This window comes from Rhizobium redzepovicii (genome assembly GCF_019793435.1).
GTDB classification, from domain to species: Bacteria; Pseudomonadota; Alphaproteobacteria; order Rhizobiales; family Rhizobiaceae; genus Rhizobium; species Rhizobium redzepovicii.
Genome location: NZ_JAILYH010000020.1, coordinates 1 through 57671 on the forward strand (window position 1 = coordinate 1; position 57671 = coordinate 57671).

At 58.7% G+C, this 57671-nt stretch carries 46 protein-coding genes and 9 pseudogenes (1 of these 55 running past the window's edge); 36 read left to right on the forward strand and 19 right to left on the reverse strand.

Annotation, left to right across the window (positions count from 1 at the left end; translation table 11 throughout):
- Positions 1–637: 637 nt before the first annotated feature.
- The 6 genes and pseudogenes from istB to K6N12_RS27105 form a co-directional block, all read right to left on the reverse strand.
- Positions 638–1531 (reverse strand): IS21-like element ISRel5 family helper ATPase IstB, encoded by an 894-nt coding sequence (gene istB / locus K6N12_RS27080; protein WP_004672573.1) that lies wholly within the window; start codon positions 1529–1531, stop codon positions 638–640.
- The gene (istA, locus tag K6N12_RS27085) at positions 1528–3033 is read right to left on the reverse strand and encodes an IS21-like element ISRel5 family transposase (protein ID WP_026188833.1); all 1506 of its coding nucleotides are present in this window, start codon (positions 3031–3033) and stop codon (positions 1528–1530) included. The genes istB and istA overlap by 4 nt, the downstream gene beginning before the upstream one ends.
- Before the next feature lie 1477 nt (positions 3034–4510).
- Complete coding sequence (locus tag K6N12_RS34675; RefSeq protein WP_257784634.1) at positions 4511–4636, reverse strand: hypothetical protein; 126 nt, start codon at positions 4634–4636, stop codon at positions 4511–4513.
- Positions 4637–4730: 94 nt separating this feature from the next.
- Positions 4731–5744: pseudogene (locus K6N12_RS34315) on the reverse strand (nucleotidyl transferase AbiEii/AbiGii toxin family protein).
- Positions 5737–6304 (reverse strand): annotated as a pseudogene (locus K6N12_RS27100) (DUF6088 family protein). The pseudogenes K6N12_RS34315 and K6N12_RS27100 overlap by 8 nt, the downstream one beginning before the upstream one ends.
- Positions 6305–6449: 145 nt before the next feature.
- Positions 6450–6659 (reverse strand): hypothetical protein, encoded by a 210-nt coding sequence (locus tag K6N12_RS27105; RefSeq protein ID WP_004672578.1) that lies wholly within the window; start codon positions 6657–6659, stop codon positions 6450–6452.
- A gap of 323 nt (positions 6660–6982) precedes the next feature.
- On the opposite strand from K6N12_RS27105, the gene K6N12_RS27110 reads away from it, so the two are divergent.
- Entirely contained in the window at positions 6983–9592 is a 2610-nt protein-coding gene (locus tag K6N12_RS27110; protein ID WP_004672579.1) for a hypothetical protein, read from the forward strand.
- A 207-nt stretch (positions 9593–9799) separates the two neighbouring features.
- Here K6N12_RS27110 and K6N12_RS34320 read toward each other — a convergent pair whose 3' ends face one another.
- Positions 9800–10090, reverse strand: a complete 291-nt coding sequence (locus K6N12_RS34320; RefSeq protein ID WP_004672580.1) for a hypothetical protein — start codon at positions 10088–10090, stop codon at positions 9800–9802.
- Positions 10091–10115: 25 nt separating this feature from the next.
- Between K6N12_RS34320 and K6N12_RS27115 the strand changes: the two genes are divergently transcribed.
- From K6N12_RS27115 to K6N12_RS27170, 12 genes are all read left to right on the forward strand, one after another.
- Complete coding sequence (locus K6N12_RS27115) at positions 10116–12656, forward strand: hypothetical protein (RefSeq protein WP_004672581.1); 2541 nt, start codon at positions 10116–10118, stop codon at positions 12654–12656.
- 303 nt (positions 12657–12959) lie between these two features.
- Positions 12960–13217 (forward strand): hypothetical protein, encoded by a 258-nt coding sequence (locus tag K6N12_RS27120; protein WP_004672582.1) that lies wholly within the window; start codon positions 12960–12962, stop codon positions 13215–13217.
- Positions 13218–13267: 50 nt separating this feature from the next.
- The gene (locus tag K6N12_RS27125) at positions 13268–13744 is read left to right on the forward strand and encodes a hypothetical protein (RefSeq protein ID WP_004672583.1); all 477 of its coding nucleotides are present in this window, start codon (positions 13268–13270) and stop codon (positions 13742–13744) included.
- Positions 13741–14571 carry a type III secretion system inner membrane ring lipoprotein SctJ gene (gene sctJ, locus K6N12_RS27130; RefSeq protein WP_018247139.1) on the forward strand — a complete coding sequence of 277 codons (831 nt, stop codon included), beginning with the start codon at positions 13741–13743 and terminating at the stop codon, positions 14569–14571. The genes K6N12_RS27125 and sctJ overlap by 4 nt, the downstream gene beginning before the upstream one ends.
- Positions 14572–14573: 2 nt before the next feature.
- Entirely contained in the window at positions 14574–15203 is a 630-nt protein-coding gene (locus K6N12_RS27135) for a hypothetical protein (protein WP_004672585.1), read from the forward strand.
- A complete protein-coding gene (gene sctL / locus K6N12_RS27140) occupies positions 15200–15763 on the forward strand; it encodes a type III secretion system stator protein SctL (RefSeq protein WP_004672586.1) in 564 nt (187 codons plus the stop codon). Before K6N12_RS27135 ends, sctL begins: the two co-directional genes overlap by 4 nt.
- Entirely contained in the window at positions 15756–17075 is a 1320-nt protein-coding gene (locus K6N12_RS27145) for a FliI/YscN family ATPase (RefSeq protein ID WP_004672587.1), read from the forward strand. Before sctL ends, K6N12_RS27145 begins: the two co-directional genes overlap by 8 nt.
- A complete protein-coding gene (locus tag K6N12_RS27150) occupies positions 17072–18091 on the forward strand; it encodes a FliM/FliN family flagellar motor switch protein (protein ID WP_004672588.1) in 1020 nt (339 codons plus the stop codon). The genes K6N12_RS27145 and K6N12_RS27150 overlap by 4 nt, the downstream gene beginning before the upstream one ends.
- The gene (sctR, locus tag K6N12_RS27155) at positions 18091–18744 is read left to right on the forward strand and encodes a type III secretion system export apparatus subunit SctR (RefSeq protein ID WP_008534263.1); all 654 of its coding nucleotides are present in this window, start codon (positions 18091–18093) and stop codon (positions 18742–18744) included. The genes K6N12_RS27150 and sctR overlap by 1 nt, the downstream gene beginning before the upstream one ends.
- 107 nt (positions 18745–18851) lie before the next feature.
- Positions 18852–19079, forward strand: coding sequence for a flagellar biosynthetic protein FliQ (locus tag K6N12_RS27160; protein ID WP_225881834.1), 228 nt, complete (start codon positions 18852–18854; stop codon positions 19077–19079).
- A 10-nt stretch (positions 19080–19089) separates the two neighbouring features.
- A complete protein-coding gene (locus tag K6N12_RS27165) occupies positions 19090–19899 on the forward strand; it encodes an EscT/YscT/HrcT family type III secretion system export apparatus protein (RefSeq protein WP_004672591.1) in 810 nt (269 codons plus the stop codon).
- Complete coding sequence (locus K6N12_RS27170) at positions 19886–20683, forward strand: EscU/YscU/HrcU family type III secretion system export apparatus switch protein (protein WP_011053325.1); 798 nt, start codon at positions 19886–19888, stop codon at positions 20681–20683. The genes K6N12_RS27165 and K6N12_RS27170 overlap by 14 nt, the downstream gene beginning before the upstream one ends.
- A gap of 60 nt (positions 20684–20743) precedes the next feature.
- Here the strand turns inward: K6N12_RS27170 and K6N12_RS27175 are convergent, their stop codons facing one another.
- The 4 genes from K6N12_RS27175 to K6N12_RS27190 form a co-directional block, all read right to left on the reverse strand.
- Positions 20744–21658 (reverse strand): pectate lyase, encoded by a 915-nt coding sequence (locus K6N12_RS27175; protein ID WP_004672592.1) that lies wholly within the window; start codon positions 21656–21658, stop codon positions 20744–20746.
- A 42-nt stretch (positions 21659–21700) separates the two neighbouring features.
- Positions 21701–23632: a flagellar biosynthesis protein FlhA gene (locus K6N12_RS27180; RefSeq protein ID WP_018247140.1), complete on the reverse strand. Its 1932-nt coding sequence runs from the start codon at positions 23630–23632 to the stop codon at positions 21701–21703.
- A 23-nt stretch (positions 23633–23655) separates the two neighbouring features.
- A complete protein-coding gene (locus K6N12_RS27185; protein ID WP_018247141.1) occupies positions 23656–24618 on the reverse strand; it encodes a SctD/MshK family protein in 963 nt (320 codons plus the stop codon).
- A 94-nt stretch (positions 24619–24712) separates the two neighbouring features.
- Positions 24713–24871 (reverse strand): hypothetical protein, encoded by a 159-nt coding sequence (locus tag K6N12_RS27190; protein ID WP_004672595.1) that lies wholly within the window; start codon positions 24869–24871, stop codon positions 24713–24715.
- 254 nt (positions 24872–25125) lie between these two features.
- On the opposite strand from K6N12_RS27190, the gene K6N12_RS27195 reads away from it, so the two are divergent.
- Positions 25126–25674, forward strand: coding sequence for a hypothetical protein (locus K6N12_RS27195; RefSeq protein WP_004672596.1), 549 nt, complete (start codon positions 25126–25128; stop codon positions 25672–25674).
- Between the two features lie 9 nt (positions 25675–25683).
- A complete protein-coding gene (locus K6N12_RS27200) occupies positions 25684–26097 on the forward strand; it encodes a hypothetical protein (protein WP_004672597.1) in 414 nt (137 codons plus the stop codon).
- Positions 26098–26101: 4 nt separating this feature from the next.
- On the opposite strand, the gene K6N12_RS27205 is transcribed toward K6N12_RS27200, so the two are convergent.
- Positions 26102–26599, reverse strand: coding sequence for a helix-turn-helix domain-containing protein (locus tag K6N12_RS27205; protein ID WP_018247142.1), 498 nt, complete (start codon positions 26597–26599; stop codon positions 26102–26104).
- A 459-nt stretch (positions 26600–27058) separates the two neighbouring features.
- On the opposite strand from K6N12_RS27205, the gene K6N12_RS27210 reads away from it, so the two are divergent.
- Complete coding sequence (locus K6N12_RS27210; protein ID WP_026188834.1) at positions 27059–27442, forward strand: hypothetical protein; 384 nt, start codon at positions 27059–27061, stop codon at positions 27440–27442.
- Between the two features lie 581 nt (positions 27443–28023).
- Positions 28024–28371, forward strand: a pseudogene (locus K6N12_RS34845) (DUF4334 domain-containing protein); the annotation flags it as partial.
- A gap of 270 nt (positions 28372–28641) precedes the next feature.
- Here K6N12_RS34845 and K6N12_RS27220 read toward each other — a convergent pair.
- The 3 genes from K6N12_RS27220 to K6N12_RS34330 form a co-directional block, all read right to left on the reverse strand.
- A complete protein-coding gene (locus K6N12_RS27220) occupies positions 28642–29391 on the reverse strand; it encodes an HAD family hydrolase (RefSeq protein WP_004675991.1) in 750 nt (249 codons plus the stop codon).
- Positions 29392–29549: 158 nt separating this feature from the next.
- Positions 29550–30650 carry a cysteine protease StiP domain-containing protein gene (locus K6N12_RS27225; protein WP_004675992.1) on the reverse strand — a complete coding sequence of 367 codons (1101 nt, stop codon included), beginning with the start codon at positions 30648–30650 and terminating at the stop codon, positions 29550–29552.
- Between the two features lie 114 nt (positions 30651–30764).
- Entirely contained in the window at positions 30765–31898 is a 1134-nt protein-coding gene (locus K6N12_RS34330; protein WP_011053330.1) for a phosphoribosyltransferase domain-containing protein, read from the reverse strand.
- Between the two features lie 1253 nt (positions 31899–33151).
- Here K6N12_RS34330 and K6N12_RS27235 point away from each other — a divergent pair.
- The 7 genes and pseudogenes from K6N12_RS27235 to K6N12_RS27260 all read left to right on the forward strand — a co-directional run bounded on the left by K6N12_RS27235 (position 33152) and on the right by K6N12_RS27260 (position 42127).
- Positions 33152–34306: pseudogene (locus tag K6N12_RS27235) on the forward strand (IS256 family transposase).
- A gap of 767 nt (positions 34307–35073) precedes the next feature.
- Positions 35074–36585 (forward strand): tyrosinase family protein, encoded by a 1512-nt coding sequence (locus K6N12_RS27240; RefSeq protein ID WP_004668600.1) that lies wholly within the window; start codon positions 35074–35076, stop codon positions 36583–36585.
- A 31-nt stretch (positions 36586–36616) separates the two neighbouring features.
- On the forward strand, positions 36617–37072 hold the full coding sequence (locus K6N12_RS27245) for a hypothetical protein (protein WP_004668602.1): 456 nt from the start codon (positions 36617–36619) through the stop codon (positions 37070–37072).
- Positions 37073–37544: 472 nt separating this feature from the next.
- Positions 37545–39074, forward strand: coding sequence for a zinc-binding metallopeptidase family protein (locus K6N12_RS27250; protein WP_004668604.1), 1530 nt, complete (start codon positions 37545–37547; stop codon positions 39072–39074).
- A 65-nt stretch (positions 39075–39139) separates the two neighbouring features.
- Positions 39140–39333, forward strand: a pseudogene (locus tag K6N12_RS27255) (IS21 family transposase); the annotation flags it as partial.
- Positions 39334–39735: 402 nt separating this feature from the next.
- A complete protein-coding gene (locus K6N12_RS34680) occupies positions 39736–40389 on the forward strand; it encodes a DUF3141 domain-containing protein (RefSeq protein ID WP_004668605.1) in 654 nt (217 codons plus the stop codon).
- Between the two features lie 37 nt (positions 40390–40426).
- Positions 40427–42127, forward strand: a pseudogene (locus K6N12_RS27260) (DUF3141 domain-containing protein).
- Positions 42128–42350: 223 nt separating this feature from the next.
- On the opposite strand, the pseudogene K6N12_RS34850 reads toward K6N12_RS27260, so the two are convergent.
- Both K6N12_RS34850 and K6N12_RS27265 read right to left on the reverse strand, forming a co-directional pair.
- Positions 42351–42676: pseudogene (locus K6N12_RS34850) on the reverse strand (HipA domain-containing protein); the annotation flags it as partial.
- A 160-nt stretch (positions 42677–42836) separates the two neighbouring features.
- Positions 42837–43172, reverse strand: a complete 336-nt coding sequence (locus tag K6N12_RS27265) for a helix-turn-helix domain-containing protein (RefSeq protein WP_026188835.1) — start codon at positions 43170–43172, stop codon at positions 42837–42839.
- Positions 43173–43768: 596 nt separating this feature from the next.
- Here K6N12_RS27265 and K6N12_RS27270 point away from each other — a divergent pair.
- From K6N12_RS27270 to K6N12_RS27320, 11 genes are all read left to right on the forward strand, one after another.
- Positions 43769–44449: a GntR family transcriptional regulator gene (locus tag K6N12_RS27270; RefSeq protein WP_004668612.1), complete on the forward strand. Its 681-nt coding sequence runs from the start codon at positions 43769–43771 to the stop codon at positions 44447–44449.
- A gap of 314 nt (positions 44450–44763) precedes the next feature.
- Entirely contained in the window at positions 44764–45648 is an 885-nt protein-coding gene (locus K6N12_RS27275; RefSeq protein WP_004668614.1) for an NAD(P)-dependent oxidoreductase, read from the forward strand.
- 77 nt (positions 45649–45725) lie between these two features.
- A complete protein-coding gene (locus K6N12_RS27280) occupies positions 45726–46154 on the forward strand; it encodes a carboxymuconolactone decarboxylase family protein (RefSeq protein WP_004668619.1) in 429 nt (142 codons plus the stop codon).
- Between the two features lie 77 nt (positions 46155–46231).
- The gene (locus K6N12_RS27285) at positions 46232–46615 is read left to right on the forward strand and encodes a hypothetical protein (RefSeq protein WP_004668622.1); all 384 of its coding nucleotides are present in this window, start codon (positions 46232–46234) and stop codon (positions 46613–46615) included.
- A complete protein-coding gene (locus K6N12_RS27290; protein WP_004668623.1) occupies positions 46612–47508 on the forward strand; it encodes an alpha/beta fold hydrolase in 897 nt (298 codons plus the stop codon). The genes K6N12_RS27285 and K6N12_RS27290 overlap by 4 nt, the downstream gene beginning before the upstream one ends.
- A gap of 25 nt (positions 47509–47533) precedes the next feature.
- Complete coding sequence (locus tag K6N12_RS27295; RefSeq protein ID WP_004668626.1) at positions 47534–48700, forward strand: ABC transporter substrate-binding protein; 1167 nt, start codon at positions 47534–47536, stop codon at positions 48698–48700.
- Positions 48701–48791: 91 nt separating this feature from the next.
- Entirely contained in the window at positions 48792–50345 is a 1554-nt protein-coding gene (locus K6N12_RS27300; protein WP_004668627.1) for a sugar ABC transporter ATP-binding protein, read from the forward strand.
- Entirely contained in the window at positions 50342–51316 is a 975-nt protein-coding gene (locus tag K6N12_RS27305) for an ABC transporter permease (protein ID WP_008534336.1), read from the forward strand. The genes K6N12_RS27300 and K6N12_RS27305 overlap by 4 nt, the downstream gene beginning before the upstream one ends.
- Before the next feature lie 11 nt (positions 51317–51327).
- Positions 51328–52347 (forward strand): ABC transporter permease, encoded by a 1020-nt coding sequence (locus K6N12_RS27310; RefSeq protein WP_004668632.1) that lies wholly within the window; start codon positions 51328–51330, stop codon positions 52345–52347.
- Positions 52348–52370: 23 nt separating this feature from the next.
- Positions 52371–53858 carry an NAD-dependent succinate-semialdehyde dehydrogenase gene (locus K6N12_RS27315; RefSeq protein WP_004668634.1) on the forward strand — a complete coding sequence of 496 codons (1488 nt, stop codon included), beginning with the start codon at positions 52371–52373 and terminating at the stop codon, positions 53856–53858.
- Positions 53859–54142: 284 nt separating this feature from the next.
- A complete protein-coding gene (locus tag K6N12_RS27320; protein WP_004668636.1) occupies positions 54143–54328 on the forward strand; it encodes a hypothetical protein in 186 nt (61 codons plus the stop codon).
- Positions 54329–54396: 68 nt separating this feature from the next.
- Here the strand turns inward: K6N12_RS27320 and K6N12_RS34855 are convergent.
- A pseudogene (locus tag K6N12_RS34855) lies at positions 54397–54887 on the reverse strand (reverse transcriptase domain-containing protein); the annotation flags it as partial.
- Between the two features lie 512 nt (positions 54888–55399).
- Positions 55400–55859 (reverse strand): annotated as a pseudogene (locus K6N12_RS27330) (helix-turn-helix domain-containing protein); the annotation flags it as partial.
- 398 nt (positions 55860–56257) lie between these two features.
- Between K6N12_RS27330 and K6N12_RS27335 the strand changes: the two are divergent.
- Positions 56258–57671: the 5' portion of a HAMP domain-containing methyl-accepting chemotaxis protein gene (locus K6N12_RS27335; protein WP_004673275.1), read on the forward strand. Its footprint extends 596 nt past the window's final position; only the first 1414 of its 2010 coding nucleotides appear in the window; the start codon lies at positions 56258–56260; the stop codon falls past the right edge of the window.

The following is a 57671-nucleotide window of genomic DNA, read 5'->3' on the forward strand; positions in this document are numbered from 1 at the left end:
TCCCGGCGCAACGGCGTCAGTCGGGCATTCTTATGAATGTTCATTCGCGGCGATCCTTCCGACTCGAGGTGTGATAGCTCCAGTCTCCTAAATCCGCTTTGAATGGACAACCTCCCGAAAGCTCACAATTAGAGCCTCGGCCGGGGTCTGGTATCCGAGCGATGAGTGCGGCCGGAAATGGTTGTACAACACGACGACAGAACACCCACGGGACCGAGGTTCGCGAGCTTTTGTATCCGTGGCATCCCTGGTCCGGGCAACCCGTTCACGTGCATGAGGCGGTGTCCAAAGGGAAGCATATTTCCGCTGCAGCCTTTCTGGTTCTTCTTCTGGTCGACTTCTTGAGGTCCCATCGTGGATGTTCGACCGATCAATGAGTGGTTGTTGGCGCAGCCTGGCGGTTCCGCACGTCGATCTCGCAAGCCTGCATTCTTTGGCAAGATTGCTGAAGGACGCTGATGCCTCATCGCAATCTTCGGTAATGGGCGCAGCACTTTGGTCGACTCAGCCTATTCAACGCCATGGTGAGGCAGCTAAATGCTGACTTCCAAGAGAACCTTGAGCCTGCCCATCGATGCAAAATAGCTAATAGCGCGGCAATCAGGATGAGACGCTTGCGACAATCTGGATGAGATTCTTAGGTCGCGGTCGGGATCAAATTATCATGCTGATTGCCGCTGACAAGTTCTTCGTCGTTTTCTGATTGCCGCTCCGCGACAGACAGCGTTGATGTCCTGATTGTCGCAAACGAGGCCGGTCGGCCGCGCTGGCGTTTTTCCTCAAGCGCAGTTCTGCGGCGATAGCTTTCGACGTTCATCTCGAAGATCGTGGCATGGTGCACGAGCCGGTCGACTGCTGCGAGTGTCATGGCAGGGTCGGGAAAGACCCGGTTCCACTCTCCGAACGGCTGGTTGGCGGTGATCAGGATCGACCGGTGCTCGTATCGTGCCGAGATCAGCTCGAATAGCACGCTTGTTTCCGCCTGGTCCTTGGTGACGTAGGCGAGGTCATCGAGGATGAGCAAGTCGTACCTGTTGAGTTTGTCGATGGCAGACTCAAGCTGCAGTTCCCTTCGGGCGACCTGAAGCTTCTGCACAAGATCGGTGGTCCGGGTGAACAGGACCCGCCATCCGTTCTCGATCAGCGCAAGGCCGATGGCAGCAGCAAGATGGCTCTTTCCTCCGCCGGGCGGACCGAACATGAGGATGTTAGCTCCCTTGGCAAGCCAGCTGTCGCCGGCGGTGATTGCCATGACCTGCGCCTTCGAGATCATGGGTACAGCGTCAAAGGCGAAGCTGTCTAAGGTCTTTCCGGGCGGCAGGTGCGCTTCGGCGAGATGCCGTTCAATCCTGCGATTGGCACGCTCTGCCAGCTCGTGCTCGGCAATAGCCGACAGGAAGCGAGCTGCCGGCCATCCTTCCCGGTCCGCCTCTTCGGCAAATCGTGGCCACAGCATTTTGATCGTCGGCAGCCGGAGCTCGTTGAGCATGATGCCGAGGCGTGCTTCATCGATAACGTGGGCGTTCTTCATGCCGCTTCTCCCGTCCCGATCAGGGCCTCATAACCGTTGAGCGATGCGAGTTGCACATGAACGGTCGGCAGCTTGGCTGGATCCGGACCGAAGAGCGCTCGCATGGTAGCCAGATTGGGTAAGTCACCAGCATCGAGTATCCTGGCCAATTCTTCGGCAAGTTCGCGTTCGCAACCACGGTCATGCGCGAGCGCCAGGAGTTCGACGGTGATCTTGCAAGCCTGCTTGTCGGGAAGATGCTCGATGAGGGCTTCGAAGGCCTTGCGATATTCCTGACGCGGGAAGAGCTTGTCGCGATAAACGAGGCCGCGGAGCGCCATCGGCTTTTTGCGCAGGGAATGGATGACGTGGTGGTAGTTGACGACCTGGTCGTGTCGGCCGTCGGGATGGCCGCGTCCTCGGCGCAACGTCATCAGATGCGTACCGCCGACAAAGACATCCAGCCGATCGTCGAACAGGCGAACTCTTAACCTGTGGCCGATCAGGCGGGATGGCACGGTGTAGAAGACCTTGCGCAAGGTGAAGCCGCCCGTCCGGGACACCGTAACGACAATCTCTTCGAAGTCCGTGGTCCGGCGCTCGGGCAGCGCCTGCAGATGGGATCGCTCAGCATCAATGCGCTTGCCATGGGCAGCGTTGCGACGGCTGACGATGTCATCGACAAAGGCGCGGTAAGAACTGAGGTCGTCGAATTCCTTGGCCCCCCGCATCAGCAGGGCGTCATGAACAGAGTTCTTGAGATGGCCATGGGAGCTTTCGATAGAGCCGTTCTCATGCGCGACGCCTTTGTTGTTGCGCGTCGGCGTCATTCGATAATGGGAGCAAAGCTGATCGTATCGGTGGGTGAGATCGACCTTGGCATCGGCGTCGAGGTTGCGGAATGCCGCCGACAGGCTGTCGCTTCGATGATAAAGCGGCGTACCTCCCACGGACCACAGGGCATTTTGAAGCCCTTCAGCCAGCGCGACAAAGCTTTCGCCGCCGAGAATGACATGGGCATGTTCGAAGCCCGACCAGACAAGCCGGAAGTGATAGAACAGGTGATCAAGCGGCTGGCCGGCGATGGTCACACCAAGACCGCTGGCGTCGGTAAAATCCGAAAGGCCCAACCGGCCTGGCTCGTGCGTTTGGCGGAAGATGACCCCCTGCGCTTCGCCATGGACAGCACGCCACGACCGAATGCGTCGTTCAAGCGTGCGGCGGATACCTTCAGAGAGTTCTGGATGTCGGCGCAGCATCTCGTTGTAGACAGCGACGGCACGGATACCGGGTGCGGCCTTCAGGAGCGGGACGACTTCGGTCTCGAATATCAGCTCTAAGGGATCAGGGCGGCGGCGTCCGCGCGGCGCTTTGCTCTGAGAAGGCAGTTGTACCTCCTTGTCGAGGCGGTATGCCGTGGCTCGGCTGATCGACGCTTTTGACGCGGCGACCTCTACGGAATGCGTTTGTCGGTACTTCATGAAGAGTCTCATCTGATGATCGGTTAAATGGCGACCCGGCACAAACTGGTTCTCCAATCCAGAAAACCGCAAATGTACCGGACCGACCGCGATCATGAGACGCCGAAAATCTGCGCCACGCCGGGGTATGACTACGATCGGGCTACGCCCTCACTCCGTCACACCCCGGCGCGAGTCTCATCCTGATTGACGCTGAATCTCATCGAGATCGCCGCTACGCATAAAAGAGCCAGCCTGCCCGTCTAACCAATGCGAGCAGAACTCTCGGGACATTGTCACCCAACTTGTAGAGGGCCATCTTCGGCGTCAAGGCGCAGACCTCAACCGCTTCCGAGCAGAGAACTACGTCGGGTGCTGGACATATTTGTGAAGAACCCAACACGGCACAATACTTTTATCATCACGGAATGGGCGCGGCAGTCGGCCAGCAGCCAGGCGCCTGTAAAATCCAAGTGTCGAGCCGACAGGGCCTTGAAGGCAGGCCTGAAACCAGGATGAGGGAACATATCGCCGGATTGGGCCGAGTTGAAGAACGTTGTGGGCAAGAATCTGTGCCCTCACCTCATCAGTCCAATTCCGCCGCCGCCGCCGACAGGTGATCTTTGAGCTCATTTGGGGATCGTTAGCGTTCAGCTTCGGTAGGCGGACGTGCATTTTTGCGATGGTGGAAGTTGTCGGCAGGTGGGCAACACGTGAAATATGGTTCTTCACTGAAATCGAGGGCATCAGACACGTCCCGCGCTCGCCGCGACAGAGCGTCCGACGAGACCTCGAACCATCTTCCGCGAACACTTCATAGCACTGCCTGCAACGTGCTTCGTGTAGACTGCAATCTTCAGTACATCGTTAAGCGAGGTCGTGTCTGAACAACACCGTAGGCATGCCGGATCCTCCGTATTCGAGATGGAATAGAGCGCCTCAGGAATGGTCCCATTTCATCCCGAGGAGGAGAAGTGAAATTGCCATAGTGGCGTGGCGGCGTTTGTTCGCGAGGCTCATGCTACGTGAGTGTCGAGAAGATTGCGACGGATTTAAGTTTCGATCGCCGTGGTTTACCGGAATGCACCTTCCGCTATTTCGCCGCCGAGACGTTGGTCGAGTTCCTCGTGCTGGCCGTTGCGGCAACTTGGCGATTCACGCCGCCACCGCGCGCCTATCGCTGCGGCAGCACAGCCGGCTTCGACGCATCTTCATTCAGACAAGGCGATGGCAAAAATCATCGTCACGCCCGCGCGCGCTGGCCCTGTCGAGATTGCGGCCTTCCTGATGAAAGGCGACGTCGATCCGCTGGACGCCAAGAAGTGACCTTCGTCTTGTCGACCCCCCCTGCGGGAATAGAGCCAATCAAGCGTGCGGCGCGCCAGTGGGAGGACGGCACTTGGCGCGAGAACGTGCCGTTGCGGCAAGTGGAACATCCGTGTCGATTCTCGCGTCAGCGATTTTGAGCTTGCTCGGGCTTCCGGCGAGATTGAAATTGGGAATTTGAATGCCTTCACTGCAAACACACCGGATCTTCATTTTACGTGGCGCAACTTTCCTCAAACGAACCCGCACCCGTGCGGTATTTGGCCACATCCTCGCCGAGGCCGGAGCCGGAATAACCGGGTCCGAGCTTCACTCTCATCACATCAAGGGTGCCTGCCACGAGCAAACGCCTTATAATTGGCGCGAAGCCAAACCGCGTCGGTGACAGGGCACTCACAGTAATGGGCAGGGTGCGGCTGTGGGCCGGCAATTGCTTATTTTGACGCGTCGCTTTTGTTGGCATGCGCCTGAATTTGCGTGCATCGCTCGATCAGGTGCTCGAACGGCTCGGAATCGCCGAGCAGCAGGCCGTCGTCGACCATGCGCGCGTAATCCTCGCCGAGCGCACGCAGACCTTCTCCGGATGGCGTCAGAACCAGATTGCCGTTGACGGCTGCGGCGTAGTCGATGGGCGAGCGGTCGGCCGCCTTTTCCGCAAAAAACATGGATTTGTGTTTCGCCACGGCATTGGCGAGTTGCCGATCCGCGGATGCTTTGTCGGCGAAACCAGCATCGTCCAGCCGGACGACATCATGCCAGTGGCGGGCAAAACGATCGCCGCGAAGGCGCTCCTGCAGGCAGAAGACATGGATGGCGGTCGCTTTCTCCCACAACGTCCGCTCCGCGTGCATGACGCGGGGACTCGCTTTCGGAAATTCGACACCATCAACCTGGCCCGACGCGTCACAGTCGACGGATACTGGCCGGCTCGCCGGTCGACCGCGCTCCGAATTCGAGCATGACGCTCGGGGCGACATAGCCGGATCCGCTGCTCACCGCTTCATAGTCGAGGTAGAGCGTATCGTCCTCGAGGCGGATTGCCGCCGGAAGAGATTGAACGCGCAACGCGCCATAACCGGCTCCACCGAGCCCGCCACCCAGACCGGAAGCCGCTTTCGCACCTCGCTGGTCCAGTGTTTCTCCTCGCTGCGGGTTTTCGGCAGTGCTTCGTCATTGTCGCCAACCAAGTCCGGCGCCAGGGCGCGGATATCGTAGGTCAGGTCGACATCCTCGGAGAACCTTTTGATGACACCGTAGGCTTTCGAAAGCGAGGTGCCGCCCTTGAAGACGAGATGCTCACCGAGCTTGGACGAAAAGAGCGTCTGCAGCGTCCAGACGACCCAGACATCCTTTTCGAGGAGATGAATGGGCCGTCCGGTGCGGTCGGCCGCCACCGCCAAGGCTTCGCGTCGGTTATCCTTTGACAAGGTCAGAAACAGATCAGCGATGCGCAGCCTTTCCTACGCTTCTTGCAAGCCAGGTCGGAAACTGCGGAGCCGCCGCCACCAGCTCGCCGAACGCGTTTGGCGGCAGCTTTCGCTTGATCCGCGACAGTGCTTCATCGGCCCTTTCCGGCCCAAGCCATGCAAGTGCGCGGACCGCCACGCCAGCAGGTCGATCGGCCAAGGCCAATTGCCAGCGCGGCACGTGCTTGAGCTCGACCGTCTGCTGTCCAAGGGTCATCGTCCGGCTACGGCCGGATGTCAGGTAGACGGAGCGGACCGGGACCTGGGAGGTCAGGCCCAGGGCATTTGCCGCGGCGGCGCCATCGAGACGATGACCTCACCGCGCTGCTGCGCCACCGCCTCTACGGCCTGTTCGACCGTCGGCGGCCGACTGCCAAAGCGACTTTTGACGGGCCGCATATAGATACCACGGCCCGCCCGGACGAGCTCGCCACGCTCGGCCAGGCGCGACAGAGCCTGATCCAGGGCGGCTCGATTTCCGAGATGCAAAAAACTCTTTGCCGAAAGCGCGGTCCTTCCGGCAGTCGTTCAGCATGTCCCATGATTTGCTATGTCAGCTTTTGCATGGCATTTCTCTTGTCAGAATTATATGCAAGTTTCTGACAGTTTGCAATGAGAGGGGAAGACGGCGAGCCCGGACGGTGCTGACCAATTTTTATCGGTCAGTGACCCGCTGTCTCTTCACAATCACGATTCATCTATCAGGCCGTCAAACACTTCCACCATCGCATCGCTGATGGCCTTGCCTAGCGCGGCTGCAGCGTTTGCAAGCGCCTCGTCGTCCATATCGCGAGCGGCCATCGCAAAAGCAGTTCCCTCGGACGTTACGATTTCCCGCGCCCGCTCAATTGCCCAAAGGCCGAAGTCGCTGCGGCTGCTGATTTCCACGGTTTCCATGTTGTCCCCTGATTTGTTCGAGAGGACGGCTTATACCGATTTGCCGGACAATGCAGTCTGAAAACCGAGCCCGAGGACCGACTTTGATCTGTCTCGTGAGCGCATTCCCTACGGTAGCGTGCTCTATTGCGCCGCACCTTGGCGACTGCGGTGTCACCAGCATTTGTACTGCGGTATAATTTGGAAGCGCTATGTGGGGGTCAATGGTTCAATTTTGCCGCTCCGATAGCACCCATTTGTCATATCACTGAAAAACTTCTGACCTAACGAGGCTTTCCGGGCCTCCGTTCAGGGTGCGGCCGTCGATCAGGAGTGACGAAATCATGTTGGAACGTGTTGGCAGCGGATCGAAAGAGGTCGAAACCCTGGTCGTGGACCTCGACCAGAAAGACGTGACTGGCCGTTCTGCATCGACAAAAACCATCGACGCCGGCGAAATACGCAAGATCGCGCCGAGCGGCAACGGGCAGGCACTCGACATCTCCGCTGCGCGGGGCTTCGTCGGGTTTACCCAGAGCAAAAGCGGCGCCACCGCGATCCTGGTCGATGCAAAGGTGAGCACGCCCGAAACCGACCCGGGCAACGATCTCAAGATCGACCTGGACGGTTTGAAAAAGGTTGCCGCTTCCGAATTCGGCAGCACCGTTCCCAACAACATCACCCACCTGTTCAACCCGACCATCCAGGCGATGGCCAAGCAGTTTTACGGGGGAGACAGCCCCGCGGTGCGCGATCAGTTCAAGGCCGACGTCAAGGCGCTTCTCGGTCCGCTGCTCGACAAGGTAGGCGCCGGAGAGGTCAGTCAGGCTGATCTTGGCGGCCTTCTGGAGCGCCTGACCTCGCGTCTGAGCGCTCCCGGCGGCAAGGAAGTCTGGGGTTACCGCCACGCGGTACAGACCGCGCTCGAAGGGCTCGTCATGGGCGCCAGCCTGGTCTCGAAGCTCCCGGCCAATGCCGAGTGGGACAAGAGCGTCTCGCCGCTACCCTCCAGCAATCTCGCCAGCTATTCGTTCAACGACGTCATGGCGGCAATCATGATCGGCGCCGGGCTGGCCGGCAAGGGCATTGCGGCCAACGGCTCAGATCGCGGGCGCTTCTTCGCCGGCAGCGGCGGTGACGCCTGGATCGCCGAGCGTATGTTCGCCACCACGGACAATGGCTGGAGCAAGACCGTCCAAAATCTCGATCTGCCCTATATCGACAGCGACTATCTGACATCGAGCCTCAAGAAGATGGACCTTGTCATGTCGGGCTCGGATGCCATCGAGCCGGTCGTGGAGCGCCCGATCGACGAGAACGACATCCTGGAAAGCAAGGTGCTGCGCGGCTACGCTCCGTCGACCGCCTATGAGCCGACGCTGAAGAAGCTCGACGAACTCAAATACGGCATTCTCGGCGACGCCGTGAAGGACGTGAACCGGAATTTCGTCGCGCCCGACAACATGGACCACCTCGACCAGCTGACGCCGGAACAGAAGGCGACGGTGCTCTACGATCTCATCGAGATCAAACAGCAGTTCAATGGCTATATGAACCAGTATGGCGACAGCGTGCCCGATGGCGAGCGCGTCGGCAAGGACCTCGATGCGCGGATCGAAAAGCTGACGGCCGATCCGGCGACGCAGCAGCATCTCTCGGATATCTTCGCGAGCGGCATGAAGGAATATCTGCAAAGCCCGGAGAATTCCGATCTGCTCACCAACATCGAAGACGCCTATCTGATCGATATCGGCGGCGGCAAGGCGATCGACCGGGCGCTGAGCGCCGGCAAGAGCTTCGAAGATGCCCTGAAGGATTATTATTCCGAACTCAACACGCTCGTCGATCTCCTGCCCCAGGATTATATCGACGCGCATCTCGACGCCGCGAACGTCACCTTCTCGAACATCGTCAAGGAACATTATATCGGCGACGGCCAGGGTGTCGATCTCGAGCCGCTGCTGTCGGGTCCGGATGACACATTTGTGCCCGGCGCAACGAATGACGCCATCAGCCAGTTGGCAAACACCTTCGCCGAGGATTTCATCAGCAAAAACGGCCCGGCAGATGGCGGCGAGACGCTGAAGCAGAACCTGGCGCAGGATATAGCGCGCGACGTCGACGGCGTTCTGCGCATGGTGCGCGGCGGTATGAAGCTCGACGACGCGCTTGCCTCCTTCAAGGATTCGCTCGACCTGCCGCGCCAGACCCGTACACCTGCCGGCATCGATGCCGAAGTGTACAAGGCCGGTCTGATGCACGCCGTGCAGATGCTGACGATGTCGAGCGTGCTGGTGGCGCACGGCCTCGGTGTCGGCGGCAAGTGGACGCCGGCCGATATCGCCGCTGCGGTCGGCTCGGCGACACAGATCGTCGGCATGACGATGGAGGGGCTCGGCAAGAACCTCGACGTTGCCGGCAAACCGTTCAGCGCCTTCGGCAATCAGCCTGGCAGCTGGGGCAAGGGGATCTCGATGAACTTCTCGCCGAAGACGATGGAAGCGGCAGGCAAGATCCTCGGCGCGGCCGGCGGCCTCGCCATGGCCGGCCTCGGCTTCTATTCGGCGTCGCGGTCGATGAAGGCCGGCGACCGCGCCAAGGGCGCGCTCGAAATAATCGGCGGCATTGCCGGTACCGGCAACGCGCTGATCGGTTTCTCCGAGGCGATGCTTTATCTGACCAATGCCATGTCCCGTGCCTTTTCCGGACTCGGAACGGTGGCGCCGGAAGTCGTGACCATCTTCAGCAGCGCCGCCAAAACCGGCCTTGCCGCGGCCGGACTGGTCACCGGCCTCGTTGCCTCGGCCGTCGGGCTGGCGCTTGGTCTGTGGGATATGGCCAATGGCGTGAAGAAGCTCGACAAAATGGAAAAGCAGCTGAACGAGAAGCTTGAACGCTACACCGGCGAGTCCGTGCATCTCGAATTTGGGCCAGACCCGTCATTCATCTGGTAGAGGCAGAGGGGCGGCAACGATGACCGCCACAGCCTGGGAAATACCCTGCGACCCCTCGGTAAAAATGTGATTTTTGATCTCCAGGCGCGAGGCCGCTGCATTTTATGCAACCGCGATGTCCGATCGGGCTTGAATTATCACGCAAAGGTCGATCTTATGCCTAACGTAAGGTAAACGACGTCATCCGCGAAAAGCGGAAAAAGAAAATCAAAGGGAACGCATGTCATCGATCGCACCAGCATCTTCGGATATCGATACGGTTTCATTTCTCCGGCTAAACGCCAATTCCGATCCAAAGTCCGAAAATTCCACGAGCCAGGGCAAAACCACGAGCACCACGGTCAAGAAGGCATCGCCTTTTGCCTCTGACGGGACCACGACGGCAGCCCTGACGATTTTCTCCTCTATATCGGCGCAGACGAGCAGTCCGAAGTTCGTTTCGCTGGCCGCCACGTCGAATGGCACGTCCCGCCCTACCGCGCCGATCCAGCCGGTCATCGATCTCCTGTTCAATTCCGATTTCATGAGCGAGATCAATCAGGGCTTCATGGAAGGGCTGAAGGACAAGGACAAATCCTTCGAGAGCATCGACGTCGTCAAAAACCCTCACAATTACACTGCCGAGCAGAAACTGATCATGTATCTCGATCTGCTTCAGACCAAGGCGACCTTCGGCCAATACAAGGACAGCCTCGGCGACAACCAGCGCGGCATCTACAACGACCAGGAGATCCTGAAGGATCTCGACAAGTCGATCGCCATCCTGGGCTCGGACCCCGACGTCAACTCGCTGATGACGGAGAAGGCGCTGAAGGCCTTCAAGCTGATCTTCTCCGGTTATCGCGTGGCGCCGGCCGATACGAACAAGGACGCTTCCGAGATCATCAACGACACGATAACGCGTGACGAGAAGATGAAGGACCTGCGTACGAAGGTCGAGGATGCCTTTGAGCGCGACATCGTCAATGGCGGCCTGCTGAATGACGGTCTCAAATCCGGCAAGGACGTCACCACCATTCTCAAGGAATATAATGCCGCCCTCGGCTTCTATTCCATGGTGCTTCCCGACGATTTCGTAAAGCAGCGCTCGGCGATTGCCGACAAGACCTATGCCGAATTCTTCGACAAGAACGTGCTGCCGACGATCTCCGATCCGACGACGGCGCTCGATGGCCTGATCCGCATGGGACTGGCCGGCAACAAGACCGAGCGGGAACTGAAGGGGCTCGGCTCCATCCTGCCGGTTGTGGATTTCGACCAGTCGCTCGGGCTCGGCGGGAGCCTGTTCCCCGATCTCAAGATCGACCTCGACGGTTTGAAAAAGGTTGCCGCTTCCGAATTCGGCAGCACCGTTCCCAACAATATCACCCACCTGTTCAACCCGACCATCCAGGCGATGGCCAACCAGTTTTACGGGTCAGACAGCCCCGAGGTGCGCGATCAGTTCAAGGCCGACGTCAAGGCGCTTCTCGGTCCGCTGCTCGACAAGGTAGGCGCCGGAGAAATCGGCATCGGCGATCTCGCCGGCAATCTGGAGCGCCTGACGTCGCGCCTGAGCGCACCCGGCGGCAAGGAGGTCTTGGGCTACCGCCATGCGGTGCAGACCGCGCTGGAAGGGCTCGTCATGGGCGCCAGCCTGGTCTCGAAGTTGCCGGCCAATGCCGAGTGGGACAAGAGCGTCTCGCCGCTGCCCTCCAGCAATCTCGCCAGCTATTCGTTCAACGACGTCATGGCGGCAATCATGATCGGCACCGGGCTGGCCGGCAAGGGCATTGCCGCCAACGGCTCAGACGGCGGGCGCTTCTTCGCCGGCAGCGGGGGCGACGCCTGGATCGCCGAGCGCATGTTCGCCACCAAGGACAATGGCTGGAGCAAGACCATCCAAAGTCTCGATCTGCCCTATATCGACAGCGAATATCTGACATCGAGCCTCAAGGACATGGGACTTTCCATGTCAGGCCTGATGAAGACGCTGATGCCCGGCACGGATGTGATCGATCCAATCATCGTCGACGGCAAGACCGCCGAAGAGGCGATCAAGAGGATCATCGCCCCGAGCCTCGACGCGCTGGCGGAAACCCTGTTCAAGGGCAATGCCGATGCCATGGCGCAATACAAGACCAATTTCACGACGATCTTCACCGCGCTTTGGGCGACGATGCGACCGGGCGGCAGCGTCGAAACGATCAAGGCCGACCTTGCCAAGCTGATCGACAAGACCGCGACGGCGGCGCCGGCAGGGGTCGATCCTGTCAAATACAAGGCGGCGCTCTCTTCCGGCGTGATGTCGGTGCTTACCGCATCCCGCTCCATCTATGCCGGCCTCAACATGACGAGCCCGACCTGGGACAGCATCGGCATCGTGGTTCTGCACGCCCTTGGCGCTCTCGCGCACATGGGCAGTGCGCTCGGCTCGGCGATCAAAGCCTCGAATTTTTCGCTGCTGGATGGGATCAGTTCACTCGTCGGCGTTTCCGACGAGCTGGCGCGGGCGCAGCGCAGCGTGCTCTCCGCCTTTTTCAAGAATACCGGGACGACGGTTGGCGCCGTTGCCGGCGTCGCTTGGCTGCCGGTGGAATATTACCAGTTCCTGCAGGGGCTCACCAGTGGCAAGGGCGATCCGGTCGATCTCATCTTCATGGGTATCGGAACCGCGGCGGACACGGTCGGCGCGATCGAGGGCATCGCAGGCGTTGCCAATATGCTGGTGAATTCCACCTTCCTCGGGCGCACGGGCGCAACGGTAGCGCTCGTCTCCGGCGGCTTCTCGCTCGCCTTCGCGATCGCCGGCGCGGTGTCCTGGGCGGCCTGGGCGGGCTTTGCCATCTACCAGAGCATCAAGCAGGAAAAAGCCTTCCACAAGCAGACCGACATGATGAACGACATGCTTAAGCGCACTGTCAACGACACGGTCGGCATCTACGCCAAAACAGGTCAGCGCGTCGGCGCCAAGGGCGGCGTCGCCCCCGCGCCCCGCGACCCGGAACAGCGCGAGCTGACCCCTGAGAACTGGGACGCGATCATCGCCGATATCGAGAAGCGCCGCGGTACGGCGGTGGGCTGATCCGGGACGCTTTCGCAACACCAAATATCTGGGTACTCACAGGCCCGGTTGGCGTAGAGGCGGTCGGGCCTGTGAATATTTGATAGCAATAAATTTAAGTATGAATTTCATGCGCAATCTGGATATCTGCTGCGCTTTATGGATAAAAACGTTCAATTTTAATATAAAGGTCGAGAAAGTTGTCAAAGCGATTGTAATTTCCGAAAATTAACCATCGGTTAAGTTTAAACAATTGACCGGCCGTTTTTTTATCCATATCAAATCATGCATTCATTTTGATAACTCCTTGATGGAAGTGCTCATATGGCCGTAGATGCAGTGAATTCCGACCTGAACCTGGCGCCTGCAAACCCTGTCTCGGTGGAGCTGACGACTGATAAGACAGATTCCAAGGACACCACCGGCAGCACGACGAAAAAGGTCGATCCGAACAGCGAGAGCGAGATACTCTCCGCTGCCGTGGACGCGTTTCTGCCAGGCATGATTTCCAACACCCTGATGCTGAACAATTCGCTTTTCAATTTCGCCAAGGAGGCGATCGACGAAGGCAGCGACGAGTAGCGTTCCCGTTCATCGTTTGCAGTTGACGTGTACCGAGTTGAGGAATTGCAATGAGCGGAGAAGAACTTACCGGCCGCGCCTTTACGCCGCCCGTTGATGGCGTATCGACAGGCAATGTGCTGAAGACCTCGGAGATCGTGGCGGAGCGGATCGGGCTGCAGCCGGCGGATTTCGCCGGCCTTCGGCCAACCGAACTCACCTCCATTCCCAACATCCAGGGCCGCAAGATCGCGCCTGAGTCCGACGCCGTCCCGCCCTCCTATTCACCGGAAGGCAATACCAGGCCCTCCAGCATTCTCGACCGGCTGTCGGCATTCTTCATGCCGGTGGCCGGGAACGGCCAGCCGGAGACGCCGCTGGTGCGATTTGCCGCGGACAAGGATCACAGCGGCCCGAAGATCGAAGACATCACGACATCGATCGACCGGCTGGAGAAATCACAGCAATTCGCGACCGGCACGACGCTGCTGTCGTCACTCACCCAGTCGGTGATGTCGTCGTCCAAACGGCTGACGCAGGGCCAGTGAATATCATGATCACATCGGCCCTTGCGAGATCACCGATCACTTCGCCCGCGCGCAAAGTCCTTCCGAAGGCCGCCATGCTCGCTTTCTGCCTGTTCCTCGCCGCCTGCAGCCAGGACGTGCTGACGGGACTCGATCAGCGCGATGCGCTGGATGCTCAGGTCCTGCTCGAACGCGCCGGCATCTCCGTCACCATGAGGAGCGAAAAGGGCGGGACCTATGCGATCGCCGCTGAATCAGCCGATCATGCCCGGGCGATCGAGTTGCTGGCGGGCGCCGGTCTGCCGCGTCAGTCGTTCGGAAATGTCGCCGAACTCTTTCCCGGCAACGGCTTCCTTGTGACGCCTTACGAACAAAAAGCCCGGATGAGCTACGCCATCGAGCAGCAGCTTGCCGAAACGCTTTCGGGGCTTGACGGCGTGGCGACGGCGCGCGTCCATGTGGTGCTGCCGGAGGAAAACGGCCGCGGGCTCATCAAGGAAAAGGCGAAGGCGGCGGCCGTGTTGCAATATCGCCCCGGCGCCAATCTCAACGAGATCGACATGAAAAGCCGGTCCGTTCTGGTCAACAGCATCCGTGATCTCTCTTACGAAGATGTCTCGGTGGTGGTCAGCCCCTGGTCGGAGGTCGGCGCGCCGGCGGCCCCGCCGGCAACGGCAGCATCGGCCCCGGCGGCAACCGTGACGCCGGCACCCGCCGCAGCGCCATTCTCGATGGTGCAAAGCGCTCTCTCGGCTTTCAAGGCCCCCAATCTGGCCGTGATCGGCGCAATTATCCTCGCCATCGGGGCATGCCTGCTGCTGCTGTTGCCGCAGCGGAAGGAGCGCTGAGCATGCGCACGCCGCGTTCGGACGGCGAGGCGATCTCGGATGCGGCGAGGATCCGCAGGGCAGCGCTGCTTTCCGCGGATATGCTGACGGCCGCCCGATGGGATGGGACCGCGCCGCTCCTTGCCGATGGGTCTACCCTGTCGCGGCGGCTGCACCGGCGGCTTTTCACGGAGATCGCAGAAGCCCATGGCGACCCCGCCACATTTGCCGACGGCGCCCGCCGCCTGATTTCCATGGACGCGGACGGACTCTCAAAGGCCGCGTTCCGGGCGGGCTTCGCCTATCATCTCGCAGCCTTCTGCCCCGCGGTCGATCGCCCGACCCTTGCGAGGCTCAGGGCCGCCTACGGCGAGGAAGCGGTCGCATTCGCCCTCGGCCACATCAATCTTTCCACGGCAACGCCGCCGCTTGATCTGTTGAGCGAGCAGGCAAGGCATGTCGTCGAGGCCGATGGCTGGTCGATGCTGACGCTTCTGGCAGACGAATATCGGATCTCTGCGGCATGGCGGTGGGCGGGCTGGCGCGACATGGCCGAAAACGGCTCGGCTTCCCTGTTGAAGAGCCCGGCGCTCGTTCTGGCGACGGCCGCCGTCGACGAGGTCGCCTCCACACAGGAAGGCGCCGGACGATGAGCTCGGGATTTGCACGCCACGACCGCATCATTCCGGCGGAAAACTTCGGCCAGATCAGGGAGGCGGCGCAAATTCTGGCGGCTGCCCGCCAGGACGCCGCCCAATCCCAGGCCACACTTGCAGCCGCCAGCGAGCAGGCCGCCCAAAACGGCTATCGCGACGGGTTCGAACAGGGCGTTCGTGATGCCGCCGCACGGCTTGCCGCCTCGCTCGGAAAAGCCGAACAGGAGATTGCCAATCTCGACAGCTGGGTCGAGGCGGTGGTTCTGAAATCGGTCGGATTGATCCTCGGATCGATGGAGGCCGACGAACGCACCAGGCGATTGGTCCGCCACGCCATATCCCAGACCGCAGAGGCCCAGGAGATCGCCCTCCATGTCGCCCCCGAGGATGCCGCCATGATCGCCCAGGCAATTGCGGATATCGATCATCGCATCACTATCGAAACGGATCCGCTGATGTCTGCCGGCGAGATCGTCCTGGAGACATCGGCGGGACGAAGCCAGATCGGCTTGAAAGACCAGCTCGCCACCGTGATCGAGGCCCTCGTCCATGGCTGACGCATTGCTTCGCATGGAGCGGACGCTCGAACAGACGGACGTGCGGCGGCAGAGCGGCCGCGTGACGAGTGTTTCGGGCCTGCTGGTGCGGGCGCTCATCCCCTCGGTTCGGATCGGCGAGCTCTGCGAACTGCATGAGCCGGGCAGGGGCCGCATCGGCCTCGCCGATGTCGTCGGTATCGACGGCGAGACGGCACTTCTCTCGCTTCACGGCGAAACCCGCGGCATCTCCCAGCGCACGGAAATCGTCCCGACCGGCCGGGAGCCGGCGATCTCTGTCGGCAACTTCCTGCTCGGCGCGGTCGTCGATGCGCACGGCAACGTCCTGCGTCCCTCCGCCAATCCGGCCGGCGATGACGCGCGTTTCCTGCAGCCGCTCTACGGCCAGCCGGTCAACCCCTTGTCGCGCCGTCCCATCCGCCAGCCGTTCACCTCGGGGATTGCCGCCCTGGACGGATTGCTGACCTGCGGGCAGGGCCAGCGCATCGGTATTTTCGGCGCGCCCGGCGCCGGCAAGTCGACGTTGGTGTCCCAGATCGTCGCCAACAACAAGGCCGATGTGATCGTCTGCGCGCTGGTGGGGGAACGCGGACGCGAGGTCGGCGAATTCGTTGCCGACAACATGCCGGAAGGCGTTGCCTCGAATGTGGCGCTGGTTCTGGCGACATCGGATCGCCCGGCGCTGGAGCGGTTCAAGGCGGTGATGACGGCAACGGCGATCGCCGAATATTTTCGCGAGCAGGGAAAACATGTGCTGCTCGTCATCGACAGCGTCACCCGCATGGCCCGCGCCTTGCGCGAAGTCGGGCTTGCTGCCGGCGAACCGCCGGTGCGGCGCGGCTTTCCGCCTTCCGTATTCGCCGTCTTGCCGCAGATCTTCGAGCGCGCCGGCAACAGCGCAAACGGCACGATGACGGCTTTCTATACGGTCCTCGTCGAAGGCGAAGAGCAGGACGATCCGATCGCCGAAGAAACCAGGTCGCTGCTGGACGGCCATATCGTGCTCTCTGACAAGATTGCCAGGGCGGGCAATTTTCCGGCGATCGATGTGCTGGCCAGCCGAAGCCGGACGATGAGCGCGGTGGTGAGCGAGAGCCATCGCCAGGCAGCCGACAGGCTGCGCGCCCTGCTGGCCCTCTATGACGAGGTGGAACTGCTGATCCGCGTCGGCGAATATCGCCAGGGGCGCGATGCCGCCGTCGACGAGGCCGTCGCCAAACACGGGCTCATCCAGCGCTTCCTGTTTGACGGCCAGGGCAAGCCGCAGCCGTTCGGCGCGATCGTCGAAGCGCTCGAGGAGCTTGTCCGATGAATATCGCCGCGCCCGCATGGCCCGACTCATCGATGGCCGGGAGCTTCTTTTCCCGTTCCGGCACGACGATGCGCGCCGCCTGGCAAATTCCGGTCCGGGAGCAGACGCTTTCCGTTCGCCCGCTGTCCCCCGATATCGCGGCCACGCGGATCGCCGATCCTGTCGGCATTCTCTGCCGCGTCGGCGAGCAGGATCAGATGCTGATTGCTTCGGCCGGAGCATTGCGGCTGCTGGCCGAAAGGCTGGAACCGCTGCTGCTCTGGGAAAAACTGTCACCGCATGAAAAGGCGGCGGTGGTGGAACATCAGTTCGCCGAGGCCTTCGAGGCAATCGAGAACAAGATCGGCATCGGCCTTTCGCTGCTGGAGATCGGCGCGCAGCCGGAGCCGGATTTTAGCGGCAATTTCGGCTTCGAAATCGGCTGGAGCGGCATGAGCCTGCCCTTGAGCGGCCGTTTCGATGAAACCTTCCTTGCCGGCCTCGTCGGCTGGGCAAGCCGCCTACCGCGCCGCACGCTCAATGCCCTGACGACGGCGGTCAACATCCGGCGCGGTTATGCCGTGCTGTCGGTCGGTCAGATCAAATCCCTGCGATTGGGGGACGGCATCGTCATCGATGGGGGGGCACCGGAGACCGTGGTCGCGATCACGGGTGAACGTTACCTTGCAACCTGCATGCGCTCGGACAAAGGCGCGGTCCTCACCGAGCCGCTCCTGTCGACGCCAACCGGACCAATGAGGCATTTCATGACGAATGACACCGTCGATCAGCAATTGCAGGGCGAGCCGCGTCCGTCGCCTGTCGACAGCATCCCGATCAAGCTGGTCTTCGATGCCGGACGGCTGGAGTTGCCGCTGCGCACACTCGAGACGATCGGCGAGGGCTATGTGTTCAACCTCGACAGGCCATTGTCGGACGCCGTCGATATCATCGCCCAGGGCCGCATTATCGGACGGGGCGAAATCATTTCCGTGGATGGGTTGAGCGCCGTTCGCGTCACGGCGCTGCACGACTGATGGAACAGAGCTTTCCTCTTGCCCAGAGCCTCGCGGCAATGGCGGCGATCTCGATGCTGCCGGTCATTGCCGTGATCGCAACCTCCTTCACCAAGATTTCAGTCGTCCTGCTGATCGTGCGCAATGCGATCGGCATCCAGCAGACGCCGCCGAATCTCCTGGTCTTTGCGATTGCCATCGTGCTCTCGGCCTTCGTGATGAACCCGGTGCTGCAAAACAGCTGGCAATTGCTGCTCGCCCATAGCGGCGATTTCGGCACGGTCAGTGGCATGGCGGACGGCATGATCAAAGTGGCAGCGCCGCTGAAGGATTTCATGCTGAAATTTTCCGACGCCGAGGTGCGCGACTTTTTCGTGCAGGCGTCGCAGAAGATCTGGGCAAACGCGCCGGCAACCCCCATTGCCTCCGACGATATCACCGTGCTGACGCCAAGCTTCCTCGTTTCGGAACTGACGCGGGCCTTTGAAATCGGATTTCTGATTTATCTGCCCTTCCTGATGATCGACTTCGCCGTCTCCGCCATTCTGGTGGCGCTCGGCATGCAGATGATGTCCCCGACCGTGGTGTCGACACCGCTGAAGCTGCTGCTGTTCGTCTCGATCGACGGCTGGCGGCGATTGCTGGAAGGTCTGGTGCTGTCCTATGCGCAGTGAGCATCGCGCCTTGACGAAAGCCCCGGTTCGAGCGCCTGCCGCGCCCACGCGAAAGGCCTGCCACCATGGGTGAAGACCAGGTCGCAGCTGAAATCGGCATGTCCGTCATGGCGACCTTCGCCTTGGCCGGCCCCATTCTGGGCCTGGCCGCGCTTCTCGGGCTGATCATCGCCATTTTCCAGGCTGCAACGCAAATCCAGGAACAGACCATCGCGCAGATCGTCAAGATTTTCGTGATCTCCATCACCCTGCTGCTGTTCGGCCGGGTGCTGGCAACGCCGCTGATCGAACATTCCGTTCATATCCTGAACGACTTCCCGACCATGGTTCAGTGAGGCGGGGCGGATGGGGCCGGATCATCTTCCGCTCGTCGGCATCGAGGTCGCGGCACCGGCCGCAGCCATGCTCGGCGCCGCCCGCGCGCTCGGGATCCTGCTGATCTTCCCGATCTTCTCGCTGTTCAGCATCGTCGGCATTCTGCGTTTCGGCCTGGCAATCGGCCTTTCGGCGCCCTCCGTCGCCTTCGCCTATTCGGTGCTGGCTATCGGAGATACGTCCTGGTTCGATCTGGCCGCCCTTTCGATGAAGGAACTTTGCTTCGGGGCGCTCATCGGCATGGGGCTCGGCATTCCCTTCTGGGCGGCCCAGGCGGCGGGTGATATGACCGATGTCTATCGCGGGGCCAATGCCGCCAATCTCTTCGACCAGATCAACGCGCTGGAAACCGCGCCGCTCGGCTCGCTGATGATGTCGATCGCCCTGGTGATTTTCGTCAGCGCCGGCGGCATCATCGATCTGGTCGCGATTTTCTACAAGTCGTTCGAGTTCTGGCCGCTCTTCAAGCTCATGCCCGCCATGCCCGACGATCCGCTCGACATGATCCTCGGTGTATTCGGCCGGCTGTTCAAAGCGGCCGGATTGCTTGCCGCCCCGTTCATGATCGTCACCTGCGCGCTCGAATTGTCGCTGGCCTTCGTTGGCCGCTCGTCGAAACAATTCCCGCTGAACGATAGCCTGCCGGCCATCAAGAACTTCGCGGTCGTGGTCATTCTCGTCATCTACACGGCCTTTATCTCCAGCTATTTCCACGATCTCTGGATCGACGGATTCAACGAGGTGAAAGCCATGCTGGAGGTGACCCATGGCCAAAAATGACGATACCGAGGAAAAAACCCTGCCGCCGAGCCGGGTGAAGCTCGATCGGCTCCGCCGCGAGGGCCAGGTTCCCCGCTCGAAGGAAATCCCGGTTGCGATCTCCGTCCTTGCCATCGCCGTCTACGTCACCTGGGGCTTGCCTGATATCCTCGAGGATTTCACCCGCAGTTTCGATGCCGGCCTTCAGTCCGCCGCGCGAGCCGACGTCTCCGACGCCGTCACTGTCGGCTTGAGCGAAACCGGCGTGGCGCTGCTCGATCTCATCTGGCTGCCGCTTGCCATGGGTCTTGCCGCGACCATCCTGGTGTCGATCCTCGACGGGCAGGGGTTTCCCGTATCGTTCAAACATATGAGCTTCGATTTCACCCGGCTCAATCCGTTCGAGGGCATCAAGAGGCTTTTTTCGCTCGCGAGCATCGCCGAGTTCGTCAAGGGGCTCGTCAAGTTTGTCCTGCTCGCAACCGCCGGCGGCGGTGCGATCCTCTATTTCCTCAACAGCATCTTCTGGTCGCCTCTTTGCGGAGAAGCATGCACGCTCTCCACGACAGCCCATCTCCTCGGCTCGATCCTCGTCATTGCCGCCGGCATCATGGTGGCGGCGGCGTTTTTCGATATCCGCATTTCGCGCGCGTTGTTCAGGCACGAACACCGCATGACCAAGACCGAGGCGCGGCGCGAATACAAGGATACCCAGGGCGACCCGAAGCTGAAATCGGCGCGCCGGCAAATCGGCGCGGAAATGCGCAGCAGCCCGCCGCGCAGGCAAGGATCAGGCCGGCAATGAAAAGCGGGAGCCTAAGCCGCCCGCTTGATCTTCGCTTTGCGGTTCCGGTGGTCGGGCGTCTCAGACGCCCGATTGGTTGTCACCTACACGCGTCCAGTTCTTCACATCGTCCAGCGTGATATCGGAGAGGAACGTCACGCTGGCAAGTGAGCTGTCGGTGCGGAAGACGTTGCTGCCGTGGGAGAACGCCCCGCCATCGATGGTGACGTCGGCGTCGATCTGCTTGCCGCCGTTGGTGCGCACGAGCGTGGTAAAGCCGTCAGCGACGAAATCCTTCAGATAGAACCTCGTGTCGGCATTGATCTGGAAGATCTTGTCGGTCGCGCCCTTGGCGGAGCCACCGATAATAGTGATGTCGCCGGCGCTTTTTACCGTCAGCGCATCCTCGCCGACATTCTGCCAATTGACGTTTTCGAGCGTCGCGCCGTCATAGACGTGGATTCCGTCGGCGCCATTCTCGCCGAGATCGACATTCTTGAGCGTCGCGCCGTTCTTGAGAATGAACAGCGGCGATTGGGTTTCGGACTGGCCGCCATCGCCGAGCTTGGACGAGGCCGTATAGGTCGCGCCCTTGCCGTCGAACACGCCGCCATCCACGACGATCGGCTCGTTGACGACGATGACGCTGCCCTCTTTCGAGAGGTCGGGTTTTTCCGTCGTGGTCTGCAAAGTCGTGGCCTGTTTCTCGTCGGATGGATCCACCTTCTTGGAGTCGGATTGCCAGTTGATGTGCTTGCGCAGCAGATCCTTGGGGTCGGAATCCATGCCGTTTTCCGACGTTTCCCGCGAATTCGGCACATAGGAGGTCAGTGTCGGCGGGTTGCCGGAGAAATCTTCGAAGGGCGAGACCTTGCGGGTTCGGATGGTGGTGAAATCCGTGTCGGCCCTATTGCTGCCGCCAAGGCAATCGGACTCAAGGTCGAAACGGGAGGTTCTGTCGAAGTCTATGGGCCTTTGTCCATCTACGCCACACATTGCATTCATCCCCAGTTGGTCTCGTCTACTTCACTTGCTCTATCAGCCCGGCCTTTGTTTGGAGCCGGCAGCGTTCCGGATTTGCCCGATCTCTCCGATGGTTTCGATCGTTATATCCCTGTCGATCTCCTCCGCCGCCAGCACCGGAATGCGGCAGTTGTGGTGGATCATCAGCGTCTGGGTGAGCAGGCGCCACTCGCCCGGCACGATGATGATGGGATCGTATCCCCGCTCGTTGGCGTCCTCGAGAGCCTGCCTGGCTTTCTCGGCCAGCAGGCGCAGCCTTTCGGCTATCTCGATCTTCTCGGTCGCTCCAGCGGCGTCATAGGAGCGGATGAAGTGGTCCCATTCGGCGGGAAGCACCAGCGCCGGCAGCAATCCGCGCCGGTCGAGAAGCCCGAAGGCGATCTGCTTGACCAGCGCGGCGCGCGCCATTTCGGCCAGGGCATCCGGCGCGTGATCGGTGCCGGCGTGCAGCATCACTTCCAGCAGTCCGCGCGGCTGGGAAAGCGTCACGCCGGAATCCAGCAGGCGTCTGACGACCGCGACCGTCAGCATCAGCGGCACCTGGGTGGCGACGTCGATCGCCAGTTTGCCGAGACGCGGTTCGAGGCTGCCCAGCCATTGTGCCGCGTCGTCGACGCTGAACAGGGCGCCGATATGGCGGCGGACGATGCGCACGATGCCGTCGGCAATCTGTTCGGCCGTCCGTTCGGGACCGCAGCTGACGAGACCGGCGGGCACGTTTTCGACCTGAAGGTGGATCAGATCCTCGGCCATGCGGGGATCGGCGTTGAACGTCGGCACCGTCACGGAGACGCCGACGGCGCGCGCCGCCATGCGGATCCGCCCGTCCAGCATTTCGCCGAGTCGCATCGCCTCAAGCCGCGCCAGCGTTTCCACCGCGACGGTGGCGATGACGGGATCGCCATATTTCGTCCTGTCGAGCGGATAGGAATTGGCGCTTTCCACGGCATTCGCCGATGCGGCCGCGGCTGGGCCGGCGCGCCGGCGATGCACCATGAAGGCAAGGCCCGCCAGACACAGGCCGATCGCGCCGAGCACGCCTGTGGGAAATCCCGGCACGAAGCCCGCGCAGATCGTCAGCGCCGCCGCAATCGCCAATGCACGGGGCTCCCGGAAGAGTTCGCGGCCGATATCGCTGCCGAGACTGCCGTTGCCGTCATCGGACACGCGGGTCACGACGATACCGGCCGAGACTGCCATCAGAATGGACGGAATCTGCGACACCAGACCGTCGCCGATCGACAGCAGCGTATAGAGATGGGCGGCCTCGGCGAAGCTCAGGCCCTTCTGGAAGATACCGATCGCCAGGCCGCCGATGAGATTGACGGCGACGATCACCAATCCTGCGACCGCATCGCCCTTGACGAAGCGCATGGCGCCGTCCATCGCGCCGAAGAACTGGCTCTCCTGTTCGAGACGCGACCGGCGCTTCTGCGCGGCTTCCGTGCTGATATGGCCGTTGCGCAGGTCGCTGTCGATGGCGAGCTGCTTGCCCGGCATGGCGTCGAGCGTGAAACGGGCGCCGACCTCGGCGATGCGCTCGGCGCCCTTCGTCACCACGATGAACTGCACCAGCGCCACGATCAGGAAAATGATCAGCCCGACGACGACATTTCCCGCAACGACGAAATCGCCGAAGGCCATGATGATCTCGCCGGCATCGGCGTCCGCCAGCACGAGCCGGGTCGAGGAAATCGTCAAGGCCAGGCGGAACAGCGTGCCGATCAGAATGACCGCGGGAAAGGTCGAGATTTCAAGCACGCTCTTCAGATAGGTCGTGGTGATCAGCACCACGAAAGCGAAGGAGAGATTGAAAGCGATCAGCACGTCCAGAACGATTGTCGGAAGCGGCAGCACCAGCATCGTCACGACGGAGGCGAAAAAAACCGCAAGCAGCATATCGGTGCGCTGCGCAAGCATGGCGAAGGCGGATGACCTTACCTTCATGATCCGGCTTCCGACGCCATCGCCTATTCTTGTTCGCTGCTGGAAATTTCGGCGAGCTTCGGCTCGGCATTGCCGGCAGAGGCGAAATTGACCGTATCGTCCTCACTGTCACGGGAAACGATCATCTGGTCTTTGCCGATCTCCTTGATGCGCCAGCCGCTCGAAACGACATCGCCTTCCTCGTAGCGGCGGCCGTCGGAGCCGATGATGAACCTGACGGGCGTATAGCCGGCGGCGGCAACGAAGCCGTCGAGACCGGAAGAGAGGGCGGTGAGATCGACGATGGAAACGGAACCGCGCCGGCTCATCGAGGCGATGATGCTGCGCAGCTTGGTCTTGTCGGGCAGGCCGAGAGGCCGCGATCCTTCGCCGATGCGAATTTCGTCGGCGGTGGCGACGATGCTCAGATCTTGGGGAAGCTGCGCCATACGAATGGCCTGGCGGATTTCGGCCGCGATCGCCGCCGCCGCCGGCGCCGGTTCGGGTGCGGCGGAAACCCTGACGAGCGGGGCTTCGTGAGCCGGCGCATCGCTGTTGTAAAGGCCGGCCAGCAAAAGCAACGCCGCCAGCCCGAGAAGGCCGGCAGCCGCAATCCGGCGCGGCGCGAACCGCACGCGCCCGGCGCCGAGACCTTCGAGCTCACAGATCGTGCCGTCGAAGGAGATGGTCTGTCTCTTCGTAAGGGTCATTGTCCGATCGCGCGGGATGGAACGACCGTCGATCACGACGTCATCCCGCAACGCGGTCAACGACACCGTGTCGGAGCCGCGGGAGCGCTGCAGACTGATGGCAAAGGCGGGTTCCGGTTTGGCGCCTAGGACGATCAGGTCACAATCGGCGCTGCCGCCGACCACCTGCCGCTCTGTCGTCAGCGGCAGATTGGAGCTGCGCCCGGCGCGCGTGATGCGCAAGACCGGTCCGCCGCTGCCTGACGCAGCGTTGCCGGCGTTACCTCTGAATGTCGGCGAAGAGGAATCTAGATCCATAACCATCTTGTTCCCGAACCGTCCGTCGAGCGGCTTTTATTGTCTTCGAAAGCGGGGAAGCGAGACGGGCGAACCCGTCTCGCCATTGTTTCAATCAGCCTGGGCCGATCTTCTTGATGGCGTTTGCGACGCCGTTGATCTTGGTGATTTCGGTTGCAACCTTCAGGCTCTGCTCGGTCGCTTCGTTCTGGGCCGACTTGAAGGCGGAAATCGCCGAGCCGATGCCCGCATCAAGTGTCGAAGTACTAGCCATGTCTTGAACTCCTTGCATGGTTTTGGCGGCCAGAGCCTTGCAGAATTCAAGATCGAATTCAATAGCTTATGTTAAAAAGTTATTAATTCGCGATATGTACAACAAATGCGCGAAATGGATATCCGTCCTGTTCCCAGAGGACCGATGATCTGCAACAGTAGATCGGATAATTATTAATAGACTGGATTCCGTACTCACTGCCTGCCTTCGTTCATTAGTTGTCGGGCGATATCCGGATCGTGAGGTAAACTCAGATGTTTGCGCGTTTTGTTTACATGGCCGCTATCGGACTGCTGGCCTCCTTTCCTCCATCGGCCGGCGCCAGCGAGCGGGAGGTGCGCCTGGATGTCGTCTCCCTGCCGCTTGGCGAAGTTGTCCAGACGCTGTCCTTCATGTCCGGCATCCCGGTCACGACAGTCGGGACGCTGAGCGGCAAGGTCGAGCACTGGTCCGTCCGGGAAAGCGGAGCCAAGGCCTTCGTCAAGCTTGGCGATGCCAGCAATCTCTTCGTCGCCTATGACGGCAGCCGCATCATCATCGCGCCGAAGCAGGAGGTCTCCACCGTCGTCCTCGATCGCGGCGGCCGCAGCTGGAAGACCGAGCAAAACGCCATTCGCGCGCTGTTCCCGCTGCTGCCGGACGATGCGCTGCGTGAAGATCCCGCCAGCGGATTGGTGCTGGTGCGCGGGCCCGCGGTCTTCACCAAGGCCGTCGAAGACGTGCTGAGCCGGCCGCAAGCCGACAGCATCAAGGTCATCAAGGGCGGCCAGTTGGAAGTCCTGACGACGAACAACGGTGCCTGAGCGGCTGATATGAAGGCGCTGAAGTCTCTCAGGCAGTTGCTGGAGATCCGCAGCCTGCGGGCGGATAATCTTTCCCGCAGCCTCTCTGAGGCGCGGGCGGACGCCGAAAACGCGCGGGAGCGGGAAACGGAAGCCTCCGAAGCGCTCGACATCGCGGCAAGCCTGGCCGCCGGCAATCCTGTCGTCGACGCATTGCGCAAGAGCGGCGCTATCTCCGCCGCCGAGCTTCAGGACGCGCTGATGCGACAATCCGTATTGCGCAGCCATGAAGCCGTTGCCGGCCTATCGCTTGCGCAGCGCAAAGCCGACCGGCTGGCTGCGCAAGAGCGGGCAGAACACGTCGCCGCCGATTTTTCGCGGGCACAGAAGGCGGTATTGCGCACCGAATTTTCGCTTGAAGCAGCGGAGAAAATCGACCGGTAGGGAGCTAAGAACCAGCAGATGAACCAACCGGCTTCTGTTCTTCCATCTCTTCCTCGACAATCGAGCTGACGAGGGCAACGACCCGGCTGCGCACACGCGGAGAAAGGAGCAAAACGTCGTCTATCAGACGCCGTCCCTCCGCCGTGGAAATGTAGGCAATCTTCTCATCGATCTCTGTTATGATTTGCTGGCCCTGAGTGGTTTCGGGATCTGGAAGACCTTCGAAAAACCTCGAAACAGGGATCTTGAGGCAATTGGCAAGCTCGTAGAGCATCGAAGCGCTGACGCGGTTCTTACCGCTTTCATATTTTTGTACCTGCTGCAAACTGACCCCGATGCCGGCGCCGAGATCCCCTAGGGATACATTCGACTGCATTCGGCGGATACGGATTTGCTGTCCGACATGCCGATCAACTGGATGCACCAACTCGCGCGCTACATTCGACTGTTCGGCTTGCGCAGGCCTCGAAGTCCGGACCTGTGCTGCTGCATAGCGCTTCATGGTGGACACCCCGATGGAGAGTTTCACGCGGTGCGCCCCCGCTGAAAACTCGCTAAACCCACTGATCGGGGAGTTGGAAACCGTACACGACGGTCCTGTGGCCTTTAGTTCCGAGGAACCTGGACATACGCCACAGGCTCCTCGACCGAAGGTCAAGGAGTGTGATGCCGTTACGGCCGGCATCAACCACGTGTAGGGGTTTCCACACCCCAGGGCAGCGCGTACTGCCCTATCGAAAAAGATAGCGGGAATCCGCCCGCTGCGCAACCGAATTCTTTACAAGATTCAATGGCTTCCCTTTACGCTCGGACACTTGCCTCAAAAGCGAGAGGTCACGCTTCGGGCGGTAAAGTGGTCAGAAAACCAAAGGAGGTGCGATCAGCGGAACGCCCATTGCGAGGATTGTCTGCCCACTCTCCCGGAAGAGATGACGATGACACCTGGGAGAGCGCGGACGTCGTGGCGATCGAGGAGACGGACGATACCGTCACCGTACTTCTCTGGCATCTGAAATACTCGCAGGCAGTAATGGGGCGCCGGGCGGACGATCTTTACCTCGTTTGCGGTCAAGCACAGAAGGGGGTGAAGGGGACATGGAGCTTGAAGAACCTCATCAACCACCTGACCGTGAGAGAAACATCACATCTTAAGGGCCGGGCCCGTTTCATTCGAGGCAGCCTGAATGACTTGGCCACGCTTCGAAAGGCTGCCCAACGCAAGTTCATCGAGTACCGGATCGGGATTGTACAGCCGGGTCTTAACGGTGAAAACATACCCGCAGAACATCTTGCGCTTCTGGGAGCGACTGCCACTTCATACTGTCTGTCACCGGGTGTCCCCTAATGACTGTCGCGAACCGCACCGATCCAGCTTAGCTGCCGGCCACCGTCTCCAGCGGCGCTACTTTCCATGACGGCAGGGCCGCCGCGAACTGTCACGGCCTTCTTGGGGCTTTCGATATCGAAATTGACGTTGTAGCGGTTCCACTCTGTAACAGCGGCAGAGCCGCCGACAAAATCAGGGGTAGGAATGCTCGATGTCCTGCCGATTGTTGCGGCGGGTGCATAGCTGCAGTGCAACATAGACGCTGGCTTCATGGCGCTGGCCCGAGTATTGCTATTTTCATCGAAGCGATGCTTCCTCCCGCAACGCTTCGAAGTTTAGACGGCCCACTCCTCCTCCCAAAGGGACGTCTGTGGGAACAGCGGCACTCCTCCTCCCAGGTCGCCGTTCGGTTCTTTTAGGAAAGCCTGCCGCACCTCCTCCCGCGGCAGGCTTTTCTATTTCGGGGCGATGGGCCGTCAGAGCCCGAGATCAAGTTGGGACTGGGGTCGTGCATTGCCGATCGGAGGTCGTCAGCGTTGAAAGCGTGACGCCGAGCAGCCGCACTGGCCGCTTGAATGGATAGACAGTCGCCAATCGACGGGGCATCGTTCGATGGTGTGCTCGAAGATCTTGGCTGGTTCGGCAAACGGTTCACGCCGGACATGCGCGCCGATGTGCTGCTGTTTCGAGCGGGAGACCGGCGGCTGGTTGCCGTGGATCCCAAATGGATCCCGCTTCGGCTAACGTTGCGTTTTTATAAGATCGACAGGACGCGTTTGGCAAGCAACCAAGTTTTCCTATCTCCAGCGCCGGCTGCGGGCGAGGGCCCGGTCGCGTCTTTGAAGGCCATGATGTTCGGCTGCGTCAAGAGCGCGGCCATGGTCTATGACGATCAACCCATCGTCGACCATTTCCGGCGGATCGACGCCGAGAGGATCATGGGCGCGAAATTTCGCTCTGCGCAAGTAAGGCACGAACCGTCGAGACGGCAGTTCCTAATGAGCTCATCGAAAGGTCATATCATGCTGAAATACAAGCTCTACGTACTCGTGGTAAAAGCCGACGGGAATCTCGCGATCCTCGCCGCGCTTGCCATGGTTCTTACCGCGATATGGCGCGGCGTTTTACCTATAGGAAGTTTCTACTAAAAGACTGGAGGTGCAGGATCATTCCTGCACCCTCCTCACATATCACCACGTTCGCAGTACGCGTGTCACCTATCTCTCACGCGCAACAGCGGAAACGACAAGGTCTGTCATTTGAGAGTTACCCGGAGCGCCCCACCAGTCGCAGAGGGACAGGTAGGAGAAGTCGCTCACACTGTCACCGTAGCCGATCACTGGGCGACCTGGATGCTCCGTCCGAAGCTTTTTGAGCAGAAATTGTGAGGCCACCCGTTTTGAGATCGCAGGCGGAACTAGCGCAAGGTTATTGCCGTTGTGGTGTCGAACCCAACCCCGTTTTTCTCGAATGATCGGCACAATCTCTTCAAGGCGTGAGCCGTCTCCGTCAATCTCTTTGAAGACAACATATGTCGCGAGATCAGCTTCCATCACCGACCAGCACCGGATGTGGACGCCAAGTTCCCTCGCCTTGGTCCTGCCCTCATCGAGGAGCTTATCGAAAAAGCCGGCAAGCGGCCGGAGCTCCCTTGCGACGACCTCATGCCATTCGGCGTCAGGCTTGCCGTCCTTTTTGAGGATGACGGCACCGTTCGATACGATTGAGTAGCTTTCAAACGCGATCGTAACGCGCGAAAGAGCCTCAGAGCCGCGCGCCGTAACCGGGATGGCCTCCGTGGAGACGAGCAGCCACTCGACAAAGGCAGCTTGAATCTTCGTCATATAGGAGTTGCTTCCATTAATGGATTTGGACGCCAATACCAGATCGGCTTCCGCAATCTCCGGTATCTTTTTCTTGGTTTGAAACAAGGTGTCGTCGAGGTCCACCAGAGCAATGGGCTTCATATGCGTACTCCAAAATGCGACTGGTTAAATATTTGATCGATTGCCAGATGTGAGCTTTCGCGGATTCTCCATTGGCAATGAATTTTACGATACGGAATTTGTCACATCTCAGTTTCCTTGACCTGCGCGCCGAGCTCGTAAGTAGACATACGTGGAGATTAGGAGACGTGCCGGATCAGCGTGACGGCGCGGTAGGGGGCGATCTTTCTAGGGGAGACGACATACGGGACGCCTTTGTTGTCGATCAGGTACATGAGGGCCGCGAGTTCTGGATCGGTTGGCGACGAGACGTACACCTTTTCCGGCACACGTCGCAGGATGGCCCTGGTCGCCTCCGCAATGCCCGGCTTTACTCGGTTGATGTTCGTTACGGCGTCCTCCCCCATCACCCAGGCGACGGCAGCGGCGGCGGCATCGCGATGCGCCCGGCGGGTCTCGATACTCCAGACGCTCGGGATTTCGGTTGCAATCACAGTGGAGACATCATTCCACATACCATCCACGAATGATCGGGAAATATCGTGTTCCGCGAGATTATCCCACTGGACGCAGGCGTGGAAGTCACCGGGACCGACGAGGGCAGCGTTGAGGATCGAGCGGCTGATAAGCCCGGATACGGTGCATCCTAGCATTCCGGAGGGAATAAGCCAGTCGTCGCCCGATGCGGCGAGCCATGCGCAGCCGCAGGGGTCGGCCAATACAACTAGCCGCGCAGGCCGGTCTGAGTAGTCCTTGAAGCTCTTTTCGAGTTGGTTCGCAATTGCTCCTTTGCCCGTCCAGCTATCTACGAAGACGATGCTCTCGACAGGACGCCTGGCAAGAATGTGGCGCATAGCCTCGTCGTCAACGCCCTTGTCGCGAATGATCGACAACCCGTAGTGTCCGACGTCCCGGCCGAGTAAGGCGATGGCCCTCTTGAGAAGGATGCCGAAGGGCACGCCGGCGCGGACCAAACTGACAAGGGTAATAGGACCCTCGACCGACTGCACGATCGCGAGGGCGAGGCGTGCCGTCTCGGCGCCCATGCGCGGGCCACCAGTGGCCATGGCCTTAGCAAACAGCTCCATGTATTCGCGGGTCGGGGCCATCTCGGCGGAAATCATTTCCGAGTAATGCCGCCGCCCGGATTGGATGGCCTCTTCCCTCGTGGCCGTGTCAGTAGGCTGAATATCCACTCTCTTGAGAAGGAGCGTCACGTCGTATTCGGCGTAGGAGCCTAGTGTGGCAGGGGAGGCGATGCTGTCATAGGTATCCCCCATGGGAGTGATGTCCTTAGATAACGCGACAGCAGTGTTGTGTCGCCGTGGACTGGCGGAAATGTCCGATCGAGTGAGCCGATTTCGAAGCGGCAGACCGCATGGCCTAAGGCGGCTTCATTCACCTTCTACGTCTGAAAGGACAATGGGATCGCCCAGTGCGGACATCAGGCTGGCACAGACATTTTCCGGGCCTGTCTCCGAGCAGAGTATAATTTTCGAGTACAGCGCTGGATCGACGTTGTAGAGGTAATGTGGAACTGTTCCGCCGTAGTTGTCGGAGAACGAAAGTACTGAACCGATCGCGTGGCCTTTCGACAGGGGAGAACGCGTCACGGATGAATAGAAAACCTCAGCGCCCTCCTTTTCCAAGCGCTCCGCAAGCAGGAAGGGCTGCCACACGTGTTCGCCCGTTCCGAGTACGAGGGTAATCCCGTCATCGGCAGCGTTTGCATTGAGACCCTGCAAGTGATCGACGACGCCGAGACGCGCCCAGTCTCGAGCGACGTCGGGACAGACCTCGGGCCGCTTAGGACGGTCACAGGAAGGGACCTGCGGAGTAGCTGCCGTGAAATCCCCACGCGGAGTCCAACTGTACCGTCCGGAAACGATAGTAGCCTCACTGACTGTTCCCGTGATCTCCGCGCGGGCAGCGCCTTCTGACCAGTCGGTAAGCGTAAGTAGGACTGTGTGCTTCAGCTTCAAACGAATTTTTGCGGGAAGGGCAGCGAAGATGTTGGCAAATGTCTTACCTGTCGAAGCCTCATCGTCAACGAGTACCAAGCCGGTCGCACCATGAACCAAGTCGCGGAGCCTTGCCTCGCATGGTTCGTGCAGGAGGTGCCGCGGGGCATGGCTATGCTCTTCCTCAAATTCGCACAGCAGCGGCAGTTTAAGATCATGGCGAGTGGAGCAGATATATATTGCATCGCCGCGACCAGTGAGTTCGCGGAACCGCCGATGGACACCCGCACCAAGGCCAATGCCCGCTTCGGCTATTCCGATGAACAAAACCGGACCAGGAATATCGGCAGGAATCTGACGTGCAAGGAGGTCGAATGCATTTCCCATGACCGAAGGGCGGATCGGCAGGAATCGACCAAGAACCTTGGAAACAAACAGAAACGAGCGGTTCGGGTTGATTCGCTGCCCGAAGCCGAACATCTCGATGGGGGGTACAAGGCTTCGATCCACGTGAACCGAGATAGTGCCGTCGGCGAGTTGCGCAGAGTATGTTGAAGGATTCACCATTGCCAGCTTTCGAAAGTACGGACGTTTACCGTGGAAAAAATCCGTGCCATATGTTTCCGTGACGCCGCACGCTCATTGGCGTCTCGTTGACGAGCAGGGTAGCACTTACCTCTCGAGGCTCAGAGTGCATCCGCGCCACGATATCGCAGGAGAATTCGCCGGCCCTTGGCGCGAAGGCCAGCACGGCGCGAGCGCCTCCCTGGTTTCAGCTTCGTTGGGGCTAAATCCCGATCTGAGGCCTTCCTGCCCCGTCGATGCGGCTCGTGACCCATCTCCGACAAAGCGACTGGGGCGATAGAAATAGAGTTTACGTCAGTTCATCCTCGCTCTCTGCGGTGAATCAGTAGCATGAAGTGAAGCAAGGGACGTGCCACTCGGACATGCAGCACGAATGCGAGCTGAATAGGCACCAGAACTCGAATATTGCATTCCAGGTCTCACGCGGCAGATGTCCAGATTGCCGGGAAATTTCGTATTGCATCCATAACGGCTTTGGGCGACGGATTGCGGGACCTGCCATGGCAAGCGCGTGCGGTCGCGAAACCTCAGATGGCGGCGAAGCGCTGCAGTTAAGAGAGATGCTGGAGCGTATATTCGCCTAAACGCTGCTGACGTGGCGGTTGGGCCTTTGAACGGTGGACGAGATCAGCCGGGAAAAAAGGCGTAGCTTCATTGAAATCGGCAGGGTGTACCCCGCCCACTACCGGGGATCAGAGCAGGCCAGCCTTGGCCCCAACCTGCGATGATAGCAGGTGCCTGGGGCACCTCCAGCACGTCGAGGGTTCTGCATCTTCGTGTCAGCCAATAGCCGACAGTTCGCACCACGTTTGTATTCGCTTTGTCTGCTTTACGACAGACTTAAGTCTTGATGCCTGCACTCAGCCGTCGTTGTTCAGTCCCGGCATTTTCATGGAGCGGATCGAGGGTGAAACGTTCAGGCTGCGAAGTCTATGTCTTGCAGACGAACTCGTAGTGTGAGGCCCTTGAGGGTCTTGAGCCTGCGTGACCTGCCACTGAACTTTCATCCAGCGGCGATTAGAGCCTCGGCGGTTTTGATACGCCAAGTGGCGCGGTGTGAGCAACCGGCAACGCGGATCGTGTCCCAGCACCTGGTGTAGCTGACGGTAGGGAGTAAAGCCGAGCGCCCGCGCGCTTCTCGTTGCGCTGTAGCGGGTGATCGGCTTTGCGGGCGGCCATCAGTGTTTTCCGCTAGGGTCGGGTTGTTCAAGACCAACCTGACGGAAAGATCACCGATGACCAATGACATGATGAACGTGCGTTCGCTTGTTGAGAAGAGTGCCGATGCAGATTTGTTGCGTGAGATGATCGGTCTTGCTGCCGAGCGGCTGATGGAGTTGGAGGTCGGCTCGGCCACGGGTGCTGACTTCGGTGTGAAGAACCCGATGCGGCTCACTCAACGCAATGGCTACCGTGACCGCGATTGGGAGACGCGGGCTGGCACCGTCGAGCTTCGCATTCCGAAGCTGCGCAAGGGCAGCTACTTTCCGAGCTTCCTTGAACCGCGCCGCATGGCAGAGAAAGCTCTGACGGCCGTTATCCAGGAAGCGTATATCCAGGGAATCTCGACTCGTTCTGTCGACGACCTGTGGTGGACGCGACCTATCTCAAGGTCCGGCGTGGCGGCCGCATCGTCTCAGTCGCCGTCATTATCGCGGTCGGCGTCAATAACGACGGTCGGCGCGAGGTCCTGGGTATGGAAGTTGGCACCTCGGAGGCCGAACCGATCTGGACGGAATTCCTGCGCAGGCTGACACGTCGAGGATTACGTGGTGTGAACCTTGTTGTCTCTGATGCACATGAGGGCATCAAGGCTGCCGTTTCCAAGGTTCTCAATGCCACTTGGCAAAGGTGCCGGGTTCACTTCATGAGGAACGTGCTCGCGCATGCTGGAAAGAGCGGCAGGCGGGTCGTATCCGCCTTCATCGCGACGGCCTTTGCCCAGGAGACCCCGGAGGCAGCAAGCCGCACAATGGCGCAGTGTCGCCGATCAAATCAGGCCGAAAGTGCCGAAGCTTGCCACCATCATGGACGACGCTGAAGAGGACGTGCTCGCCTACATGACCTTCCCGAAAGAGCACCGGGCAAAGCTGCACTCGACGAATCCAATTGAGCGTCTCAACGGCGAAATCAAGCGACGCACCGAGGTCGTCGGCATCTTTCCGAACGACGAAGCCATCGTCCGTCTCGTCGGTGCATTGCTGCTCGAACAGAATGATGAATGGGCCGTTCAACGCGCCAGGTATATGACGCTTGAGACCATGGCCCAAATGAGCGATGATCCCCAAATCGGCCTGCCCCGCTGTGATGTCGGGTCAGGAAACGAGCGGGACAGCAGGCTAATACACTGCCCGAATTGCCCCGTGTGGACGGCAAGCGTCAAGCCTTGATGCCAAATTCAAACGGATATGAGTGGGGCTTCGCAGCTGCGGCGAGGTCTCGATAGGGTCCGACAGTAAGCCCGAATGAGTGGGCACAATGGGACTGAAAGTGGGATCACTTGGTGAGCCCGTTGTTCCCGCGCGGAGATCCCGCCGCTATTCTCGCAAATGTCGGACAGCCGCCGCCCTTTGTCGCATTTGTCGAGATCACGACAATCGGTTTGTCCCGCTCTGCTCTACGCACCCGTCAAGCCACGGAGTGGTGCCTGCTTCGCAGTTTTGAATTTGAGAGCGAGCGGGCTACGGCTCCGTCATTGCTGGGGGTCCGATAGCGAAAGCCTGTTCGAGATGCGTGCTTCTCTATCGTCGCACAGGGCGTTTTCAGCATCTTGGGCCCTCTCACCGGTCTGAACAACTGTTTCAGCTTGATCATTTGAGGTTTTCGCAACCGAACGTGCTTGCCGTGGCTGGTCGGCAAGCCGTCGCTCGAACGATCATGGAATGCGATACTAAGTTTTCCGGAATCTGGATTCCAACTGGAATGCAGGAAGACGATCGGTAGTAGCGTTTTTAGCTCGCATTTTACGCTGCATTTTCGAGTGGCACGTCGCTTGCTTCATTTCTCGTGCCGCCGATTCACCGAAACTCAGAAAGAGCCAACGCAAGCTCTATGGTGGTGCGAATTGCCCACTGCTCCCGCGCCCAGACGGCGCGGAACCGTCCTAAAAGCGGCATTAATCTTGGCGAAGGACAATTCAAATCCAAGGGAGAGTAAGATGAGCATCACACGCAGACATGTCATCGTTCAGGGTGGCGTCATTGCAGCAGGCCTGCTCGCCAGCGGCCTACCGGGGACAAAAGCCTTCGCGCAGATACCGTCAATCCCTTGGCGGCGCTCACTGCAGGGCTTGGCCTGGAACGACCCGATCATCGAGACCTATCGCGACGCAGTGCGCCTTCTCAACGCCCTTCCCGCCAGCGACAAATTCAACTGGGTCAACCTCTCGAAAATTCACGGCAGCGGTGACGTCGTCAAATACTGCCCGCATGGCAACTGGTATTTCCTGCCGTGGCACAGGGCCTATACGGCTATGTACGAGCGCATCGTTCGGCACGTGACCAAGAACAACGATTTCGCTATGCCGTTCTGGGACTGGACCGACAATCCGTACCTGCCCGAAGTGTTCACAATGCAAAAGACGCCCGACGGCAAGGACAATCCACTTTATGTTTCGTCGCGCACCTGGCCAATCACGCAGCCGATGCCGGACAATATAGTTGGGCCACAGGTTCTCAACACCATCCTAACGGCGAAGCCATACGAGGTCTTCGGCACCACCCGCCCCCAGGGACAGAACTCACTCGATCCTTCCTGGGTCACCACCAGCAGCGGCACGCAGGGGACGCTGGAATACACACCGCACAATCAGGTGCACAACAATATCGGTGGCTGGATGCCGGAAATGTCGTCGCCCCGCGATCCGATCTTCTTCATGCATCATTGCAACATCGACCGCATCTGGGCGACGTGGAATTTGCGCAACGCCAACAGCACGGATCGGCTCTGGGCCGACATGCCGTTCACCGACAATTTTTACGATGTCGACGGCAACTTCTGGTCCCCGAAGGTCTCTGACCTTTATGTTCCAGAGGAACTCGGATACAATTATGGTTTCCGGACCTACTTCAAGGTCGCGGCGGCGAGCGCCAAAACGCTGGCCCTGAACGATAAACTCACGTCCGTGATCGCGGCGACGGCGACCGATGCTGCAGTCGCCGGCGTGACGACCACCTCCACGGACAACAGCAAGGCGGCAACGGAAAACGTGCCGCTTTCGCTGCCGATCAAGATCCCGGCGGGCGCATTGCAGGAGATCGTCCGCCAACCGCCTCTGCCATCCGGCATGGATACAATGGATTTCGGCGCGGCACAGGAGCAGGCGGCCTCCGCTCCTCGTGTGCTGGCATTCCTGCGCGATGTCGAGATCACCAGTGCCAGCACGACCAGCGTTCGGGTGTTTCTCGGCAAGAACGACCTTAAGGCCGATACGCCCGTCACCGATCCCCATTACGTCGGTTCTTTCGCCGTTCTCGGTCATGACGGCGACCATCATCGCAAACCATCCTTCGTCCTCGATCTGACGGACGCGATCCAGCGGGTTTACGGCGGAAGGGGGCAGACGGATGGCGAGGCCATCGACCTGCAGCTCATTCCTGTCGGATCGGGAGCGGGCAAACCCGGCGCCGTAGAGCCCGCAAAGCTAGAAATAGCCATAGTGTCCGCCTAACATCCGGACTGGCTGGGTTGTGGAGACATCGATGCGCTATCATCGTTGGGTGCTTATCGCTATTCGTGCGGCGGCATTATCGATGCTGCGCATCGTCAGCCCGGTTCAAGCTAACGAGAGCGACATGCGGGCAACGACCAGTAAGCCCGCGACGATAACCATATCGAGCAGAGCAGTCCACTCATCGGCTGATACCAGTGCGCGGGTCGTCCTTACTGTCACTGGTTATGAACCGTCGACTTCAGGACCAGTGACGACGGTCGTTTCGCTTGACTGCGGCAGTAACGTTCGCGAAATTGGTAGGTTTGGTATTTTTCCGAACAAGGCGTTTTCGGTATTGGACGGGGCAAAGCCTCAACGATTTGGGTTTCCCTTGCCCGATGACCCGTCTTGCCGTCAGCCACAGACCGTCATTATCCGGCTGGAGCCTCAAACAGGCGGCGGTTCGGGCGCCAGCATCACTATCAGCGACGCAAGCATCGAATAGATTGGCAGTCGGGGCTGATTTGCCGCTAGCTCCAGAACCTTGGCGGCAATGAAAGTCCGCCGGATAAAATAGAGGGTTTTGATAGGTTGTTGTGACAAAGGTCCAACGCGCAGCGCCTATCGTGGTCAACAGTTTACAGTCTTGCCGCTGCATTCGGCGACTGATGGTCGTCTGCAAGCAGGCAAAGGTTTTTGGCCGACCCGAGACTAGGCTCAAGATAAAGTCGCTCTTAAAGGCATTGAACCAACGACGCGTTCCTAGATCAGTAAAGTGACTCTTCAACCACTTCAGATGCTTGCGCGGAGTCTGTCCGAAAGCTGCATTGACTTCGCACGCGGTCCAAAACCGATTCAGACTGCGCGTTCAATTCAAAACTGAAGATTAGACGTGTGCTTTTAATGGCACTGGATTTGCAAGGACACGGGCGGCGTGCGGCCATAGGTATCGTGATAGAGAGGCGCGGAGGTTAGTCTTGAAACGAAGAGATTTTTCGACTGTTGGGCTCACTGCTCTTCTCGCCGGGATCGTATTCCCGGCTTTTCCCAGCACCGGATTCAGTGAGCAGCGAAAGCCGTCCATCCCCGCACTCCCTGATCAGCGGAAACTTTGGAGTTGGATCAAAAGGCTCAACAGTTTCGGCCCCCGATTGACCGGCAGCCCGGCGCAAGCACGGGCAATCGATTATCTTGCTGGTGAGTTGAGAGGGATGGGCCTTGAGGTGAAGCGCGATCAACTCACGATGCGCCGGTGGATGCCACGAACCACCGCGTTCAAACTGTCAAATGGTGAAGTAATTGAGGTAGCGGCGCCGTTCCCGTATTCCGGGCTTACACCTCCCGGCGGTATCTCGGGTAAGATGGTTCTTTTCAACGGTCGGGTTCAGGCGTTTGAGAAAGCCCGCGGCAAAATTGCGGTGGTGACGGTAAAGCGTCGGGATCTGGCGGCATTCCTCGAACTGGTGACCAATCGACGCGGCAGCCTGCCGGAAGGCATAGACTTTCCCAAAGCCGTAACCACGCCGCTTATCACCGGTTTGCTTGGCGTACCGATCGACAAGGCGCGTGAAGCAGGGGTTTTAGCCGTCGTTTGCATTTTCGAAGGCGTCTCGGAAGTGCAGTTGAAGGGGCAGGTGCTGCCATTCACCACACCGTATTGGGGCTTACCTGCAATATGGGTGGCGCAATCTGAAGGAGAGCGGATCAAAGCCGCGATCAAGCACGGTTTGAGCGGTCGCCTGACCTTGGATGGCACGTTGGAAGACGTTGCGACCGATACGATTTATGCGGTTTTGCCGGGCTGCAACCTGCTTGAGACAATCATCATCAACACCCACACCGATGGACCTAATGCGTGCGAAGAGAACGGCGGTGCTGGGGTACTCGCTCTGGCGCATTATTTCTCCTCGCTACCGAAATCTGCCCGCAACCGAAGCCTCGTCTTCGTACTCGTCACGGGTCATTTCCAGCTTGCCCAGTTCGGCCGCCACGGGAATCAGGCGACGGCGACCTGGCTCGAAATGCATCCAGAATTGTGGGACGGCAAACCCGGCCATGCTAAAGCCGTTGCAGGAGCTACGATTGAGCATCTTGGATGTACCGAGTGGCGAGATGACTTTGCAAAAGGGCACCCCGCGCCCACCGGGAAGCCGGAACTCGATTTGATCTATACCAGTAATAAGTCGATGAGTGGCGTGTACATCGCTGCCGCACGCGGGCGCAAAAAGGTACGCGCGCTGATAGTCGCCCCAGCGGCGGCGCAGGTGATGTTGGGCGAAGGACAGCCATTATACGCATCAGGAATTCCGACGATATCAAGCTGTCCGATACCGGACTATCTTTGCCAGGTCTTGCCGGGCGGAGGCTTGGACCGGCTCGACCCTGATTACGCCTTTCAGCAAGTCGAAACCTTTGCCCGCACGGTCGACTTGCTCGACAGGATGCCGCGTGGTGAGATCGGAATCGTTCCGTTTAACCTGTCCACTGTTATCGGTGATCTGCTGTAAACCTGACCAACACTAACGCCAGCGAAAATGGCGGTGTCACGCGATCGGCACTTTAACTGGCGCCGAGGATCATCTGGCAGTTCACGATAGTGCCGGGTCATAGCCGTCCCATCTGGGCACGCTTCGTCATGCATGAGATGACCGGCCTGCGTTTCCACATCGCGGCCTTCGAGGCTCTCGGCGGCGCTCCGCGGGAGTGCTTTGCGACCGGATGAAGACTGCCGTCATCGGTGAGCGTCAGACAGAAGGCATCGTCTATAAACCATGCCACCACCAGCCTTAGCCCCAACCAAAGCCACGCGGACGGCCGCTGAAACATCCTAGTTGGTGGGATCCCACACCGCAGGCGAATCCATCACCTCCTGTCCTCCGATAGTCTCCAACGAGCTGGGAGAAACTGCTGATCCAGGCTGAATGAAGACTTTGTGTGGCATTCCCTGGCGACGAGCTTGCTGCCCCTCTCCCGGCGTAGCTGGCTGACCCAGTGCTTGGCATAGACATTGCAGGGGATGAATGCGGCGGTAACTCGTTGGGGTCGGAAGTCGTCAAACTGCTTTCCTAGGCGTCGGCATTGCCTACCGAGCACCTCGCCAGACGGAAGCACGATCGATCTGGCACGTATGTATGCGTACGGGATCATAACCATAGAGGAGTTGAAACGATGGCGGATATTCTTACATCTCTAAACCCGCTCCGGTGGATTGAAGCGCCATCCACGGAACTGGAGAGCCAAGTGACCCAAAGTCTATTCCCGATGTTCCAACGCTTGGCGGAAGCGGGCGCTGAAACCGCTAAAATTCTGCAGGTTGCCTTATTGCGCCGCGTGCAAGTCATGTGCGACAGCCACTCTACCCGCCAGGGAAAGCTCTTTACTGAGGCCGAACGTCTTGCCGAGAGTCTACGCGAGGTGCACGGCAATGGGAATTTGGGCTACGCTTGGGCGGAATACCTGCGCGACGCTAGTGAGCGCGCCATATTGTGCATGGATCTTCTCCGACAGCGCGGCGACATCTTCCTCGAACATGAAGCGGCAGGCTGTCCGCCGGTTTTCTTCTGCGACTACGAGACAGTTATGGATGGAAACGATCTGCCCTTGAAATCCAATTACGTGTTACTTCGAATGATCCCGCCCCAAGGTGTTAACGTCGATGACACGAAGCGCCCCTTCATAATCATTTGCCCGCGCGCCGGACATAGTCCCGGCGTCGGTGGCCACAAAGAAGACAGCCAGGTCGGCGTAGCGTTCCGGGAAGGTCACCCGGTTTATTTGGTGTCCTTCCGCCGAGAGCCAGAGGGGGGGGCAGTATCTCTCTAATGTCACGTATGCGGAAGCGGCCTTTGTTCGTGAGGTCATGCGCCTGCATCCGCTTGCCCGCCTTCCAGTCGTAGTCGGCAACTGCCAAGCTGGCTGGGCTACCCTTCTGATGGTTGCGACAAATCTCGACTTAGCTGGCCCGATCATCCTCAACGGATCGCCGGTGACACCTACCTCGGGAAATATCGGTGAAAATACCCTCCGCTACATGGCGGGCCTCTTCGGGGGAGCTTGGATAACCATGTTTTTGTCAGATCTGGGCGGAGGCATCTTCGACGGCGCCCATCTCGTACAGAATTTCTAAACGCTCAATCCCGAGCGCCAGTTATTCATGAAGTATGTCGAACTGTTCCGAGATGTGGATGCGGCGAGCGAAGCCTTCCTTAAGGCTGAGAAGTGGTGGGGCGGCTTCTGCCTGATGCGGGGAGACGAGATCCGCTGGATAGTTGAGCACCTCTTTGTTGGTAATCGACTGGCGCACAACAAGGCGTATGGGGAGCCGGACCGGCGGCATTTCGACCTTAAGAAGATCAGGGCGCCTATTATCATATTTGCCAGTCATGGCGACAATGTAACGCCGCCGCAGCAGGCGCTGAATTGGATCCCCGAAATCTATGACAACGAGGAGGAAATCCGCCTTCTCGGCCAGCACATTATTTATATGGTACACAACGACGTCGGTCACCTCGGTACATTCGTTTCCTCGAGAGTAATCAACAAAGAATACAATGAGGTTGCAAGCACGCTCGAGGCAATTGAGGCGTTGTTGCCTGGCCTTTACGAGATGCGCATCACGGACATTCAAGAAGATGCTGGACACAAGAGCTATAGTGTTGAACTGATCGAGCGCACCTTCGAGAATATCCGTGAGTTTAACGATGGCCATGACGATGGAGGTCCCTTCGCTGCCGTCGCCCGCGTCTCTGAACTGCAAGCGCAGATCTATCACACAGTTGCCCGCCCCTTTGTGCAGGCCGCGGTCACAGACATCTCAGCAGACGCCAGCCGAATGTTCCATCCAAAGCGGCTGGAGCGATCGCTGCTGTCTTCTCAGAATCCGATCATGGTTGGCTATAAGTCAATTTCAGAGCAGGTACGGAACTCCCGGGCGAACGCAGCAGCGGAAAATCCTTTCCTGGCTGCGGAAGCGCTCTATTTCAAGGCTGTCGAACAGGCGATCGTGGTCATGCGCGACTGGCGCGACATGGGTTATGAGCTCGCGTTTCACATGATCTGGAACAACCCTTGGCAGCGATATTTTGACAATCCCCACGAAGCATACCGCAAAGGGACGACACTTGACGATATGAGATGGCAGCCGGACATCGCCAATGCGCTCAGGAGGATCGCGATCGGCGGACTCGCCGATGCCATCATCCGTATGGTCGTACTCCTGGTGAGCGATCGTGGCGGGATCCGACGCGACCGCCTGGCGCGCTGGTCACGGGTGCTGACCGAGGACGAGCCCTTCCGCTCACTAAGCGCTGATCATTTGGCCGAAATCACTCGCGTGCAGACGGCTATCGTCACCTTTGAGCCGGAGCAAGCAATGGAGACGCTGCCGCTGTTGCTAACGGAACCGAGGCAACGGCAACTCGCTTATGCAGCCGCTTGCTATATCCCGGGCTCCAGGGCGGAGATGTCATCGAGTACTGTTGCCATGCTACAGCGCTTCGCGGACGTGCTTGGCCAGCCATCGATCGTCGATGTGATTGAGGATCCGCTGGCAGTGACATAGTTTGTTCGTAGAGTAGCGTCTCGATCTCACCGAATCACATAATTATTGGTTTTCGCTCGTTGGTCACGGAGGCGCTTGAAACAATTCCATCGCAAATTCAGCCAGGACCGCAGATCGGAAAATTGCCATTGGACATCCGTCCTTTACAACGCAACGATGCCGTAATCCGGTTCAGTGATCGGGCCGGCAGAGGGCGGATTGAAACTGTGGAGGAAGGCTCTCGTCATAGGGCTGGCGCTCGCTGCAAATCATCGTGATCGAACGCACTGGCCATACGGTTGATCTCGGCTGACCGCGCACCGACCGCCTTGGCGGTCTCGCGCCACCTTGCGGTGTCGCGACTTCCTTAATGATCGCGCGAGCCTCGGCGAGCGTTAGGGCGTAGAGCCCTGCAGCTTCTTCCAGCAGGTCAAGGGAGCAGGTGCCTTCATCAAGATCAATGTTTGTCGTCAGCGCGCGCGCCTTGACATCCGTAGGCACTGGATTGAGGTCATAGGCAGGGGACAACGACCAGCTGGCTTTATTGAGCCACAGAAAGCCGTGATTTTTCTCCCCAGCTCAGAGCTAGAGCGGGCTGCAGCGAGAAGCGGCCGGGGTCCTCGAGCCAGGCACGATCATACTCAAACACGATTGTTTCGGCACCACGGGCGCGATTGCTCCGGGCCAGATGGGACGTGTGCGGCCGTGAAGGTCGAGATGAACTTCGAAATCAGCCATCGCGTGACGATCCCGGTGATCGCCTTGGGTGAGCGTGCTTGGGCAACTCTGCATTGGCCAGAGACTGGCCGACGCTGTCGTTACGGATGTCGGCGACTTGGCTCAGCCCATCTAGCAGGCCGAGTGCCTGGAGGACGCCTGCATAGATGCCGATGCTGACATTGGTGTCGCCGGCCTCGATCTTTTGAAGCGTTGAGCGTGAGGTGAAGGCACGTTCGGCTACTACCGCCATAGGCAGGCGGCGACGTCGACGTGCGTCGTGGATGTCTGCGCCCAGTTTGCGCAGCGCGCGCCGCACAGCGGCCGGAGCGTTGTGAGGTGTCGGAATTTGTCACCTTCGCACTACAGATTGCACTAGATATGTAGCACGAAGGTTACAATTTTTCAAGAGAGATGGTCAGAGAGAAAAGTGGTTAGAATGGGAATCGCGGGAGCGATAGCGCAAGTACGAGCCAGGCTGGCAGGCGAAGAAAGATGGCGGATCTTGAGGTGCTCAAGATCGATGCCGCCTCCGGACTGGAAGCGCGATCGGAACCACTATCGTCTGCTGATGCGGCTTTTGCCGATTGCCAAGCTGCACCCGGCCCTTAGTCGAACGGGTGCTCCTGGAAGATGCGGTGGTGTCGGTGACCGTGGACACCTCGTCGATCAGGGTCGCAACCGTGGCTGGTTTTGAGAAATCGGCGGGCGGACATTGTCGGCCATCAGGACACCAATTGAACTAGGCCATTTGGACTAGAATTTCCACTTATGGCGCGCCAACCGATCGGTTCCTCATGGATCGGGAAGCCGACCTCTACACAGCGGGCTCAATCCTCTAGAATAGTTGCTAATGACCGCTCATCAGACAATCTGATTGAAAGTTCCCCGCGAAGCAGCCATATATTTAGCTCAAATTCATTAGTGCTACGTAGGACATTGATCATGGTAGATGTGGAGCTGCAGGTCGCTCGGCAAAATGCCTCTCTTCGAGTGCAAGTCGAAGAAAGGCTCAGACAGGCTATTGCGACGGGCAAGTTCAAGCCGGGGCAAAGGCTCGTCGAGCGCGAGCTTTGCGAAATGATCGGCGTGGGTCGCACGTCCGTCCGTGAAGCGCTTCGGCAGCTTGAGGCAGAGGGATTGATCACAAGCTTCCCCCACAAGGGTCCAGTTGTCAGTATCATAACCTATGAGGAGGCCGCTCAGCTCTACACCGTCCGCGCGCTGCTCGAGGGGTTTGCTGGTCAGCAGTTCGCCGAAAATGGAACGGCGGAAGATATTGCCACTTTGCAAGATGCCGTTAGAGAATTCGAAGCGTCGGCGGAAAGCGGCGTGGGACACAGGCTCATCGCTGCCAAAAACGCCTTCTATGACTGCTTGATGGATGGCAGCAAAAACGTCTTCGTCAGGCAAATGCTAACATCGCTGCACAACCGGATCAATCTTCTGCGCATGACTTCGATGACACAACCGGGGCGCCTCAAACATAGCATTGCAGAAATCAAAGAGATTGCCGAAGCGATCCAAAATCGCAACGGACCCAGGGCTGCGGCCGCTTGTAAGCACCACATTGATATGGCTGCGAAAGTCGCACTCGAGTACCTGCGCAACAACACCTCAGGCTGATGCCATAAGATTTTCTGAAAATTGACAGATTGTCTGATGCTGGAGGTGGCCGGGTGTAATTAAATCCTTCAGGGCACGGTGCTTTTGACAACGCAACAACCTCTCTGGTGTCCATCGGACGATAAGATGGGTGCTGCTTGCACGGTCATTTTAAGTGAGGTGATTGAAGAAGCGACGGCAAAATTGGCGTCGTAGCGAGGGAGGGCCGGCCCAAGCATGAATTTTCCGATTGACAGATTGTCTGATAGGTCGTTAACTACTCCTCACTAACGGAGGTAGCTGATTGTGCTTGCCTCACATTCGGGAGCGGGACGTTGTCACCACGAAAAAATCTGCGCGTCGCCTTTATTGGTCTCGGCGCAATGGGCGGGCCGATGGCACAACATCTGTTGTCGGCTCAATTCGAAGTCACTGGCTTTGATCTATCGGCCGAGGCTAGGGAAAGGTTCGCGGCCGTCGGCGGCGTTCCGGCAGAGACGGTAGCGGAAGCATTCAATGGGGCCGATGTTGCGGTTACCATGCTTCCCAACGGCAAGGTTGTTCAAGACGCGCTCTTCAAGGATGGGGCCTGGCAATCCCTGAGTGCTGACGCGCTTGTCATCGACATGAGCTCATCGGCGCCCAATGATACTCGTGAGCTCGCAGAACGCTTGCATCAGAAGGGCTTGCGGCTGGTCGATGCTCCCGTGTCAGGCGGAGTGAAGCGAGCCGTCGAAGGCTCTCTTACTATCATGGCAGGCGGTGCTTCTGACGATATCGATCAAGCTGATCCCATCCTGTGCGCCATGGGCGGCCAGATTTTTAGGACAGGCCCGATCGGCTCAGGGCACGCCATGAAAGCCATCAACAATTTCGTATCGGGAGCCGGGGTTCTGGCAGCTATCGAAGGCGTTCTTCTTGGCCGAACGTTTGGTCTCGATCCTAGAACGATCGTCGATATTCTCAACTCGTCGTCTGGCAAGAACAACGCAACAGAAGTGAAGATGAAGCAGTTCATCCTCTCGGAGACTTTTGGCTCTGGTTTTGCTTTGGGGCTTATGGCGAAAGACATTAGGATTGCAGCGGACTTGTCGAAGGCGCTCAATCTCCAGCTGCCGACATTGGCCGGTACCGCTGATGCCTGGGATGCTGCTCGGCATGCTTTAGGCCCCGATGTCGACCATACGAAAATTGCGCAGTTCGTGAAAGATCAGGCCTGACCGCGAAAAACTACGCCAAACTGACAGTTGAAAATTGTCTGATAATCTGTCAAATATGATGAAGGGAGCGAAACCCAATGGCCACTTTGGACAGGAAAGATAAGGGGTCTAAGGCCGGCGAGCGAACAGCTCCATCGGAGCAGTTCAAGCGCGGACTTGCTACTCGTCGGCAGGTGATGGGGGACGCTTACGTTGATGCGGCCCTCGGAAAGGCGACCGACTTCACCTGGCCGATGCAGGAACTCGTCACCGAGTATTGTTGGGACAATATCTGGAACCGACCTGGCCTCGACCGTCGCGCTCGATCGATCCTCAACCTTGGAATGATAGCGGTTTTAAACCGACCGCACGAGCTCAGAGGCCACATCCGCGGCGCCATCAACAACGGTGTTACGAAACAGGAGATCCAGGAGATCTTCCTTCAGGTGGCTATCTACGTTGGTGTGCCAGCAGGCATCGACAGTTTCAGGCATGCCCAGGAAGTATTCACCGAAATGGGCATTTGAGAATGTGCTGTCCCGTGAGGGGGCATGTACAACATGCGCGGAGTTCTCAGCGCTTATCAACAAGGGAGGAGCCTAAAATGGCGATAGATCTCAAGAAATTCATAGAATTCGTGCGGGAGGATTTCGAGTTCAAGCGCGAAACTCGTTATCTTAACGGTATATTAAAATGCGATTTCCCTACCCGCAGTGTAGCGCTTCATTTCGAGGACGGTACGTTGCTAAAGGTGGAAGAGGCCGAATACGACGACGACAAGTGCACTATCGTCATACGCGGGACCGGTTCACAGTGGGAGGCGCTGCTTCAGCACAAACCCTTGCCGTTTTATCAGTGCTTGCAGTCATCAAACATCAAGCATGGCCTCTACCTTAGCAGTAACAACGAAACCTTCGCGTATCTGCCTGCTCTCAACCGCATGACCACCCTGATGCGCAATGCCCGTTCTGAAGGAGCAGCAGCATGACCAAGTTTGACCCCATTATCGGCCGTTATCTCTATCTCACCGTAGAAGGTATCGAGTACCGCGTCTATTACGAAGAAGCGGGCCAGGGGATTCCGCTTCTCGTCGGTCATACGGCAGGGTCCGACGGTCGCCAATACCGTCATATGCTTTGCGATTCCGACGTGACGAAAAATTTTCGCGTCATCGCGTTCGATCTGCCGTATCACGGCAAGTCCCTTCCCCCCTACGGCGTTCGCTGGTGGGAGAAGGAATACAACATGACCAAGAAGTTCATGATGGACTTCCAGCTCGAACTCTCAAAAGCGCTCGACCTAGACCGCCCCGTTTATTTGGGCAGCTCCATGGGCGGCCATCTCGCGATCGACCTGGCATCGAACTATCCGGACAACTTCCGCGCCACGATCTCGGTCGAAGGTGCGTTGCGCTCGGCGGCGGAGTACGTCGACGTCGGTATGGCTGGCATCCGCAGGGAGTTCGACAATCCAAACGTCAATCGCACCTCCATCGGTGCGGCGATGATGCTGAATATCTCACCGTACTCGCCAGAAGCGAATGTCCGTGAAATCCAGTGGGAATACAGCTGCGGTGGACCGGGAATCTTCGCGGGTGATCTTTATTACTACTACTACGACCACGATGTGTCGCCAGAAGAAGCCAGCAAAATCGATACGTCGAAATGTATGCTATACTTCCTCACGGGCGAATACGATCCAAACACGTCCCCGGCCGATACCAAGATTGCTGCAGACCTGGTCAAAGGCTCCAAGTTTTGGACAATGGAAAAGCTCGGACATTTTCCCGTTACTGAGGACTATAGCGAGTTCCGGAAGTATCTGTTGCCGATTCTTGAGGAGATCCAACAGTCATCAGCAGCCCGGTCTAAGGTTGCCTGATCCTTTTCTCGGGAGGAGAACTTCAATGAGGTGCATTCTGAATGTCACACTTGGGGCGCTGATCTCGGTTAGCGCCCTGGCGACAACCGCTTACGCGGATGGTGTCGATCAGCTACCGGCTACAGAAAAGAAGATCTATGAAACTGTAGATCCGCAGATTCCATTGGGGGCGAGCGCCTACAAAGACTTCAAGCCCAAAAAGGGTCCTCCGTGGAAGATCGGCTATGCAAGCAGCTACGCTGGCAACACCTGGCGAGCCGCAGCTCTCGATGCGGTCATGAGCGATCTTTTACCGCGATCAAAGGCTGCGGGCCTGGTGTCTGATGTCGTGGTCACCCAGTCGGATCTTAAAGACGCCGTTCAGATCCAGCAGATGCGTCAAATGGTGGACGAAGGCGTCGATGCAATCATCATCTGCTGCTCGAACGTCACGGCTCTTAATCAGACGATCGAATATGCCTACAAAGCCGGTGTGCCGGTGTTCTCATTTTCGGGCTACGTGACGTCGCCATACGCCATCAATGGCGCGGCCAATCACGCGCAGGGCGGTGCCGAGATGGCGACGTGGCTGGCGGAAAAAATAGGAAAGAAGGGCAATATCCTTCTCGTTTCTGGTATTCCCGGTTTCGCTTCTTCGGACAGCTTTGACAAAGCGGCTAAGGAAGCACTTGCTAAGTACCCCGACATAAAGATCGTCGGTGAAGTTGCAGGGAAGTGGACCGACCAGGTGGCCCAGGTCGAAGTTCAGAAGTTTCTTGCGACGAACCCGACGAAGATTGATGGGATCCTCACGCAGGGGGCCCAAGAGAACGGCGTTCTCAACGCAATGCTGCAGTCAGGTCGAGACATGATCCCGATTACTCTCGGGGGGGAAGCTTCCGCCGCGTGCTACTGGCGCAAGAACCCCGAGTTTGTGGACAGGAGTTTCCATATTTGGCCGCCGCGTCGCGAGATGCAACAGATGTGGGAGATCATGCTCCGCACATTGGAGGGACAAGGCCCTAAGGTTCAGTCCTTCCTTCGACCCGTCTTGCCTTACACCATCGATGAAGTCCGCGCGGCAATACCAGAAGATTGCGACTTGAACTCGACAGACTTCGTGGAGCCCAAGGCGGACGGGTGGTTTCCTGCTGCGATTGCTGCAGACTACTTCGAACGCCCGGCTAATCCCTGGAAGCCTGTGTCGAAGTGAAACTGTTCTGCCCGGTGGGTCTTGCCACCGGACAGAAGTTTCTCTTGTGGGAGGACCGCCTCGCGCGGCCGTTGGGATTAGAGGATCTCCGATGCAAAACCAAACTACGATCAAGTTGATCAATGTTGCCAAGTCTTTCGGCGAGACTAAGGCCTTAAAGAAGTGTGATTTTGAAGCCCGGGCCGGAGAAGTGCACGCCATCGTCGGAGAGAATGGAAGTGGCAAAAGCACGATGGCGAAGATCATGTCTGGAGTGTTGCACCCAGATTCCGGGAGCGTTTCGGTCCTTGGAGAAGAGATTTCGACTCCGACTGACGCCAAGCGCATCGGGCTGACAACGATCTTCCAGGAAGTGCTGGTGGCCGACGAGGCCAGTGTATTGGAAAACCTGTATGTCGGGCGCGACGGCATCTTCCGCTCGCAGGGCGGCAGTGGTCGGCGTACCGAGGCTGAGGAGATCCTGAAACGCCTCGTCGGCAAGCCCGTGGATCTCGATCAGAACGTTGGGGCATTGCCTCTGAGCGTCAAGCAATGGATAGTTATTGCGCGAGCGGTCTTGCGCAGGCCGAAGGTCCTCATCCTCGATGAATCGTCTGCGGCATTAGACCTCGATTCCACGATCCGCCTCCACGAGGAAATTGATCGTCTCCGTAGGGAAGGTGCGACCGTGCTGATCGTAACGCATCGGATCGCTGAACTTGTCCGCATCGCCGATCGAGCCACGATCCTTCGCGACGGCGTCACCATTGGTACGCTCGAGAAGCATGAAATAACTGAAGAGAACCTGCTTTCAATGATGACGCCCGCGGACCGAAACGCAAGCGACGCGAAGGCGTACGAATCAAAGCAAGTAGGCGCCGCCGCGCCGGCCGTGGTAGCGGTAAGAGACCTCGTTACTCACAGCGCGGCAGCGCCCTTCGATTTCGATCTACCGAAAGGAGCGATCATCGGTGTTGCAGGACTCGACGGGCAGGGGCAGGACGCTTTCGTACGCGCCGTTGCGGGTATCATCCAGCCTTTTGGTGGTAATGTCCAAGTCTGGTCATCCAGCACCGAGAGAATGAAAAAGGTCGCATCGCTCGAAGACGCTACCAAAGCAGGAATCTCGTATATTTCCGGCGACCGCAAGCGTGAAGGTATCTTCCCTCAGCAGAGCATCTTCGAAAATCTTGCCATCGGCGTCTATCGAAAGAACCTCGGTCCTCTTGGTATAATCAATAAGGCCGGCCTCAAACCCATGTTCAAACGCGAGGTGGATCGGCTCCGGATTAAGATTGGAAGTCCGGCGAACAAGATCACCTCACTGTCGGGCGGAAATCAGCAAAAAGTTTTGATCGGCCGTGCCTTTGCAAACGAACCGTCCGTCATCGTCCTTAACGATCCCGCTCGCGGTGTCGACCTCGGAACGAAGCGCGATCTCTACCGCGAACTGCGCCTGTTCACGGAGAAGGGTGGCAGCGTGATTTATCTATCAAGCGAAATCGAAGAGTTCATCGGCTTTGCGGACCGCGTCGACGTCTTCTTTGCTGGAAGGCTTTTCCGGTCGCTAGCAGGCGAGGACATAGCGGAAGAGCCAATCTTGGCCGCAATGTTTGGAAAATCGCCAAACGCCTCCATCGAGTTCGATCTGGAAAGGACTGCATGATGTCTGGAATCGCATTCCGTCAAATCACCCAGGACCGTTCCCTCTTCGTGCCGGCCGGCCTATTCATTGTCCTTTTGGTCGCCGTTGCCCTACGCGGACACGGGCTATTCACGAACAACGGCCTCGCAGGTGCAATCCTTGTCGCCACGCCCTTGATTCTAACGGCGCTTGCCCTCACCCCCATTGTCATGGCGGGTCGTGGAGCAGTGGACCTTTCAGTTGGCCCCTTGATGGGGTTCATCAACGTTACCCTTATTACCTGGCTTGTGGGTAACGGAATTACCAACCCTATCGCAGTGATAGTATGGGCAGTCGGCCTGGGAGCGGCATTCCAGCTACTCCAGGCGCTGGTTATCATTTATGTGCGTGTCGCTCCGATAATCGTTACGCTGTCGGGTTTTCTTGTCCTCTCCGGGTTGAACCTGATGGTGATGTCCCGACCGGGTGGAGTCGCGCCCGACTGGATGCTTAGCTGGGGGGCGGGGACCGACATCATGTCACCTGTTTTGCTGTTGCTGGTTGCAGCGTATGCATTATGGCTCCTTCTCAGGGGGACTATGTTTTACCGCAACCTTCGCATGACGGGTGCGGATGAGCGCATGGCGTATACGAGCGGCGTTCGAGTGGACGCAGTCCGCATCATCGCCCACGTTGTTGGTGGAGCATTCGCTGGACTTGCCGCCCTCAGCTACACGGCGCTGATCTCCTCTGGTGATCCGACGCAGGGCAGCACCTACACCCTTCAGGCTGTTACGGCCCTGGTTCTCGGAGGTGCGAGCCTCTCCGGTGGTCGTGGTGGAGCACTTGGATCTACGCTTGGCGCGATCAACATGTTCCTCATCTCCTATCTCCTCTCCACCTTCAACTTCGGCACGGTTTCGGGGTTCGTTACCCAGATGGCATTCGGCTTAATCCTCGTCGGATCACTTCTCGTGAACGTCTTTGTCATCAGTCGCCGCGCGGTTGTGTAAGGAGCAAGATAATGGTCGCGACAGTTATGAATTCCGAAATCAAATCGGCTCAGAAGTCTAACCCGCTCAAGGCTCATCGGAGCATCGTCATTGGCTTTGTTCTTCTGGCCTCTCTCTTAGCACTCGGTGCATTGCTGGTCCCCGGCTTCGTATCATCCCAAAACGCGCGTTCAATCCTTCTTCTCGCAGCGTTTCTGGGGCTTGCCTCCATTGGCCAGACCCTGTGCGCTCTGGTCGGTGCGCTCGATCTTTCGATACCATATATTATTGGAGGCGCGAACATCCTCCTTCCCAGCCTTATGGTCGCAGGTATTCCCGCTCCCCTCGCGATGCTGGTTGTCATGCTCCTCGGTGCGCTTGTCGGGGCCGCCAATGGCGCCCTGAGCTTCCGTCTCCAAGGGCAAGCGCTGATCATGTCGCTCGGAGTTGGCTTCGCGGCCGTCGGTGCGGTCCAGATCTACACCTCACTCGGCTCGGCGTTTGGTGGTACAGTGTTTGCTCCGGTACCCGAATGGCTGAGGAACATTTCGGCGTTCAACGGAAAGTTTTTCGGCCTGTCGCTGCCTCCGGTCATCGTGATCTGGGCTATCGTCGCCATCGCGCTTGGATGGTTCATGTACAACACCTGGTTTGGCCGCAGCATTTACGCCGTCGGCGGAAGCCGGACGGCGGCCGCCCGCCTCGGAATCTCCGAATTCAAGGTCTGGACCGTCATCCATAGCGTCAGCGGTGCCATGTCTGCAATCACGGGCATGCTGCTACTAGGGTTTTCCGGTGGTGGCTTCGTCGGCGTGGGCGACCCTTATCTTTTCACCACCGTAGCAGCGGTGGTGATTGGAGGGACGTCGCTTCTTGGTGGGGCGGGCGGCTATGGCGCGACAGTGCTCGGTGTTCTTGTCCTGACTGTACTGACCTCGCTTCTAGTTGGCCTCGGACTGAACTTTCCGGCGCAGCAGGCTGTCGTCGGTCTGCTCATCGTTCCGATGGTCGCGATATACGCACGGTCACCACACATTCGAAATCAGATATGATCAATGCATAGAAAGGAAGATCCATGGCAATCTCCAGCACCCTGCTAGGCCGTTTGAAGGACCAGACTCTCGTTCGCGAGCAGATGCTGGTTGGAGGAAAGTGGTCGAGCGAAGGGGTAAACGGCACACGCATCAACGTGCTAAACCCCTCCACGATGGACGTCCTTGCCTCTTTGCCTAGCGCTGGCCTTGCTGAAGTGCGAGCCTCTATCGATGCTGCAAAGGCTGCACAGAAGAAGTGGGCTAGGGTTTCGGCGAAGGAACGCTCGCTGATCATGCGGAAGTTCTACGAAGAGGTGGTAGCTAACGCTGAAGACCTGGCCGTAATTCTGACATCGGAAATGGGCAAGCCACTGGCGGAAGCGCGTGGCGAGATTGCTTACGGCGCTTCCTACATCGAATGGTTCGGTGAGGAAGCCAAGCGTGTCTATGGTGACACCATTCCAGGTCACCAGGCCGACAAGCGACTGCTTGTCATCAAGCAGCCGGTTGGCGTTGTGGCCGCCATCGCTCCTTGGAACTTTCCGTCGGCGATGGTGTGCCGCAAGATCGCGCCGGCGCTCGCGTCCGGCTGCGCGATCGTATTCAAGCCTGCTGCCGAGACTCCGTTATCGGCGCTTGCATTGGCGATCCTCGCGGAGCGTGCCGGAATACCCGATGGCTTGTTCAGCGTCCTCCCGACGGATAATGCAAGAATGTTTGGCGAGGAGGTCTGCTCCAACCCGGTCGTCAAGAAACTGACCTTCACCGGTTCGACCGAAGTTGGCCGTATCTTGATGGCGCAAGGCGCCCAGAAGATCATGAAGCTGAGCCTGGAACTCGGCGGCAATGCGCCGTTTATCGTTTTCGACGATGCAGATCTCGACCAGGCGGTCGAGGGGGCTATGCTTTCTAAGTTTCGTAACGCGGGTCAAACCTGCGTGTGCGCGAACCGTATTTACGTACAGAGCGGGATCCATGACAGGTTCGTCGAGAAGCTGGCAATGCGCGTGAGTGCCTTGCAGGTTCTTGACGGGTTTGAGAGCGGGGCGACGATCGGCCCGTTGATCAACGATGAAGCGGTAGCAAAGCTCTATGGTCATATCGATGACGCTGTGACCAAGGGTGCGACTGTCGTGGTTGGTGGTGACCGCGATGCTCGCGGAGGCACGTTCGTCCAACCAACGCTTCTCTCGGGTGCCACAAAGGATATGAAGGTTGCGCGTGAGGAAACCTTCGCGCCTCTGGCTCCGGTGTTCAAGTTCGATACTGTCGAGGAAGTCATCGAACTCGCGAACGATACGGAATTCGGCTTGGCAGCCTACTTTTTCGCCAACGACCTCAGGAACGTTTGGAAGGTCACAGAGGCGCTGGAATACGGCATGGTTGGCGTGAACACGGGTCTGATTTCCACCGAATTAGCGCCATTCGGCGGCGTCAAGCAATCCGGCTTCGGCCGAGAGGGCTCAAAGTACGGAATGGATGACTTCTTATCCATGAAATACGTCTGCATGGGCGGGATCGGCGCATAGCGATCGCCCAAGGGTCGCTCGCCGACTGAACTTAAAGGGGGAGAGGTCTGTTGAATAGAGGCAGGACAGCAACATCCTCTCCGCCGGTTGCGAGGTCTCAAAAGGCTGGACTTTTCTAGAGGTTTCGCGGGAGCTGTCCTACGGATCTTCCCTTCCGACCCCTTCTGGGGCCGGCCTTGCAGACGAGATTTCTGCCTGTCTTTTCGATTGTCGATCCTTCCGCCAATGCCCTACAAGGTAAGTCTTTCCCAGATAGCTTGTAGCCTTCGAAGAGGTAACACGACATGAACGAGCTGTTGCACCGTGGCGTTGTCGTTTCAACGTATCGGAGTCCTGAGCAGGAGCATGATCACCACCCGATCGATGCACGCGTTCGTCCTGAAATCGATCAGGCCGACGATGCTGCACGTGCCAGCGTGGAGGGTCAAGCGAAAGCCATTCGCGTCAACCAGCGACGCGTCAAGGTGTAGTTGTCGGCGGCCGCACCCTCAGTGTCGGTTTGACGTAGCCGCCGATCTTCGCCGGCGCCAGGCCTTTATGGTAGATCCGGATGCGTCCGGGTCATCCAGACGTCAAACGCGTAATGCAGGAAGAGATTCGATAGGATCGGGCTGACCACGCCCCCTTGCGGGGTACCACGCATCCGCTCAATGACTTCTCCGTTCTTTTCCATAGGCGCGGTCAACCATCTTTCGATGTAGAGCAGAGCCCAGTTGCATTTAACGTCTTTTCTGACCGTCTTCAGCAAGAGATCATGCGGAAGATTGTCGAACAGCTTTGATGTCGGATTCCGGATCAATCATCTGCTTGACCACCATCTGCGCGATCCGATCACTGACCGCCGATTCCAGATCTTGTAGAGATTTCTCGCAAGGTCTTTGTCAAACATCTCCAGGGTCTCACCGTCCACCCGGCTGCACCACGGTTGGCTTTGACCGCTTTGTAAGCTTCGTACACTTGCCGCTTCTCAATCCGAAACGGCTTGTCTGTCGTACCTATCGAAGTCCTGTTTCCAGTTGTTCCAAACAATACGACCACCTGATCCGATCCCTTTGCTCCGGCCCCATTACAGGGCCCTCAACGCTCATACGGATCGGTCCGCCCCAGTCTCCTGCATCGGTACTCTCGCCTTACGGTTTCTCCGCTTGGGCTTCTCCCTTGGCATCAGGAGCCTGGTTCCTGCAGTTCCGGGTGAAAGCCTGTGTCCAACTCACGCCCCCTCTACGCCGGTCGCCGCCCGCCCAATCATCAGGCACCCGGCGGACTTGTCCCAGGATGACGAAACAGTCCTGGTTTCGACGACGCTTATATTCATAACGGCGCGTCTTCGGAGGGTTCACTTTCGTTCGTCTTCGGACACGCACCTGCTCGGATCTCGTCCGAACTTTTCATCCGGCGCTCACCACCACGGCTCTTTACCGCAGCAGCTCGGACTGGTTTGAGACCCGCTCCTGAAAGCCGATCCCGGAGGGCCATCCTCCATCATTCACGCAGCTTCACGTTACGGGGTTAGCTCACACTGAACTCCTTCCGTGCCTCTGCAGCACACTTTCGTCGATGAAGATCAGTTTCTCCGGATCGAGGTCCAATTGACCATCGAACCAGGCGCGCCGGCGCTTCAGGACGTCCGGTCGGTCCTGCTCCAGTGCGTGTGCGGTCCTTTTTAAAGGTCCACCCACGGCTTCGAAGCCAAGCGCCAAGTGCGCTGCGGCTGATCTTCACCTGCCGCTCGACGGACAAGCGCTCAACCATCTCATCGAGCGTCACATCCCTACGCTCGTTGATCAACGCGACAACGAATTCCTCGTGTGCATCCACTGCCGAAGGTCGTCTCCAGCCCTGTGGCCGAGCAGTCAGCTCACCCTCTTTCGCTCTTGCAATCCAGCGGATCGCCGTCGAAATCCCAACTCCGAAACGAGCCGCAGCCTGTCGAGCCGACATGCCCGCCGCAGACGCTTTCAAAACCCGTATTCGAAGATCATCGCTCAGGGCCTGTCCCATCATCCACCTCTTCTCTGTGGAGTTGAATCAGCTTCGATGGACGCCGTCACATCACAATCGATTCATCGATCGCAGGACTTGCTCTAGGTCGCTCGTGGCGGGGCGAAACTCGGTTGCTGAAAACGATGATGCTCTTCGAACGGCGCCAAATGAAATTTTGCCGGCTGCATCCTCCTTGTAAGCGCGGACGATCCATTGGACGCCTGACTATCCTTAAAACGTCGTCTTTTTGCATTCGAGACGGGCAGGAAAGGCTTCATTAACCAACGCAACCAATAGGTATTCTCAGCTATGTCACAGACCCACAAGATTGATCTGCCGTTCGAATGAATGAAACGGCAATTGGAAGATTTGAGTAGACAAGTCGATCGTCCACCTCACCTAAAAGGTTTGCCTTTATGCCCAAGTCCATTAGACTCGCTTTATCTTTGATATTTGTTCTGCTCTCTCTTCTCGCGGCGGGCCAGGGCATCGTGAGTATCGTCAAGCTGCTGTCCATTAGGAGCAATATATCCGAAGTTGCCAGCAACTGGCTGCCATCGATCGATGTGATAAATCGGATCAATACGATCACCGGGGACTACCGCATCCTGCAGTTCAGGCTGGTGACAAACTCATCAGATTCGACGAGCCTTGCGCATAATATCACCACCTTCCGCCAGAAGATGGAGGATCTCGCGAATGCCCGTGGTGAATATGAGCCGATGGTGACATCCGGCGAGGAGCGTCAGGCCTATGACGCGTTCTCCGCTTTGTGGACGCAATATCAGGAGGATGGCGAGCGGATTGTTAAACTAATGCAGGCAGGCAAGAAGGATGAAGCATTTGCTCTTCTAACGAGTGACGCCACGACGAAACTGTATAATGATAGCGGAGCGCTCCTTGACCAGGATGTCGCAGTTAACAAGCGTGGTGGAGTCGCGGCCGTCGGAAACACGATGGGCGCCGTTTCATCGACGGTTTTGGTCACCATTCTTGCCATGGCGCTGGCAACTACGACGGGCATTATAGCCCTGCTTTACTGCATCCGGAAGATTACCGATCCGATCTCGCGGTTGACTACCACGATGGGCGTACTGGCAGATGGTAATCTCGACACTGAGGTTCCTTTCGCAATGCGCGCCGACGAAATCGGCAAGATGTCGAGAGCCGTTGAGGTATTCAAGCAAAACAGCATCAAGGCCCGCGATCTGAACGCGCAGGAGGCCGCGTTGCAGGCCAAGAGCGCCGACTTGCAGTCGAGCATTGCCGAGGTGGTGTCAGCCGCCGTAGCCGGTGACTTCACCCATCGCATCACCAAGAAATACGGCGATGCGGCTCTCGACCGTTTTGCAGGAAGCGTCAATGAGCTGGTCACCTCTGTTGACCGGGGCATCGCCGAAACTCGCCGAGTTATCTCAGCGCTTGCCGATGGGGATCTGACGGAAAACATGTGCGGCGAGTTTCAGGGAGCCTTTGGTGAACTGAAGAGTAATGTCAACGCCACCATGGCAGCCCTTCGATCCGTATTAGGCGAGGTTCGCTCCGCCGTCGACACGATCAACGGCGGAGCCGGCGAGATGCGCATCGCCTCAGGCGACCTTTCAAAGCGCACGGAACAGCAAGCCGCGGCCCTGGAGGAGACCTCTTCGGCGCTTGAGGAAATCACGGTGGCGGTAAAAAGCTCGACAGAAAGAGCCACGGAAGCCAGCCATATGGTCGATGAGGCACGCAGAAGCACCGAGCAGTCGAGCGCGGTTGTCAAAGACGCGGTCGCCGCCATGGGCCGCATCGAGCAGGCCTCGGATGAAATCGGCCAGATCATTAACGTCA

Bases quoted from the DNA above. Each gene is read 5' to 3' on its own strand.
- K6N12_RS27170 (WP_011053325.1), top strand. From the start codon at position 19,886: ATGGCCAAAAATGACGATACCGAGGAAAAAACCCTGCCGCCGAGCCGG.
- K6N12_RS27280 (WP_004668619.1), top strand. From the start codon at position 45,726: ATGGCCACTTTGGACAGGAAAGATAAGGGGTCTAAGGCCGGCGAGCGA.
- K6N12_RS27120 (WP_004672582.1), top strand. From the start codon at position 12,960: ATGGCCGTAGATGCAGTGAATTCCGACCTGAACCTGGCGCCTGCAAAC.
- K6N12_RS27285 (WP_004668622.1), top strand. From the start codon at position 46,232: ATGGCGATAGATCTCAAGAAATTCATAGAATTCGTGCGGGAGGATTTC.
- K6N12_RS34320 (WP_004672580.1), bottom strand. From the start codon at position 10,090: ATGACCGGCTGGATCGGCGCGGTAGGGCGGGACGTGCCATTCGACGTG.
- K6N12_RS27200 (WP_004672597.1), top strand. From the start codon at position 25,684: ATGAAGGCGCTGAAGTCTCTCAGGCAGTTGCTGGAGATCCGCAGCCTG.
- K6N12_RS27290 (WP_004668623.1), top strand. From the start codon at position 46,612: ATGACCAAGTTTGACCCCATTATCGGCCGTTATCTCTATCTCACCGTA.
- K6N12_RS27105 (WP_004672578.1), bottom strand. From the start codon at position 6,659: ATGGAAACCGTGGAAATCAGCAGCCGCAGCGACTTCGGCCTTTGGGCA.
- istB (WP_004672573.1), bottom strand. From the start codon at position 1,531: ATGAAGAACGCCCACGTTATCGATGAAGCACGCCTCGGCATCATGCTC.
- K6N12_RS27180 (WP_018247140.1), bottom strand. From the start codon at position 23,632: ATGAAGGTAAGGTCATCCGCCTTCGCCATGCTTGCGCAGCGCACCGAT.
- K6N12_RS27185 (WP_018247141.1), bottom strand. From the start codon at position 24,618: ATGGATCTAGATTCCTCTTCGCCGACATTCAGAGGTAACGCCGGCAAC.
- K6N12_RS34680 (WP_004668605.1), top strand. From the start codon at position 39,736: ATGGCGGATATTCTTACATCTCTAAACCCGCTCCGGTGGATTGAAGCG.
- K6N12_RS27115 (WP_004672581.1), top strand. From the start codon at position 10,116: ATGAGCGAGATCAATCAGGGCTTCATGGAAGGGCTGAAGGACAAGGAC.
- K6N12_RS34330 (WP_011053330.1), bottom strand. From the start codon at position 31,898: ATGGTGAATCCTTCAACATACTCTGCGCAACTCGCCGACGGCACTATC.
- K6N12_RS27150 (WP_004672588.1), top strand. From the start codon at position 17,072: ATGAATATCGCCGCGCCCGCATGGCCCGACTCATCGATGGCCGGGAGC.
- K6N12_RS27245 (WP_004668602.1), top strand. From the start codon at position 36,617: ATGCGCTATCATCGTTGGGTGCTTATCGCTATTCGTGCGGCGGCATTA.
- K6N12_RS27295 (WP_004668626.1), top strand. From the start codon at position 47,534: ATGAGGTGCATTCTGAATGTCACACTTGGGGCGCTGATCTCGGTTAGC.
- K6N12_RS27305 (WP_008534336.1), top strand. From the start codon at position 50,342: ATGATGTCTGGAATCGCATTCCGTCAAATCACCCAGGACCGTTCCCTC.
- sctL (WP_004672586.1), top strand. From the start codon at position 15,200: ATGAGCTCGGGATTTGCACGCCACGACCGCATCATTCCGGCGGAAAAC.
- K6N12_RS27310 (WP_004668632.1), top strand. From the start codon at position 51,328: ATGGTCGCGACAGTTATGAATTCCGAAATCAAATCGGCTCAGAAGTCT.
- K6N12_RS27320 (WP_004668636.1), top strand. From the start codon at position 54,143: ATGAACGAGCTGTTGCACCGTGGCGTTGTCGTTTCAACGTATCGGAGT.
- K6N12_RS27300 (WP_004668627.1), top strand. From the start codon at position 48,792: ATGCAAAACCAAACTACGATCAAGTTGATCAATGTTGCCAAGTCTTTC.
- K6N12_RS27220 (WP_004675991.1), bottom strand. From the start codon at position 29,391: ATGAAGCCCATTGCTCTGGTGGACCTCGACGACACCTTGTTTCAAACC.
- K6N12_RS27270 (WP_004668612.1), top strand. From the start codon at position 43,769: ATGGTAGATGTGGAGCTGCAGGTCGCTCGGCAAAATGCCTCTCTTCGA.
- K6N12_RS27190 (WP_004672595.1), bottom strand. From the start codon at position 24,871: ATGGCTAGTACTTCGACACTTGATGCGGGCATCGGCTCGGCGATTTCC.
- K6N12_RS27125 (WP_004672583.1), top strand. From the start codon at position 13,268: ATGAGCGGAGAAGAACTTACCGGCCGCGCCTTTACGCCGCCCGTTGAT.
- K6N12_RS27110 (WP_004672579.1), top strand. From the start codon at position 6,983: ATGTTGGAACGTGTTGGCAGCGGATCGAAAGAGGTCGAAACCCTGGTC.
- K6N12_RS27135 (WP_004672585.1), top strand. From the start codon at position 14,574: ATGCGCACGCCGCGTTCGGACGGCGAGGCGATCTCGGATGCGGCGAGG.
- K6N12_RS27145 (WP_004672587.1), top strand. From the start codon at position 15,756: ATGGCTGACGCATTGCTTCGCATGGAGCGGACGCTCGAACAGACGGAC.
- K6N12_RS27165 (WP_004672591.1), top strand. From the start codon at position 19,090: ATGGGGCCGGATCATCTTCCGCTCGTCGGCATCGAGGTCGCGGCACCG.
- K6N12_RS27240 (WP_004668600.1), top strand. From the start codon at position 35,074: ATGAGCATCACACGCAGACATGTCATCGTTCAGGGTGGCGTCATTGCA.
- K6N12_RS27225 (WP_004675992.1), bottom strand. From the start codon at position 30,650: ATGGGGGATACCTATGACAGCATCGCCTCCCCTGCCACACTAGGCTCC.
- K6N12_RS27175 (WP_004672592.1), bottom strand. From the start codon at position 21,658: ATGTGTGGCGTAGATGGACAAAGGCCCATAGACTTCGACAGAACCTCC.
- K6N12_RS27315 (WP_004668634.1), top strand. From the start codon at position 52,371: ATGGCAATCTCCAGCACCCTGCTAGGCCGTTTGAAGGACCAGACTCTC.
- K6N12_RS27160 (WP_225881834.1), top strand. From the start codon at position 18,852: ATGGCGACCTTCGCCTTGGCCGGCCCCATTCTGGGCCTGGCCGCGCTT.
- K6N12_RS27195 (WP_004672596.1), top strand. From the start codon at position 25,126: ATGTTTGCGCGTTTTGTTTACATGGCCGCTATCGGACTGCTGGCCTCC.
- K6N12_RS27205 (WP_018247142.1), bottom strand. From the start codon at position 26,599: ATGAAGCGCTATGCAGCAGCACAGGTCCGGACTTCGAGGCCTGCGCAA.
- sctR (WP_008534263.1), top strand. From the start codon at position 18,091: ATGGAACAGAGCTTTCCTCTTGCCCAGAGCCTCGCGGCAATGGCGGCG.